We start from the raw sequence: 46,459 nt of genomic DNA on the forward strand, positions 1-46,459 counted from the left end.
GCAACCCGATAGTCTGCACGTAGAAAGTGCCCTCCGCCTGGACCGACAGAACCCCTCAGCAAGGTTCATCGTCCCAGGTCAGGAAGGCACTTTCGCGTTTCCGACCCCATAACCAGCCGTCCCCAAGCGAAACGGCGAGGCTAGGGGCTGACTTCGAAGTCTGTCTTGGATCTAGAGGGTCGGTGCGGTATTTCAGAGTTCCGCCGCTGCCTCCCGCAGGTACATCTCCAGCCGTCTGATCGATGCGGTCACGCCTTTCGTATCGAGCCGGCAGGTGTAGAGACGACGGACGAGTGTCGGCTGCCGCATGGGCAGAACCACGACGCTCGGCGGAGCGTCCAACAGCAACAACCGCGGCAGCAGCGCGACACCGAGACCCGCCGCGACGAGATTGAGCGCGGTGCGGAAGTCCATGCCATCGAAGTCCAAACGATGTCCGCTTCCCCGGTCGCCGTCGACGGGTGAGGCTGCCAAGTCGCGGAAGTCGACAGCGGTGTTGATCCATGCGTCCGACGGCAGGTCGGCTGGGGTGACACTGTCAGCTCCGGACAGGGGATGACCGACGGGAACGACGACCATGATCGGATCGTCCATGAGCTGCTCTTGCATGAGCCCGGCGGGCACTGGCCCGGGAGCGTGTTCGTAGTCGAAGGTGATGGCCAGGTCGATCTCTCCCCGGAACAGCAGCGCATGCGTTTCGCGCTGCTCAAGTTCACGGAGTGTGATGTGAACGGCCGGATGGGTCGCACGCAGGCGTGCGAACGCGGGAGGGACGATGGAGGCTGCCGCCGAGATGAACGCGCCGAGCCGCACCTCGCCGCCGGTTCCGTCCGCGAGCGCCGCGAGCTCGGTGGCAGCGCGACTCATCGACACGCTGATCGCGGCCTCGGTGTCGAGAAGGACCTGCCCGGCCTCGGTCGCACGGACGGGCCGCCGGACCACGACTCGCGCACCGACCCGTCGTTCCAGTTCCGCAACCTGCTGCGAGACCGCGGACTGGGTGTAGCCCAGCTCCTCTGCGGCAGCGGCGAACGAGCCGAGCCGCACGACAGCCGCAAGGGTCACCAGATGCCGCGGATCGAACAACCAAGACATGGAGGTAAGGATAACTTATCGACCAAGAAGAGATCATTGTTTGCGCTAATCCAGGGACGTGGCCGACGCTGGGCGCATGGACTTCACGCAATTCGACACCGCGATCAACAAACTCCCCCGATGCCGGGTCGGGTTCTACCCCACTCCGTTCCACGCCTTGTCCAACCTGTCGGCGGCGTACGGGATCAACCTCTTCATGAAGCGCGAGGACCTGGCAGGACCTAGTGCGATCAGCGGGAGCAAGATGCGCCTGGCCGAGTTCATCCTGGGGCGGGCCCTCGAAAACGGAGTGACACACGTCATCACCCAGGGCGAATACCTGACCAACTCGGGTCTGCAGTTCGCTGCCGCCTGCCTGAGCGTAGGAATCACGCCGATCCTGGTTCTGACGCGGAACGTATCCCGGCATGGTGAGCTCGGCGAGTTCCGCGGCAACTATCTGCTCAACAAGACGATGGGTGTCGAAACCCACGTCATCAACGTCAGCGGCAACGTCTGGCATTCTCCGGACGAGGCCGCGCGGATCACCGACGCCATCGCGGTGCGCAAGGCCGAACTTGAAGCGCAGGGGCACGAGGTCCTTGTTGTCGCGACCGGTGGTGCGCACCCCGACGGCTTCATCGCGCACGCCCTGACGTTCCGGGAGATGCTTGAACAGTCCGATGCCGCAGGGGTCGAGCTCGACTACGTCCACCACACGATCGGCACCGGGACCGCGCTACCGGGGATGCTGGCAGCCAAGCTGAGTCTGGGACACCCGGTGAAGTTCCGGTCGATCGCCATCCAGAGGTTCAACGACGGAGACCGGATGAACCCCGGCGTGATTGTCGAACGAACCAAGGCGGTGCTGGCCACTTTGGGCGCGCCCGTACCCGACGACGCGACGATCCGCGCCGAGATCGACATCGACCAGCGCTTCATCGGCGAGGACTACGCCGTCGCGTCCGCCGAAAGCACAGCAGCCATCCGCGAGCTGGCCCGAGCAGAGGGCGTCTTCGTCGGCCCCGTCTACACCGGCAAGGGACTCGCAGGATTGCTCGACCATGCCCGCAGCGGGCGGATCCCCGTCGACAGCAACGTCGCGTTCCTGCACACCGGAGACACCGGCAACCTGTTCGAAATTCCCCAAGTCGTCGGCCACATCACCGACTGAGCCCGCAGCCCATCGGAAGTGCGCCGGGCCGACGGGTGAACCGCAAGGGCGTCGCCCGCGTGATGCCACCAGCCCCTTGAGCGGGCGGGGCGAACCTGGTCTTCCAGGTCATGTTCGCGGCGGTCACGACCAGGCACAGCAGCCAGCCCTCGGTGTCCACGGCGATAGCGGCAGGCCGCGGCCGTTCCACCGCTCGAAGAACGCGCATACCGTCTCCCACGGCGGGAAATCGACGGGGAGAGGGAGGGCACGCCACTCCACCCCGTGCTTCACCACATCGGCAACCGCGTCGCACATCGCCCGCAGGTCATGTACCAATCGGCCGGCCAACGGCAACGGTAGGTCCCTCATTACCTGGCGTGCCCACGGCTCGGTACAGACCCCTGCTTATCGGTCAGGTCTGACGGGTAGCGCGGCACGCGGTCATGGCACAATACGGGCCGCCCCAGGACAGGGGGCGGCCGTAGCCGTGGAGACCCCTCGCGCAGGAGCAGGGGTCGGTGATCACCGAGGTCGCCTTGTGGGGCCACCGATCGCGGTGAGGGTGACGATGATGGCGATCAGGTAGCCGGTAGCGGCGAGGATCATGGCAGCCGCAGGTGCGGCAGGTCCGGGCCTGCCGCACCGGGCCGCTGCAACGCGGTGCTGCCGAGCAGGGCGATGCCGAGCGCTCCCCGGTCTGGCGCGCGGCGTTGAGGGTAGCGGCTCCGAGTCCGGTCTGCTGCGGCCGGAGCCCGGCCAGCGCGACCCCTGTCATCGCGGGCATGCACAGGCCGACACAGCCCGTGATCGCGCCGAAGACCGCCAGCGCCACCGTCCCCGAGTGGTCGCCGCAGGCGGCCAGCAGGCACGTGCCGAGCAGCCCGCCGGACAGCCCGAGCGCCATGGGCAGCCGGGGGCCGAACCTGCTGGTGACGCGACCGGAGAACAGGGCGCCGAGCGCGGTCACCGCGGTCAGCGGCAGCAGTGCCACGCCGGTGACCGCGGCGGACTGGCGCAGCGTGCGCTCCAGAAAAATGGTGATGCAGAACAGCACGCCGTAGAGACCGAAATTGAACAGCAGCCCGACTCCGGTCGCACCGCTGAATGCGCTGCTCCTGAACAGCGCCGGCGGCAGCATCGGCTCGCTGACACGGTGCTCGGTCACCACGAAGCAGGCTCCCAGTGCCACGGCGACGGCCAGCAGGCCTAGCACGAGCGGCGAGCTCCAGCCCAGCGTCGACGGCATGGTCAGTGACGCGGTCAACGCGACAAGGGAGGCGACGGCAAGCAGCTGGCCAGGCAGATCGGGCCGGGTCGCGGCGTGGCGCGGAATCTCCGAGGTGCGCGCAGCCTCCACCGTGGCGCGCACGCCGAGCGCTCCGGCGGCTGGTCGAAGGTCCGCGCCCACGACACCGCGGAGGGCCTCATCGCGGGAGTCACCGGCCGCCCGGGCGCGCCGACGACGCTGCTCCTCGGCCGCCGCGGCCGGGCCGGGCGCCTGCACCTGGTCGCTCGCACCACGCCGCTGTCGGCCGCCGACCGCGCCCACCTCGGCCCGCTGCTGTCCCCGGCCGGGCCCGAACGGCGTCACCTTCAGCGCGGCGTGGGGATCGCGGGACCCGCTGGCGTTCACGGGTGCCCGCTACGATGCTGCGTCCCGTGTGCGGGCGAGCAGGTGCAGGTGTGTGATGGCCATGTCGATCGCGGAAGCCATCGGCGTGACGTCGCGGGAGGTCTGCGCGAGGAGGTATCCGCCCTGGACGGCCGCCACGAATCCCGTAGCAAGTTGGGCCACGGCGGCGTCCTGCGGGATGACGCCTTCCCGCTGGAACCGGCGAAGGAGGTCTTCGAAGAGTTCTTGCCACGTGGTGAACAGGTCTTGGAGCTTCCCGCGCGCGACCGAGTCCTGATCGGAGACCTCGTTTGCCAGGGAGCCCAACGCGCACCCGTACCGGCCCTCTTCCAGGGCATTGTGCGTGACGAGCGCGTCCCGCCAGCGTCGTAGGCCCGCGAACGTTCTCACCTTCTCCAGGCGTTCTCGCTCGCCGGTTATGGTTTGCTCGCCGACAAGTTCGATCACTGACCGCACGAGCGCCGGCTTGTCTTCGAAGTGTCGGTACAGCTGTGATTTGCTGACCGCGCTCGCTGAGACGACATCGTCCAGAGTCGTTGCGCCGACTCCACGCACGCGCATCAGATCGGCGGCAGTGGCGACGATGCGGGACCTCGTCTTCGCCCCGCGCGCCGTCAGCTGCCCAGCTGCGGCTATCTGCGCGTTCTCCTCCACATCACGATGGTACGGACATGACGCCGCACGAGGTGTCGAGCTATGTGCGCTGAGCGCGAGGACGTGGTGGCCATCGGGCCGAATCTGGACGATGCCGTCTCGATTGGCCTAATGACCGTGCCCTTGAGGCCTCCCGCCGGTCCTGGTATGCGTTGCGCTCTGCGCGGCGTTGACCTGTGCGTTCTCGTCATCAGGCGGCCTGCGTTTGTCGGGCAGTGCCCCCATCACTAGTCTGGACGAAGTCGTCCAGTTGCAACTGGTTCACACAAGCCGTGCAGGCCAAGACCGGATACAGGTGGGGTGCCCGATGAAGGCGGTTGTGGTCACGGATCAGACCGCGGGAACGGCGGGGATGACGCTGACCGAGCGTCCTGAGCCGGAGCCAGCGGGCAACGATGTGCTCGTGGAGGTTCACGCGTCGGGATTCACCCCGGGTGAGCTGGAGTGGCCGTCGAGCTGGACTGATCGCCTCGACCGTGACCGGACGCCGTCAGTCCCCGGGCACGAGCTGGCTGGCGTGGTCAGCGCTCTCGGTTACGGAACGACGGGCCTGTCTGTGGGGCAGCGCGTCTTCGGCCTCACCGACTGGACTCGTGACGGCACCCTTGCGCAGTACGCGGCCGTGGAGGCGCGCAACCTCGCGCCGCTGCCGGGTGACGTTGACTTCACGGTCGGCGCGAGCCTGCCGATCTCGGGCCTGACCGCTTGGCAGGGACTGTTCGAGCACGGCCGTCTCCTGTCGGGCCAGAGTGTCCTGGTGCACGGCGCGGCCGGCGGGGTCGGATCGATGGTGACCCAGCTCGCGCGCGAGGCCGGTGCGTACGTCATTGGCACCGGGCGCGCTGCCGATCGTCAGACGGCGCTCGACTTCGGCGCGAAGGAGTTCGTCGACCTCGGCAACGACGCGCTGGAAGATGTCGGCGGAGTCGACCTGGTATTCGACGTGATCGGCGGCGACATCGGGACACGTTCGGCACGGCTGGTACGAGCCGGAGGAACGCTGGTGACGATCGCCGGCCCGCCGGAGGCGCGGCCCGCTGAGGGCCTGGCGGTCGACTTCGTTGTGGTCTCCGACCGCACCCAACTGGGCGAGATCGCCCAGCGGGTGCGGGACGGACGCCTGCGAACGGTCATCGGCAACGTCGCGCCCCTCGATGATGCCGTGGCGGCGTTCAATCCGACCGAGCGGGCCAAGGGAAAGACGATCATCCAGGTTCGCCCATAAGAGCGCGGAGACCACGCAGACCCCATCACGCCGCGACGGGGACGGACGAAGACTGACGCAGAGAGAGGCAGACAGATGAAAGCGATCGTGGTCACGGACCCGGCTGCCGGAACCGCGGGGATGACGCTGACTGAGCGACCCGAACCGGACGCGGCGCTGCTCGCCAGTCTTGACGGCGCGAACTACGGCGATGTTGTCGTTGAAGTTCATGCGTCGGGTTTCACCGGAAACGAGCTGGAATGGCCCTCGACCTGGATCGATCGCCTCGGCCGGGACCGGACACCGTCGATCCCCGGTCACGAGGTGGCCGGAGTGGTCACCTCTCTCAGCTTCGGAACGACAGGGCTGTCGGTCGGACAGCGTGTGTTCGGCATCACGGACTGGACCCGCGACGGCACCCTTGCCCAGTACGTCGTCGTCGAGGCGCGCAACCTCGCGCCGCTGCCCGGTGACGTCGACTTCACGGTGGGCGCGAGCGTCGCGATGACGGGCCTGACTGCTTGGCAAGGGCTGTTCGAGCACGGTCACCTCTCGGCGGGGCAGAGCGTGCTCGTGCACGGCGCCGCCGGCGCGGTCGGTTCGATGGCGGCACAGTTCGCACGCGAGGCCGGTGCGTACGTCATCGGCACCGGACGCGCTGCCCACCGCCAGGACGCACTCGACTTCGGCACGCACCAGTTCGTCGACCTGGAGAACGACACGCTGGAAGACGTCGGCGGAGTCGACTTGGTCTTCGACGTCTTCGGCGGTGACATCGGGGCACGATCGGCGCGGCTGGTGCGAGCCGGAGGAACATTCGTCACGGTCACCGGTCCGCCGGAGGTGCGGCCGGCCAACGGCCTGTCGGTCGACTTCGTTGTGGTCTCCGACCGCACCCAACTGGCCGAGATCGCCCGGCGGGTGCAGGACGGACGTCTGCGTACGCACATCGGCCAGGTCGCGAGCCTCGACGATGCTGTCGCTGCCTTCAACCCGACCCAGAAGATCAACGGGAAGACGATCATCCGCGTGCGGTGAGGCCGCCGCGTTCGCGTGCGTCGTCCTTAACGATGCGGCGCCACTTCGTGCCCAGCGCCTCGTAGACGAGCTTGTCGCCATAGCGCTTGGTATCCCTCGTGAATCCCGACACCGGCGCAGTGTCCCACCGGGCCGGTGTCGGCCGCAGCCGTCTGTCACTCGTACGAGGTCGAGGTCTGGCCCTCGGTTCGGCGGGCCGGGACGAACCCGAGCCCGCTCCGGTACCACGTCCCGCTCGGGCGCACCCATGAGCCCGAGCGGCGAAGCAGCACGTGCGTTCCTGGTCGGCGGGGAGGGGCTCGATCATCGCTGCTCGGGCTCCGATCTCCAGGGGTGGTGTCCGTCCTGCAGGTACCGTGGTCGCCCGTCCTGCAAGAACTGCACCGTGGCCTCCAGCAGGTGCGACGTTCGTCCCTCCGCCGAGGCGCCCTTGAGACCGGCGGTCACATGGATATGGGGGGCCAGCCTGTCTTCCTCCACGTTCCAGGCCAGCGTTCCGTGGCCGAGGGCTTCCAGGTACTCCACCTTGACGTCGTCCCACAGCGGCTCGTCCGGCTTTTCCAAGGGCCCGCACGTGGCTACCAGACGGGCGAATCGGAAGCCGCCGAGGAAGGACACCCTGCCGGCCTTAACACTCTGCGTCGTGCAGAACTCGGCCAGCCCCTTGTAGAAGTCCTCGCCGTGGTCGAGGACTACGGTGAAGGTCCTGCCGGGGGTGGTCTGTGCGAAGCGCATGGCCATGCCTCCATAAGGTCGTCAGGAACTGTGCGCGTTGAAGTCCTCGGCGAGATCATCAGGACCGATCCCTGCAGCCAACAGCGCGTACAGAAGCAGACGTGCCTTGGGCGGGTCGAGCCGGCCGGCGCTGATCAGGCCACGGGAAAGCAGATAGCGCTCGGATCCCGGGAAGTCGTAGGTGTTTGCGAGAACGGAGCCGGCTCCGGTGCGCGAGGCGAGGACGACCGGGATCTCGCGGGCCAGAGAGACGAGGCGACCGCACCAGGACTCGGGTACGTGACCGGCGCCGAACGCCGCGACCACGAGACCGTCAACACGGTCCGTGAGCCCGTCGAGGAGCACGCCATTGCTGCCGAGGCTTGCGGTGACAATCTCGACGGTCGTCGTGCGGACGGGAAGGCCGAGGCCGGCTCGCGACGGGAAGGACCAGTTGAACCTGGCGACTCCTTCCAGCAGGTCCCCGATATGGCCGGCGTTGAGTGAGGCGAAGGCGAAGGTGCCAGTGGTGTGAGTTCGCGAAGCGGTCGGTGTATTTCGACCAGGCAGGGGACGTGGACTACTACGCCGAGGTATGGCGGCCTCCCCACCGCACGGCGGGCTCGGTGAGAAGTCTGGAGAAACGGACGGAGCAATCCCGGAACCGCACTCCGGGCCTGGTCAGCCAATCTACTGATCAATGAGAGTCGCTACGAATTTGTAACAAGATCTTGTTGAGGTGCCCTGGTCGGGCGTAACCGATGTGATGATCCGGCCGTTTGCGTCGTGTGACGACTCGGCCGTGGATCGTGGACGACGACTTCTGGGCACGGATCGAACCGCTGCTGCCGCCCTGGCCCGAGCGGTCACCAGGGCCGAAACCGGTACCAGACCGGCTGTGCCTGCAGGGCATCTTGTACGTCTTGTGTCAGGACATCGCCTGGCAACTCCTGCCGCTGGAGCTCGGTTTCGGCTCCGGACAGACCTGTTGGCGACGTCTGGACCGCTGGCAGAAGGCCGGAGTCTTCGAGCAACTGCACCGTATCCTGCTCGCCGAACTGCACGCGGCCGGCGAACTCGACTGGACGCGCGCGTGCGTGGACGGCTCTCACGTCCGCGCGAAAAAGGGGGTGCCGCAACCGGTCCGTCGCCGGTCGACCGGCGGAAGACAGGCAGCAAACACCACTTGATCTGCGACGGGCGCGGCACCCCGCTCCGGGTCATCACAACTGCCGCCAACGTCAATGACATCACCCAGACCCTCAACCTGGTCGACGGCATCCCGCCCGTCGCCGGACGGACCGGCCGCCCACGAAGGCGACCCGAGTCCGTCCTGGGCGACAAGGCGTACGACTCATGCGCTGTGCGCCGTGAACTTCGGTGCCGCCGGATCCTGCCGGTGATCTCCCGCAGGGGCGCCCCGAACATAAAGGGCTTGGGCAAGCTCCGCTACGTTGTCGAGCGGACCTTCGCCCTGCTGCACCAGTTCAAGCGCCTGGCCGTGCGGTGGGAGCGACGCCTCGACCTCCACAATGCCTTCGTCTCGCTGGGCTGCGGCCTCATCTGCTGGCGACGGCTCAAGAGGGCTGCCGGACCATGATCGCAGAAGCCCCCGTGGAGGCAAGTTCCCTTGTAGAAGGCGGTGAGTGCGTCGGGGCACCCTCCACGCGCTCGCTACTTACCTGTGTCGTGCTCCGAACGATCCATGGTCGGCGGCTCGTTGTAGGTGATCTCGACCGGCGCGTTTGCCTCCGCCCGTGCGCGGTCCGACGCGGTCGCGATCTCCTCGTAGGTCCATTCCCTGTGCAGGCGCTCCCCGTGGGCATCGGTGATGTCGATGACCAGCCGGTCCACTCCTCGGCGTGCTGTTCGGGGACGAGTCCCAGTTCGTACGTAGCGTCCTGGAGGAGGGATTCGGTGACGCGTATGCCGGTGAGTCTCTCGGCCAGAGCGAGGACCGCCGCTTTCCGGTCGACGTCCGGGGCGCTCTCGTCGTGCTCTCCCTCGGGGGTAAGGGGGAAGCCGACTTCCCGCAGCAGGGGGACCAGTTCATCGGGGGTGTTGCCGTCGCGCGACGAGGGGCCCTCGAACGTCGTACGGAGCTCACCGTCCTCGAACCAGTGGAAGAGGTGGATGGGCTTGCCGCCGTTGGTCGAGTGCGCCACGACCCGGCCGCCCTTCGACAGCGTTTCCACGCTCGTGCCCGCGATCCCCAGGCCACCGTCGAAGCCGAGGACGAGTGTCCAGTCGCCGTTCTCGCCCGGAGTGCTGAAGGCGCCCGCGACGTAGGACTCGTCCCAGTAGTCGTAGTCCACCTCGGCGCGGTGGGCGTCGTCCGCCTCGATCAGCCCGGCCGTTCCCTCCCCGGTGCCGCGCGGTTCCGCCTCCATCGCGCGCAGCACCTCGCGCGGGGTCCGCCCCCGTATCAATGTCAGGGTGTATCCGCTCTCCATCGCGTGGCGGAAGAGCGGCGAGGTGCGGATCCAGGCGAAGTCGTGCGCGGTCACCAAGTTCATACGGCGCAGTGTGCCTGATGCCCCTGACAACGCCCGGTGCAAGCCGGTTCTTACAGCTGGCACTGGTCCTCGGGTCGCGCCGAGTCCGTGTCAGCAACATGATCCTGTTACGAGCTCTACGTGAGCGAGCTGACGATCGAGCACGAGACCGCCCAGGAGTCGGCAGGTGGTGCGATGCCGTCGGCTGCGCTGGATGAACAGCTCGTCGCGATGCTGGGCGACCGGGCCCGCAGCGAGGGCCTGCAACTGACCAGTGGGGGTGGGCTGGTGCAGTAGCTGACCAAGCGGGCGCTGGAGTCCGTTTCGGATATTTTCACAGCTCAGGGGCCGTCTTCGGATGGCCCCTGACGCGTTTTCCGGGAGTGCTCGCTGCTCGCCGTGGCGGCCGTCGTGGGGTTCTCCCGCGCGAGGCGCGGGACCAGGGTGCGGATGGAACGCACGGTCCGCGGCCGTCCCGGGCGCTTCGGCCGGGATATGGCGGCGTGCGCTTGGGCGGTCCGGGTGGGGCGGCTGGGGGCGGAGTGGGCTGTGAGGGCTTTACCGGAACGTAACTCACGTGTCTGGTTCTCGTCGGCGTGTCGTGGTTACAGTGATGCCCACCTATTAATCTCAGCGTGAGAAGAATTGTGGCAACTACTTCACTTCCCCGCGCCTCCAACCGCAGCGCCGTGCTCTCGGCCCTGCTGTCGGGCGTCGAGATGGACCGTCAGCAACTCATCGCCGACACCGGTCTCAGCCGTGCGACGGTGTTTCGTATCGTCGACGAGCTGATGGCCGACGGCCTGGTCCGCGAGGGCCGGCGGCTGCTGCGCGAGGGACCCGGCAGGCAGTCCGTCTCCGTCGGATTCAACGGCCGCTCCGCCCTGGTGTGCGGTATCGACCTGGGTGGTACCAACTGCCGCATCGTGGTGGCGGACGCGCTGGGCCGGGCCGTGATCAGGAGCCGGGACAGGACACCGCGTGCGGCGGGCGCCGACTCTCTCGCCGGGTGGGTGGCCGGCCGGGTCACGGATCTGGTCGCCCGCCACGGTGGTGGCGCGCCTCTGCACACGGTCACCATCGGCCTGCCCGGTGTGGTGACCGGCGACGGGCGTTCTGTCGCCGCCTCGCACAACCTCGGCCAGATCACGGGCACCGCGTTCATCGAGACCGTATCCCGGCTGATCGGTGTGCCCACCGTGGTGGGCAACGACTCCAACCTCGCCCTGCTGGGCGAACTCCAGTACGGATTCCTCCCGGAGCGAGAGACGGCAGTGCTGCTCGCCATGGGCACCGGCCTCGGCTCCGCCGTCTCCTTCGACGGCCATGTGAGGGCCGGCAGGTCGGGGCTGCTGGGCGAGTTCGGCCGTCTGCCGCTGCCAGGACGCGGCGAGCGGCTGCGTGATCTGCTCTCCGGCGCCGGGCTGGTGGCGTACGCCCGCAGCCGGGGGGTCGATGTGCCCAGGGCGCAGGCCCTGTTCTCGGATCCGGCCACGTACGCGGGGCTGCTGGAGGAGGTCCACGAGGCGCTGGCCCATCTCGTCACGGTCGTCTCGCTCGCCTATGAGCCCGCGACGGTCGTTCTCACCGGCGGCTTTTCCGAGTCGTTCGACGCGGGCCGACTGGAGGCGATCAGCGACCAGGTCGCCGGGAGCGTGGGCGTGCGCAGTGTGGTCAGGAAATCCGATCTCGGTGACTCGGCGGGGCTGCTGGGCGCGATGGCGTCCTCGCTGGGCCGGCTCTACGACTCGCTCGGCATCAGCGCCGAGCACATGGCTTCGATCGACGTCGACCGTGAACTGGTCACGGGGCGGCTCGCCGAATCCCCGGCGACCAGCCACAACGGCCACAGGACAGAAGGGTGAGGACAATGAACCGATCAGGGTGGCGGTGCGCGCTCGCGGCACTTCCCGTCATGGCGCTCGCGCTGACAGGGTGTGGCGGCTCGGGCGGCGGTACCAGCGCCGAATCCGACAACAAGCTGACGGTCTGGGTGATGACCGGCGGCCCCGGGGACAGTCCGCTGATCAAGTCCGTCAACGCCGAGTTCGCCAAGAAGTACCCGGACATGACGGTGGACGTCCAGGTCCAGCAGTGGGACGGGGCCGCGACCAAGATCACGACGGCGCTGGCGAGCGGAAACCCGCCGGACATCGTGGAGATGGGCAACACCCAGACCCCGCTGCAGACCTACTCGGGCGGGCTCGCCGATCTCACCGGTGACCAGCAGTCCTTCGAGGGCTCGGGCGGCTGGCTCGCCGGCCTGGCGGACCCCTCCGAGTACAACGGCAAGCTGTACGCGGTGCCGCTGTACGGCGGCACCAAGGTCGTTATGTACAACAAGAAGATGTTCGCGGACGCGGGCATCGAGCAGCCGCCGAAGACCATCGAGGAACTGCAGAAGGACTGCGGGAGCCTCGCGGGGGCCAACATGGGGACGGCGAACTTCTCGGGGTTCTATCTGCCGGGCCAGTACTGGTTCAACGGCATGCCGTTCATATTCGCCAAGGGCGGCACGGTCGCCTCCAAGAAGGACGGCAAGTGGCAGGCCGAGATGGCCTCGCCCCAGAACCAGGCGGGCCTCGCGGCCTGGCGCACATTTCAGAACACCTGCTCCACCAAGTCGTCCATCGGCGTCAACACCGACAGTCCCGACCAGGACCAGTTGTTCGCCGACGGCAAGGCCGCCATGGTGTACGTCAAAGCGTGGGAGCCGGCCGCCGTGCTGGAGAAGAACCCGAAGCTGAAGGACCATATCGGCTTCTTCGCGCTGCCCGGCTACACCGCCGACAAGACCATGCCGGTGATCGTCTCCGGGTCCACCATCGGCATAGCCGCCAACAGCCCTGACAAGAAGGCCGCCACCGACTGGCTGCGGATCATCACCGGCAAGCCGTTCCAGCAGGAGATGGCCCTCAAGCTCAATCTGCTGCCCATCTCGCCCGACTTCACCCCGGCCGGTGTGCCCGAGCAGCTCACCGTGGCTTCCCGGGCCAGCAAGATCAGCCAGCCGCTGCCGGGCAGCCCGGGTGAGGCGACGCTGGAGACCGAGCGGTACAACGAGCAGTTCTTCTCGCAGATCGCGCGCGGCGCCGACATCGCCAAGGCATCGGCCGCCTATGACAAGCACGCCACCGACGCCTTCAACTCGCTCAGCGACTAGCACCTTCCTGGGGCCCCCATGGCAATGACTGACAAGCGCAGCCCAAGCCGCCCGGCGGCCGGGTCCGCCTCCCGGCCAACAGGCCGGCGGAGCCGGGCCGCCGGGACGCGGGCGCTGCCCTGGGCGATGATCGCCCCCGCGCTGATCGCGCTGCTGCTGATCCAGGGCTATCCGCTGGTGCGGCTGCTCACCCTGTCCACGCAGGACTTCGGCCCCCGGTCCCTGTTCACCGGGCAGGCCGACTTCATCGGCCTGGACAACTTCATCCGTATCTTCTCCGACGCGGACTTCCGGGCCGTGCTGCTGCGCACAGTGGTCTTCACCGCCGTGTGTGTGGCGCTGCTGATGGCGGGCGGGTTCCTACTCGCGCATCTGCTGATGGGGATCTCGCCCTGGGCGAGGGTGCTCACCACCATCTGCCTGGTGCTGGTGTGGGCGATGCCGATGGTCGCGGCCACCCTCGTGTGGCAGTGGATGTACCAGCCGCAGTACGGCGTGGCGAACTGGCTGCTCACCAAGGTGAGGGTTTTCGGCGACCTCACCGCGTACGACTGGTTCTCCCACCCCACCCAGGCACTCGGTCTGATCATTCTGCTGACGGTGTGGAAGGGGCTGCCGTTCGTGGCGCTGACACTGTTCGCCGCGCGCGGTCAGATCTCCGAATCGCTCTATGAGGCGGCGCGGCTGGACGGGGCGGGCACACTCCAGACCTTCCGGCACATCACCGTGCCGATCATGCGGCCCGTGCTGGCGATTCTGACCATCCTCGAAGTGATCTGGTCGGTCAACTCGTTCACACCGACATGGGTGCTGACCCAGGGCGGCCCTGACGGGCAGACCACCACACTCGGTGTGTACGCGTACGTGACGGCCTTCAGCCGCAACGACTACGGCGGCGGCGCGTCCATCGCCGTGGTGACGGTCCTGATCCTCGCGGTGTTCTCCATCGCCTATGTCCGCAGGCTCGCCAAGCAGGGAGAGACGGCATGAGGGAGATGACACCGGCGCGGCGTAGGCGCACTGTCAACAACACGATCGCGGTGGCCGTCTCGGCGGTGATGGTCTTTCCCGTCTACTGGATGCTGGCGACCGCCCTCAAACAGCGTGGGAGCATCCTCAGCGCGGTACCGCAGTTCTTCCCTTGGCCCCTGAGTCTGGACAACTTCCGGCGGGCCCTTGACAAGCCGCACTTCTGGGTGTTCGTCCGCAACTCCCTGACCGTGACAGTGTCGTCGGTGGTTCTGTCGCTGGTGATCGCGCTGTTCGCGGCGATCGCCATCGCCCGTTTCCGGTTCGCCGGCCGCAGGGCGGTCCTGGTGATCCTGGTGCTGGTCCAGATGGTGCCGGCGGCGGCCATGGTCATCCCCGTCTATCTGATGCTGCGGTCCATCGGCGCGCTGGACTTGGTGCCCGGCCTGATCCTCACCTACATGACATTCGTGCTGCCGTTCACGATCTGGACGCTGCGCGGCTTCGTCGAGGGCGTCCCCGTCGAACTGGAGGAGGCGGCACTGGTCGACGGGTGCGGCAGATTCCAGATGTATGTGCGGGTGCTGCTGCCGCTGCTGATGCCGGGGATCGTCGCCACCTCGATCTTCGCCTTCGTCAACGCGTGGGACGACTATCTGTTCGCCTACGTGATCATGAAGTCGCAGAGCAACTACACCCTGCCGGTCTGGCTGGTGTCCTTCAAGACGGCCGAGAGCGTCGACTACGGCGCCATGATCGCCGCGTCGACGATCTTCTCCCTGCCCGTCCTTGTCTTCTTCCTTCTGGTACAGCGCCGCCTGGTCGGCGGTATGACCAGCGGCGCGGTCAAGGGATGACCGCGGCCGTCGACGCCCCTCGGGCGTCGGACTCGACATACGAAACGTGAGGACTCACCCCATGACGACTGAGCTGTCACAGCTTGCCCACGGCGTGCTCTTCCCCGCGCTGGGGCGGCGGACGGTGCCCAGATGGGCACGTGCCCGCGTCGCCCAAGGGCTCGGCGGCTTCGTCCTGTTCGGCAAGGACATCGCCTCCGCCGAGCAGATCAAGGAGCTGACCGGCGCGCTGCACGGCCTGCGTGAGCATGTCCTGCTCTCCATCGACGAGGAAGGCGGCGACGTCAACCGCCTGGAGCCGCACGGCGGGACATCCGTACCCGGCAACCACGCACTCGGCCGGCTGGACCGCCCCGAGCTCACCCGTGAGGCGGCCCACCAGATCGGACTCTCCCTCGTCGAGGCCGGTATCGACTGGGACCTGGCCCCCGCGGTGGACACCGCGGTCAACCCGTTCAGCCCCAACGGCATCCGCACCTTCGGCTCCGACCGCGCCCTGGTCGCCCGGCACGCGGCCGCCTGGGTCGAGGGCCTCCAGTCGGCAGGCGTCAGCGCCTGCGCCAAGCACTTTCCCGGACACGGGCTCAGCTCCGTCGACGCCCATCTGGGCACGCCCACCGTGGACCTGTCCCGCGAAGAACTCCTCGACCACTACCTCGACCCGTTCCGCGCGGCCATCGCCGCCGGTGTGGACAGCATCATGGTTTCCCATGTCCGCCTCACCCAGCTCGACGACGTGCCCGCCACCATCAGCCCCGCCGTGCTGAAGGGGCTGCTGCGCGGCGAACTCGGCTACGACGGTGTCGTCATCACCGATGCCCTGGAAATGCACGGCATCAGCGATGTGGTGAGCCTGCCCGAGGCCGCCGTACGGGCCATCGGCGCGGGCGCCGACGCCCTGTGCCTGGGGGCCTGGGCGTTCGGCGACGACGTCGATGCCGCCGCCACCGCGCTGGTTACCGCCGTTGAGGACGGCACCCTGCCCGAGGCGCGGCTGCGCGAGGCGAACGAGCGGATCGCCCGGCTCGGCACCCGGCCCCGCGCCACCGGCGCCGAACGGGACGACTCGGTGGGGGTACGGCTCGCATGGGACGCCACCGAGATCCACGGCAAGCCGGCACTGCGGGGCCGCCGGGCGCTGGCCGTACGGCTCGACCCCACCCATTCCCCCGCCCAGGGCGGAGCCGCCTGGGGCGTGGAGGAACCGCTGCGCGCGGCGGGCATCGAGGTGGAAACACTCGCCGTCAGTGGTGACACCTACAACGCAGAAGGAATCGTCAAGGCCGAGATCGGCTTGTTCCTCGATGAGTTCGGGCCCGACGCGGACGTCGTACTACAGGTACGCAGCCCGCACCGCTTCGATTGGCAGCGCCCTGTGCTGAACGAACTGGAGCGGCTCTATCCGGGGTGCGTAGTCGTCGACATGGGCGTGCCCGGCGACGACTTCAGCGGCTTTCGCGGCTGGGTACGCACTTTCGGAGCGTCACGCGTCTGCGCCCAGGCCGCGCTCCGCGTGCTGCTGGCCACGCCGTGAACCAAGAACACGGCGGAGCGGCTCCGGCTCCCGGTGCGCCCGCCACGGGTGGGGCACCGGGAGCCACCGGCGGCCCCGGGCGGCGGGCGGCGGGCGGTGGCGCCGAGACCGGAGGGCCGGGGAGGGGCGGTGAATCCGGCGCGGGCGGGGGACTGCTGCTGGTCAACGGACGGTTCCTCACGCCCGGCCGCGAGGAGGGCGCCGACTGGCTGCTGATCAGCGACGGGCGCATCCAGGACCTGGGGGTGGGCACGCCGCCGCCCGCCACCGACGCGGTGGACCTCGGCGGCCGCCTTGTCGTGCCCGGCTTCGTCGACGCGCACTGCCACGGCGGTGCCGGCCACTCCGTCTACACCGGTGATCCGGACGACGTACGCGCCGCCGCCGCGGGCCACCTGGCCCACGGCACCACCTCCATGCTGGCATCCGTGGCCACCATCGACCCGGCCGCGATGGAGGCCGCCGTACGCGCCATCGCCACCGTCATCGACGACGGATCCGCACCCAATCTCGTGGGCATCCACTTCGAGGGGCCGTTCCTGTCCCCCGAACGCCGCGGCGCCCAGACACCCACCGCCCTGCGCAGCCCTTGTGCGGACACGCTGGAACGGCTCCTGGCCGCCGCCGGCGGACACGCCGTATCCATGACCCTCGCCCCCGAACTCCCCGGCGCCCTCACCTTCATCCGGGAGCACGCCGGTGAGCTCGTTCTCTGCCTCGGCCACACCGACTCGTCCTCCGACACCTTCCAGCAGGCCACCGATCTCGGCGCACGGGCCGTCACCCATCTGTTCAACGCCATGCCGCCACTGCACCACCGCCGGCCCGGACCCGTGGCCACGGCACTGCTCGATCCACGGCTGGTGTGCGAACTGATCCTCGACGGCCACCATGTCGCCGACGACGCGGTGCGCATCGCACACCGTCTCGCGGGAGCGGACCGGCTGATGCTGGTCAGCGACGCCATGCCGGCGGCCGGAATGGACGACGGCACCTATCGCTTCGCCGACCGAGAGGTCACCGTCACGGACGGAGTCGCCCAGCTGCGGGGCACCAGCACCCTGGCCGGATCGACCCTGTTCGTCGCCGAAGCCTTCCGCAGAGCTGCCCGCGACCTCGGCCTCCCGCTCACGGACGCCGTACAGATGGCCGCCACCACGGCCGCCCGGCTGCTCGGCCTGACCGACCGCGGAACCCTGCGCGTCGGGCTCCGCGCGGACCTCGTCGAACTCGACGACGAACTGAGCCCCGCGCACGTCTGGCTCGCGGGGCAACGGCAGACAGCCGCCACCGGCGCCATCCGGGCATCACCCGATTCCCGACGAACGGGGTTCCGGTAACGACCGACACTCGTACCGGTGAGGTCCGGCGCCCTCCTCGGCCCGTGCGCGCAGCACCTCCTCGCGGGCGATACGCGCGGCGGCGGACGGACACCGGTCCGTCCGCCGCTCACCGAGATCCGGCTGTCAGCGCAGGTACGAAGCCCCGTTGAGGTCCAGCACCGCGCCGCTCGCCCACTCGGCCTCGGCCGAGGTCAGCCAGGCCACCGCGGCGGCGATCTCGTGCGGCTCGGCTACTCGGTCGAACGGGCTCTGGGCGCGGATGGCCGGTCCCTGCTCGTCGTCGTCCAGTAGCCGCGCCGCCATCTCGGTGCGGGTGAAGCCCGGTGCGACTGCCGTCACCGCGATGCCGTACGGGGCGAGGGTCACCGCCAAGGATTGGGTGAGGGAGTGCAGTGCCGCCTTGCTGGCGCCATAGGCGGGCGAGACCGGCTCGCCCCGGAAGGCGCCCCGGGAGCCCACCATCATGACCCGGGCGCCCGCCGGGCCCTCGTCCCGGTCCAGCAGATGTCGGGTGACCTGCCAGGTCAGGTCCGCGGCGGCGAACAGATTCGCCTCGAAGGTCCGGCGCCAGTCGCTCCGCCAGTTCTCGTAGGAGGTCGTCGCGATGGGGTGCGGGGTGAACACGGCCGCGTTGTTCACCAGGATGTCCACCCCGCCGAGCGCGCTGACCGCACCCTCGACCAGACCGGGTATCTCCTCCGGACGGGTCAGGTCTGCGCGCAGCGCCACATGGCCCTCACCGGGCAGGGCGGCCACCAGATTCACGGCGGCTTCGGGATCGGTCCGGTAGTGCACGGCTACCACATCGCCGCGTGCGGCGAGGGCTTGGGCGATGGCGGCACCGATGCCTCGGGAGGCTCCGGTGATCAACGCGCGCTTACGACGTATCGGCTCTTCCACGGTGCGATCATGCGGTTCGGCCCGGGCGATGGCAAGAAGCATCTGAGGAGGGGCTTCCCATGAGACGGACGCTTCGACGATCGAGAAGACGGTCGAGGTGGGCACGACGCGGTCCAGGGTGAACCCGGCCCGCTCCAGCAGCGTGCGGGACTCCGGCTCGGTCCGCTCCCGGCCTGGCAGCATGCCGAGCATGGTCAGGTCCACCATCTTCATCATGTGGGGCGTGTCGCCGGGCGGGACCACGCCCTCCAGTACCAGCAGGCGGGCGCCCGGGTTCGAGGCCTTCCGGATCGATTCCAGGATGCGTACGGCGGACTCGTCGTCCCAGCCGTGCTGGAGGCGGTTGGTCATCCAGCGGTCCCCACGTCGACCACGGCGCGGCCGGTGGGGGGCCGCCGCCGGGCCGACCGAAGGGGTGTCTCCCCCGTCAACCGACCGCTTGTGGACCGGCCGAGACAACGTTCGCCCTGTCGACGACTTCGTGGTGGCGCTCGTGGGCGCAGTTCTGTTGGTCCTGCTGCGGCCGGCACGCGGTTTTCCGGGTCCCGGGCAGCGTGGTGGCGCTCCGTGCCATGGCGGCTGGTGGGGCGGCGTCCCGAAAGCTCCGTGGCCATTGGGAGGTTTGACCGGCCATCACGTCGGTAGGTGCGATTGTGCCCGCACGGAACGGCGCGCTGGGCGTTGTCCCGTGCGAGCACGGTGGCCGTCTCAGGCCGGGATGTCGAAGCCGAGCGAGCTGAGCGCGGTTTCTGCAGCCTGCTGGTCCTGCTCGTAGGTGCCGCCGGAGATGCCGAGAGCCCCGATGACCTTGCCGTTCTCGATCAGCGGGTAGCCGCCGCCCACGGCCATCAGCCGGGGGTGGTAGGCGAGCGGGGCGACCTGGGGGTTGCCCACGTAGGAGTTCCAGACGTGGGTGGGGATGCGATAGGACGCTGCCGTCCAGGCCTTGTCAACGGCGACCTCGGCGGCCAGGAACGGTGCGTCGTCGGCGCGCTCGAACGCCTTCAGGTGGCCGCCGGTGTCCACGACCGCCACTGCCACCTCGAATCCGACCCCTTCGGCGGCGGCGTGCACTGCCTCGATGAGCGCGGCGGCAGCGGCGCGGGTGATCGACGGTGCGGAAAGGGACTTCGCCTGCGTTGTGCTGTTCATGAGGATTTTTCTCTGGTGAGTCGGATGATTCGTGGGGTGGGTGCCGGCTGTGCTACGGACCTCGGGGCGGATCTCGCTGTCAGCGGAGCGGGGAGTGCGGGGTGGGTACTGCGCGGGTGATCACGGACTTCTCCAGGATCAACAAGTCATCGACCACGGGACCGATTTCATGCCGCCAGCGGTCGTTCTCGTAGGCGGCGGCGTACAACTCCTCCCGCTGTGCCTCGTCGTCGAACCGGCGGATCCAGACGTAACCGTCCGGGTCCTCCTCGTCGATGAAGGACGCGGTGACCGTCATGCCCTTCGACGTCTGGAACGGGATGACGACTTCTTCCATGTAGCGGACCCATTCGTCGCGGCGTCCGGGCCGGGCCTGGTAGCGCCGAAGTTCGTAGAACATGGCGAACTCCCTTGTGTTGTGTAGTCGGCGGGGGCGGTCCGGGAGGCTGCGCGGCCTGTTGCCGTCGGGTGACCCGATGCGGCGGCCGACCGGACCGGAGCGGGAGTCAGGAGGCGACGCGCAGGACGAGCTTGCCGCGCGTGCGTCCGTTCTCGCCGCGAGTGTGGGCCTGGGCGACCTGGTCCAGGTCGAAGACCTCCTCGACCTCCACACTCACCTCTCCGGCGTCGATGAGTCCGGCGATCCGAGTCAGGGCCGGGCCGTCGGGCTCGACCAAGAAGGGACTGGTGCGCAGCCCCCGGGACTCGCCCGCCTGGAGGAGCTCGGGCGACACGCCGGCGGGGATCGCGACGAGCAGTCCACCGGGGCGCAACACATCGAGCGAGCGCACGCTGGTGTTGTCGTGGTGGACACTGATGAGGTCGATCACCACGTCGATGTCCTTGACCACGTCCTCGAAGCGGACGGCGGTGTAGTCGACGAGTTCGTCAGCGCCGAGCGCCCTGAGCCAGTCATGACGTCCGCTGCTGGCGGGCCGGTGACGTGAGCGCCCAGGTGCTTGGCGAACTGGACGGCGAGGTGTCCGACGCCTCCGGCGGCAGCGTGGATCAGCACCCGCTGCCCGGGCTGGACATCGGCGGTGTCCACCAGAGCCTGCCAGGCGGTAAGGGCAGCCAGCGGCACGGCAGCGGCCTGCTCGTGACTGATGCTCGCGGGCTTGCGGGCGAACTGGCGGGCGGGGGCGGTGACGTACTCGGCGTAACCGCCGGCCGCACGCGGGAACCACGGCATCCCGTAGACCTCGTCGCCGGGCTTGAGGGTCGTGACTCCGAAGCCGACCTCCTCCACGACACCGGACACGTCCCAGCCCAGGGTGAACGGCGGCTCACCAAGTACGCCGGCCATGGCGCCGCCGGCGCGGGTCTGCCAGTCGACCGGGTTGATCCCGGCGGCGTGCACTCGCACCAAGACCTCGGTCGGCAGCGGTTCGGGGCGGGGTACCTCTTCCACCCGCAGGACGTCGGTACCGCCGAAGGCGTGCTGCACCACCGCGCGCATCGTGGACATGAGTCATCTCCTTACATAGAGAACAAATGCTTCAACAGGCTGCTTTGCGGTCATCGACCAAGCGTTGTCGTCGCCACCGCCGCCTGCCACACCCTTATGAGCGACGGCTACGCGTGGGCCCGCGAGGCCGAAACCGACAGCGGGGGCACCATGTTCTCCGGGGCCTTCGAATTCCTTCTCGCCACGGCCGCTTCCTGGGTTCTCATGCCGCTCCTGCTGTGGGCCGGTATGCGTCTGCTGCGGGAGACCGGCAACCTTCTCCTCATCCTCGTCGGCGGGGTCGCCTGGCTCGTGGCCTCTGGGTACTTCATCGACGACATCGACCGCGCGGGCGGCCACATACCGATCCCCGCCCTCATCGCATACGTTCTCGTTGGTACGGCATTGGCCGGAGCCAGAACGACACCCCATCGCGGATGAGGGACGGTCCACCTCATACTCAGGCTGTAGTTCGTGGTGACCGGTGGGGCAGAGTAGGGCCCATGTCTACGTACGAGACGATGTCGTTCCACCTTGAGACCGAGCGGCTGCTACTGCGGCCGTGGGCCGAGTCGGACGCCGCTGAGTTCCGCGCCCTCCTCTCCGAACGCGGCAAGGGGACGCCCACGGTTGAGCACACCCGGACGTCCATCGCGAAGCTGCTCACCGCAACGGCGACAACGGGGATCGCCCTGCTGCCCATCCAGCGCCGTGACGAAGGCGACTTCATCGGCTATTGCGGGTTGATCATCGGCCGCTCCACCGTAGAGGAGCCTGAAATCGCGTATGAGTTGTTCCGGCGCGCGCATGGGCGCGGCTACGCCACCGAGGCGGCCGGCGCGGTGGTCGATGCCGCTATTGCGACCGGGCGGAAACGGCTCTGGTCGACCGTCGGCGCGTGGAACACACCGTCGTTCCGTGTCCTTGAGAAGCTCGGGTTCGAGCGGCATCACGTTTCCACGGACGACAGCGGTGAAGTGGTATGGCTCACACGCTCGTTGCCGTGACGCGGGGTAGCGCCCCCGGGGCTTCATGCTCACGTGATCGAGTGTGCTCGGGCAGAGCGCGCGGCTTGACGGCAGTGGCGGCTGGCTCGGGATGGGGCTTGGTGGCGGCGAGGCCAGTGGGACCAGGAGGTGTAGCGGCGGACCTGGTGTTCGTCGAGGCCGGCCAGGCCCTTGCCGGCCTGGAACACCTCCTTGATGCGCGCCTTGATCCAGCGACCCGCACCAGCGTCGTCAGCGGCACCGGCTGAGGCGAGTAGCAGCGGTAGTAGGCGAGTTCGCCAGTGGTGCGGTTGCGGCGGATCAGCAGGTGGCGGTCGCCGGCTCTGGGATCGAGCAGGGCGATGTGAGCCCAGTCGTAGAAGCGTTGCCCTTTGGCTCCGTTTCCGGCGGACAGCCTCTGCCGGGCGCGCTGGGGGAGCTTCTTGGCCAGGACGTCCGCGCGCAACCTTCCTGCATGGGTGGTGACTTCGTGGGCGCGGGCCACCGTGAGGACGTAGCCGGTGCCGCGTTCGTCCAGGGCGGTGCGCAGTTTCGGGTTGCCGTCGTGGACCTCATCGTCGGCCACCGACGGTGTGCGGTGGCCGGTGGCCGGGAACCGGGCGGTCATGCGGGCGGCCAGTTCGGGCTTGGTGGCGGACTCGGTCGCTGGTTCACTGATACTCCCCAGCGGGTGCAACGCACGAGAACGTTCAGGCTGTTCCGTAACTGAGGAACGAACCCAAAAGCCTCTCGAAGCTCCGCTGACCAATCGCTACGACGGGTCACCTGGCGTGCGCCGAACTTCCGGTCAACGATCCAGTGGGCCCCGCTCCGGGACGATGCCTACGGTGTGCCGGGAAGCCGGACCGTGACGAGGAGACCGCCGGCGGGGCGGGGGACGAGGTCGAGGGTCCCGCCGTGGGCGCGGACGATGCTGTGCACGATGGCCAGGCCGAGGCCGACGCCGGCGTGCTCGTCGGTGCGTACGCGTTCCGTTCCGCGCTGGAAGGGTTCGGTGAGGGTCGGTACCAGTTCCGGTGGGAGCCGACGGCCCGTGTTCTCGACCCGCAGCACGCTCGTGTCGCCGTGCGCCTCGGTGTGGACCGTCATGGTGCCGCCGGCGGGGACGTTGTGGACGATGGCGTTCTGGACGAGGTTCGTCACCATCCGCAGCAGAAGCTCCGCGGAGCCGCTGGTCTGGGCCGCCCCGCCGGTGACGTCGAGTGTGATCCGGCGCTGTTCGGCGAGGGGAAGCAGTGTTTCGGCGGCTTCTTCGGCGATGAGGGAGAGGTCGACGCTCTCGCGGGTGAAGTTACCGCGGTCGCCGCGGCTGAGCAGCAGGAGGGCCTCGGTGAGGTCGATCGCCCGCGTATTGACAGCGTGCAGGCGTTCGATGAGTTCGCCCCGGTCCCGCGTGGGGTCCTTGCGGGCGACGTCGAGGAGTGTCCGCGAGATCGCCAGCGGGGTGCGCAGTTCATGGGAGGCGTTCGCGGCGAACCTCTGCTGCTCGGCGACGTGGGACTCGAGTTGTTGGAGCATCGAGTCGAACGCGTCGGAGAGTTCACGGAATTCGTCCTGCCGGCCTTTCATCCGGATCCGGTGGGACAGCGACCCGTTCCCGGCCATCCGTGCCGCATGCGTGATTTGTGTGAGTGGTGCGAGCATCCGGCCTGCGAGGATCCATCCCCCGACGAGGCCGAACACGAGCAGGAAGACCAGGCTTGCGGCCGCGGCGGGGGCGAAGGTGCGCACAAGGAGGTAGCGGTTGGGCGAGATCCCGAGAAGGCCCTGGGGGTTGTCGGGTACGTAGCGCAGCAGGAACACCCACACCACGGCCAGCAGGAGAGCGCCGGCGACGGCGAGGAACCCGGCGTAGCTGAGGGTGAGTTTCAGTCGGGCGCTGAGCCCTGGGCGTCTACGCATGCGTACTGCCGGGGTCGGTGGTGTCCCTGCCGGGGACGATGGTGTCCATACCGGTGTCGATCAGGTAGCCGACGCCGGGCACCGTGGCGATGATCCATGGTTCGCCGAGCCGTTTGCGCAGTGCGGAGACGGTGATGCGCACGGCGTTGGTGAGGGGGTCGGCGTTCTCGTCCCAGGCCCGTTCCAGCAGCTCTTCGGCGCTGACGACCCCGCCCTCGGCGGCGACGAGGACTTCCAGCACGGCGAACTGTTTGCGGGTGAGCGCGACGTAGCGTCCGTCGCGGAAGACCTCCCGGCGGAAGGGGTCGAGCCGCAGGCCCCCGATCTCGCGGACCGGGGGCCGGGCGTACGCGCGTCTGCGGTCGAGCGCCCTCAGCCGCAGGACGAGCTCCCGCAGCTCGAACGGTTTGGTGAGGTAGTCGTCGGCGCCGAGCCCGAACCCGGAAGCCTTGTCGTCGATCCGGTCGGCAGCGGTGAGCATGAGGATCGGGATGCCGCTGCCGGAGGCGACGATGCGCCGGGCGACCTCGTCGCCGGAGGGGCCGGGGATGTCGCGGTCGAGGACCGCGAGGTCGTAGGAGTTGACGCTGAGCAGTTCCAGGGCGGAGTCGCCGTCGCCGGCGATGTCGGCGGCGATCGCCTCCAGCCGCAGACCGTCACGGACGGCTTCGGCCAGGTAGGGCTCGTCCTCCACGATCAGTACGCGCATGTCCGAAGCCTAAGCAGCACAACATATCGCCGACGTATGCAAAGACGTGTGTACACCGGACACGCGACTCAGCCTGCCGGTGCCGGCGCGGGGCGAGGCTGGGTCGACGGCGCTTCCGCCGCAGTGCGCCACCAGCGGCGCGACGCCAGCGCGGCCAGCACGGCGCCGGTGGCGTTGACCAGTACGTCGTCCACGGAGGACACCCGGTCCAGCCGCAGGACGTACTGTGCGGTTTCGACCAGGACTGAGCAGCCCGCCCCGAGCGCCAGGATCCGCGGCACGGACGCCGACGCCGCGAACCGCATCGGGGCGAAAAACCCCAGCGCCGCGAAGATCAGCAGGTTGCCGACGATCCCGGCCGGCCCCATCGTGAGCAGGTCCCGCAGCGGTACCAGGCTCACCCGGCCGGTGACGGTGCCGGCCCCGGCGCCCGGCATCATGGTCATCCATACGAACGGCACCGTCCCGTGGACCATGCCCACCTCGGCCAGCGACATCCGCCACGCCGATGTGACGCCGGCGGCACGCCGACGGCGCGCCAGAGCCCACACCACCAGCGCGGCCAACGGCAGCGCGACCAACGTGATGAGCAGAACACCGTTGAACGTATCGAAGCAGCCGTGCCACCGCCCGGCCATGCACATCGGAGCGGACATCATGAGCGGTCGCCGCATGACGAACGCGGCGCTCACCACGCCGAGGACCGCCAGGCTGAGGAGCACGATCCCGCGCGTGCGGCGGGGTGGTGCTGACAGGGATGCGTTGTGGTTCATGCCCCCATTTGAGGCGGAGGGCCGTTGCGGTGGCGTATGCGATTTTCGATACGCCCGCGATACACGGAATCCCCCTGGCCCTTCGGCCCGGACCGCCACCTCGGCCCCGGGCAGGATCGGGCCGAGGTGGCGGTCCGGGCTTCTGAAGGGCCTGTCGAAGGAGGCCGGCATTCCCGGGTGCGGCATTCTGTGGGCAGCTTTGGCCGGACTGATGCCGACCCAACGCGGACGTGGCTGACGGCCTATCGGGGAATTCTTTGATGTATCGCGGCCGGTCGTCTCCACGCAGCCCCAGATGGATGTCGGTACCGCGTTCGGAAGGTGGATGAGGGCGCCGAATTGGCCCGGACATATAGCGTTAAATTGGACCATACTGCGGTGCCACTGGCTGCGTAGCCTGGTCGGCATGCATACGAAGGACGCGCCGGCGGCCGGCGAGCCGGCGGCGCGGATCATCCAGCTCAATGTGTGGGGGAGTCGACGCACTACTACACGGCGCGGGAGATCGCGGCGATCGAATTGACCGAGGCGGTCACCGTGCTCAAGGACGGCTTTGCCCGACGAGGCGTAAGCCATGGCCACGAAAGATTTCGACGAGACCGAGTCGGCCTCGTCGTCGCCATCACCACGATCAACGCGCGGAACCGCTTCGACGTGTCCACACGGCCGCTCCCCGGCTATCACACACCGGCCACCTGACAAACCCGCCGACCGGCCCCGCGTGTGCAGTGCGCCTAGGCAATGGAGCAATCGGCCCGACGCCCGCTGCGGCCGCGTGCAAGCAGTAGCTCCCGCCGACGCTCCCAGGGGCTCAGCATCGAGTCCGTGACCAGCGCACGACGATGCTGTTCGGAGCCAGGAGGAGTCAGTATGACCACCACGTTCATCACCGGGGCCAACAAGTCCCTCGGTCTTGAAACCGCTCGTCGCCTTGTCGAGGCGGGGCACACCGTCCTCATCGGTGCCCGCGCCCCTGAACGCGGCCGGGTCGCGGCCGAGTCGCTCGGCGCCCGGTTCGTCAAGATCGACGTGGCCGACGACGCCTCGGTCGAGGCCGCGGCCGCCGACGTCGCCGCGCACGAGGGAACGATCGACGTCCTCGTCAACAACGCCGGTGTCCTCGGCCGGGTCGGCCCCGTCGAGGAGTACACCGCGGCCGACGTGAGCGCCGTGCTCGATGTGAACGTCGTCGGGATCGTGCGCGTCACGCACGCGTTCCTCCCGCTGCTGCGCAAGTCCTCGAACCCCGTCATCGTCAATGTGTCCAGCGGGATGGGTTCCTTCGGCATGACTCAGGACTCGGCGCGGATCGAGTCGCAATTCGCCCTGCCCCTCTACTCCGCCTCGAAGGCCGCGGTCACGATGCTCACGACCCAGTACGCCAAGGAACTGAAGGATGTGAAGGTCAAGGCCGCCGACCCGGGGCAGACCGCGACCGACTTCACCGGCGGCCTCGGACACAGCATCGCCGAGGGCGCCGAATCCATCGTGACCCTCGCGACGATCGGCACTGACGGGCCGACGGGACAGTTCATCGACCGGTCCGGGAATCTCCCGTGGTGAACCTGTTCTGAACCTGCCCTGAACCGGACCGACGACCCGCCGGGGTCGTCGAGGGACCGGAACGCCGCTCGATCGTCCGCTGCCGATTCCAAAGGGCCGTCGGCCTGCACCAGTTGAGCGATCACCGGCACCCGGTTCCGCCGGTCGAGGCCGGGGGCATCATCGCGCGCCGGCAGCGCACCGAGTTGGTGCTGCCCCGGAGCGGGATGTCGCACAGCGCCGCGATCTGGGACCCGAGGACGAGCGAGCCTTTCGACCCGGGTCGTAGTCGAGGTACTGCGGGCCACCGGCCTGTAGCCCCACGGGACCGGCCGGGGTCCGCGCTCACCCCATCTGGAGGCGGTCGGCCAGACCGGCGGCGGTGAAAGCGGCTACCAACTCGTCACGGCCCTCGGTGAAGTGGGCCCAGCTGTCGTAGTGGACGGGGACCACCCGGCGGGCGCCGAGGATCTCGGCGGCCTCGGCGGCCTGTGCGCTGTCCAGGACGATCAGTTCGCCGTCGAAGACGACAGGGAATCGGGGAGCGCCGGCGAAGAGGATGGCGGTGTCCACGGGGGCGAAGCGTTCGGCGATCTCCTTGACCAAGCCAAGGGAGGCGTTGTCGCCACTGACGTAGACAGTGGGGAGCCCTTCACCGGTCAGGACGAAGCCGACGACCTGGCCGGCGCTCGCCTCGACTTCCTCGCGCGTCCCGGGCCCGTGGAGAGCGGGCACGCCCGTCACGGTGACGGTGCCACCGCCAGGGCGGTCCAGCTCGATCGACTCCCAGTCAGCCAGTCCCTTGGCGCGGTCTCCCAAGCGCTGCCCACCACCGAGGGTGGTGAGGGTGAGCGGGATGTCGGCGAGCAGGGCCCGGCCGGAGCGGTCGAGGTTGTCGGCGTGCTCATCGTGGGAGAGCAGGACCACGTCCACGCGGCCGAGGTCCGCGGGGCTGCCGGAAGACGGCGCGGTCTTGGTCAGGACGGGATGGCCCGGCGTCTGGTAGTCGCCGGGGGCATCGAAGGTCGGGTCGGTCAGGAACCGCAGGCCGCCGTACTCGAAGAGGGCGGTCGGGCCGCCGAAGGCGCGGACCGGGAATTGCTCGCTGGTGGGCAGGTCAGCAGACATCGAAAGAAGCACCTCGCGGTTGAAGAGTGGTTTATCCGTGAATCACGGTAAGCAGCCCTCATGCATAAATGCAAGCTGCACCATGAGAACCGCGAAAAGGCTGGTCTGCGTGTGTGCGGCGTGAGCCAATACGGGGCTGGGCGATGAGCGTTCATATCTTGCGCCGACCGGTGTCCATAGTGATTGATGCATCAGTGAGAAGGGATGTAGGTACGACGACGCAGGCTCTGAGAATGTGAGGTGACGAAGGCCATACTCTGCCGTGCAGACCGTCGCGGTGCTGGCCGAGGCGGACGAGCAGAGTGCCGCGAGGTTGCTCGTTGCCTCACATACCTGGCGTCCGTCTCGTCGTGGAGGCATGAGGGACAGAGCTGAGACCCATGCGATCTGTGAATTTGATGCCGTCGCCCTGACCGGCGCTGACCGAGCCGATACGAACCGTGTGCCGAGAGCCATCGGCAGCGGAGCCGCGACCTGCCAAGGCCCGGCCGCGGATCGGGAGCACTCCGGAGCCGGCGGTGTCTGCACCGCTTGTGTCGAGTGCGGTGGCTATGGCCAGTGCGGAGGCGTCATCGCATGACCGATGCGTCGGATTCTGAATTTTCCGCGGATTCCCTGCGAAGTTTTCAATGAACGCCGTGTACTCCTGAACCCGGCATTTCGCATGCTCGGTTCTTCGTACGCGATCAGGTACTGGTCAGCGGCTCATATGTCCCTTCGTTTCTCGACACCGTTGGAGCTTTCACGTGTCCCAGCCAACCGCTGCCGATCCGACCTTTCCTGTCGGTGAGCCGGCCCCGGTCGCAGCTAATTCTCGCCGCTGGTGGATTCTGGTGGTCATCAGCATCGCCCAGCTGATGCTGATCCTGGACATCACCATCGTAAATATCGCCCTGCCCTCGGCCCAGCGGGAACTCGGCTTTTCCGACGGAAATCGCCAGTGGGTTATCACGGCTTACGCACTCGCATTCGGCAGCCTGCTCCTGCTCGGCGGACGGGTAGCTGACCTGATCGGCCGCAAGATCACCTTTCTCGTCGGCCTGGTCGGGTTCGCCGCTACCTCGGCTGTGGGCGGCGCGGCTACCAGTTTTGGCATGCTGGTGGCTGCCCGAGCAGGTCAGGGCCTTTTTGGCGCACTCCTTGCTCCGGCTGCCCTGTCTCTGCTGAGCACCACCTTCACCGACGCCAAGGAGCGAGCCAAGGCGGGTCTTCGATCTTGAGCGGTGCGTTGCTCAGGGCCTCTGACGTTTCGTTACGCTCGGTGAGGGCATCTGATGGCTGCTGCCGGGGCCGCAGGCGCGCCGGGACCCCAAGGCACTACACGGCTACGGTCCCTCTCCGTGACTACGGGTACAGCTTCTCGCCCTTCGCCAGCATCGCTACGTACTTCTCTATCCGGCGCGCCCGGGTCTCGGGCTTCTTGGCGTCTTGGACCCTGTACAGGATCGCGTAGCGGTTCTGCCGGTCCAGTGTCTCGAAGAACTCCGCCGCGGCCGGGTCGGCGGTCAGGGCTGCCGTGAGGTCGTCCGGCACCGTGGCGGTCTTCGCGCCGTCGTAAGCCGCCTCCCAGCGGCCGTCTGCCTTGGCGCGGTTGACCTCGGCCTGCCCCGGGGGATGCATCCGGCCCTGCTCGATCAGGGCGGCCACCTTGTGCCGGTTGACCTTGGACCACTTGCTGCGCGGCTTGCGCGGGGTGAACCGCTGGAGCCACCACTGATCGTCGAACTTGGCCTTCTGGCCGTCGATCCAGCCGTAGCAGAGCGCCACGTCGAGCGCCTGGGCGTAGTCCAGCGCGACGATTCCGGGGCCCTTCTTGCGAAGCTTGAGCCAGATGCCGGACGAGGCGGCGTGGTTCTCACCGAGCCATGCCTGGAATGCCTCGGCGGATTCGAATGCGACGATTTCCAAGTCCTGAGTCACCCCAGCAGCAAACCACACCCGGCCGATTGTCATGACGCATTCGGGCGCGGCCCCGGATGCAGGAGCCACGGGCTTGCTCAACGATACGACGTTGCTGCTCGACCTCGATGGGGTGTCCGTCGCACGGGTTGAGCGGCTGGCTGACGGAGGGCGCAGAGTTCACCTGGTCACGGCCGACGAGGCAGCTAGGGCCTGCCCGGCCTGCGGGGTGTTCGCCACCCGGGTGAAGGGCTCGGCGGTGACCGGGCCGCGCGAACTCCCTTACGGTGAGAGCGGATTGGAGTTCCGCTGGCACAAGCGCCGCTGGTGGTGCCGCGAGGCCGGCTGCCCTCGCCGGTCCTTCACCGAGCAGATCCCGCAGATCCCGGCCGGTGCCAGGCTGACCGCCCGGCTGCGGGGTGCGGCCGGGCGCCGCATACGGGATGCCGGCTCCACGGTCATCCAGGCCGCGCGGGATCTGCGTCTGTCCTGGCCGACCGTGATGGAAGCCTTCCGCACGCAGGCCCGCGACGTCATCGAGGCACCTCTGCCGCAGGTCGCAGTCCTGGGCATCGACGAGACTCGGCGTGGACGGCCCCGCTGGGAACGGGATGCGGATACCGGCAAGTGGCGCCTGACCCGGGACCGGTGGCACACCGGGTTCGTCGACGCCCTCGGCCACGGCGGGCTGCTCGGACAGGTCGAGGGCCGCACCGTCGCCGACGTCCTGGCCTGGCTCGCCACCACCGACCTGGACTGGAGAAAGGGCATCGGCCACGTCACCATCGACATGTCGGCCACCTACCGCGCCGCGATCCGCATCGGCCTGCCGCACGCCACCGTCGTGGTCGACCACTTCCACGTGGTCCAGCTCGCCAACAAAATGCTGTCCATAGTCAGGCGCCGCACCACCGCCGAGACCCGCGGCCGGCGCGGACGGGCGAGCGACCCGGAGTGGAAGGCCAGACGGCGGCTCCTGCGCAACCGCGAGGACCTCACCGACGATCAGTTCGCCACGATGTGGAACACGCTCCTGAGCGAGGGGAAGGTCGGGCAGACGCTGCTGACGGCCTGGATAGCAAAGGAGAACCTGCGCACCCTCCTCGCCCTGGCCCGCACCGGAGCCGACCGCCACCAAGTCGGCAACGCCCGCTGGAAGTTCCTCACCTGGTGCGCGGACTCCGACATCCCCGAAGTCCGCCAGCTCGCCACCACCGTCGACCGCTGGTGGCCCGAGACCGCCGCGTTCATCGACACCGGACACAGCAACGCCAAGAGCGAAGGGATCAACCGCGTGATCAAGCTCGTCGCCCGCAACGCGTTCGGCTTCCGCAACGCCGACAACCGGCGGCTGCGGACACGCTGCGTCACCACCCGCCGAGCCCGCGGACACCTCCGCACCGCTCAACTTTGAAGACCCGCCAAGGCTTTCAGCGTCTACGGCGCCATCGCCGGCTCCGGAAGCGCGATCGGTCTCTTGCTGGGTGGTGCGCTCACCGAGTATCAGGACTGGCGGTGGACTCTCTACATCAACACCGTCTTTGCTGTAGTCGCGTTCATCTCCGGAGCCGTACTGCTCCGCAGTACGGCGCGCGACCGTAGTGCAGCCCTCGACATCCCTGGCACTGAGCTATTGACAGCAACGAGCGGTGACACTCTGTGAGGTTGTAACTGAGCGCGGCGGTTGGCCACTCTGGCGCCTTTCAGGCGTTCGGTGGCAGCGGTCAAGAAGTTGGGCAGGTGGAGACGTCGGTCTCGCCCTGAAGCGATCAGTTACGGCGCTGGGCGGACGTTCTTCTCACGTCCCGGCGAGGGTGGCTCGCAGTTCGTCGGTCACCGTGTGCAGGCAGCTGCCGAAACTCGCATGCCCTTTGCCCTCGATCCAGTGCTGGAAGGCGTTCTGGAAGACCATCGTGGCGAGCTGCGCGACCAATTCGGCTGTCTCGGCCTTCACCTGACGTTGCTTCAGAGCACCGCGGATCGCCTCGGTGATCGCGACCGCCTTGGTCCGTTCGCGCTCCTGCAGCTCCGGGCTGGCGTCGATCACCGCCCGGCGCTCCGTCGCGCCGTCCACTTGCTCGACGAGTTGGGCACCGACTCGCGTCAGGGCGTCGAGGACAGCAGCGAGCGGAGCCGCGTCCGGGTCTGCCGCCAGGACCGCCTTCGCAAGTGCCGGGGGCAGGCGTTCCGAGCCGGCGAACAGGACCTCGCGCTTGTCCGGGAAGTAGCGGAAGTAGGAGCGCCGGGTGAGTCCGGCCCGCTCGGCGATATGGGTCACCGTCACGTTGTCGTAGCCGCGCTCCAAGTAAAGCTCCAGAGCCGCCCGCTTCAGGCGCTCCTCGGCACCCGGATCCCACCTCGCCATAGGCCGACGATAACAGGTGATGTCCCACTGTGCCATCAGTGCTAGCCTGCAATCACGACACACTGTGTCATCACTGGGGGGCACCCGTCCCCGGTGCGGCCCGGAGCAGGCAGGGTGACGTTCACATGACCGAGACCAGCGAGACCGACGGAACGACAGGCGAGAGCAGGACGAACGACGAGGTATGGATAGTCGGGGCCACCGGCCGTATCGGCCGAGGCGTGACCGCGCGACTGGCCGCGCGGGGCCTGAAGGTCGTGCCGGTCGGACGCAGCCGGGAGCGGATGCTCGCCGCCGGGACCGAAGCCGGTCTGCCCGGGGACGCGAAGGTCGTCGTCGCCGACTCGGCTGAGCGGATCGCGGACGAGATCGTCCGGGAGCGCCCGCGGGTGGTGGTGAACACGATGGGCGCCTTCGCCGCCACAGCGCCGGTGATCGCCCGTGCCTGCATGCCCCGGCGGCCACTACGTCGACCAGGCCAACGACGTGGTCGCCGTGGACCGGCTGCTCGCCCTGCACGACGAAGCGGTGCGGGCGGGCAGCACCCTGGTCACCGGCGCCGGATTCGGCGTGCTGGCGACGGAGGCGGTGGTAGCGAAGCTGTGCGAAGGCCGGCCCACGCCGCACCGGGTGCGGGTCGACGCCGTGGCCTCGGTGGCCGTCGAGGCGGGCGCGCTCGGTGCCGCCTTGGCGGCCAGCATCGTGGACGTGCTCACCACCGGCGGACGGCGGTACGAGAACGGGCGGCTGGTGACGTCGCGCCTCGGCGCGGACCCGCAGCAGCTCATCTTCCCGGACGGTGAGTCGGCGACGTCGGCAGGTGCCGCGTCTGGCGAGCTCGTCGCGGCGCATGCGGTGAGCGGAGCACCGTTCGTCACCGCTACCTCCGCTCTCGTGCCGACCGCTCCGCTGATACGCGCCCTGCTCGCGCTGCTCGGCCGCCTGCTGTCCGTTCCGGCGCTGCGACGCCTCGCCGTCGACCGGCTCGGCCGGGCCCCGGTGAAGGCCGCACCCCGTCCGCGCAAGCACTCCTGGGGGCACGCCGTCGTCGAGTGGGCGGACGGCACCCGGCACGAGGGATGGCTCCGCGCCGGCGACGGCATGGACTTCACGGCCGACGTCACCGCCACCGTCACCGAACTGCTGGCCCGCGGCGTCGGCAGGCCCGGAGCCTGGACGCCGGCAGCCGCCCTCGGGACCGACCTGGCGACAACCGCAGGCGGCACCTTCGTACTGGACTGAAGAGCGCCGATACCCGCCGCCCAGCGGCTGCCGGGGCCTCGGCGAGTGCGCGGGCCTTGACCGGGCCGATGCCCTGGCGACGGCGGGTCTGGTGGTCTGACAGGGCCTGCCGACCACCGCCCAAGTGACATCCGCCGACGGGTACTGATCCACGCCGCGGCCGACGGCGTCGGGTATCTGCTGTCCGGATCGCCACACGGCGCGCGACGCCCGGGCGATCGGGACCGCACGCGCCGGACAAGCCGGACAAGCACGCCTGTCTAGCGAGATGTGCGCCGTTCCAGCAAGGTGATCCAGGACGGCGTGTACGTGGTCCTGGACCGGCTGGGCGCCGATTGCAGTCCCCGCTCGCTCACCCTCTTGCCGCCAGATGGGATCGACATCGAGGCGAGCGGACGCAGCCGCTGGTCGATGCCGCTGCGGCTGACTGTGATGCTCAGCCTGGCAAACCAGGGTGCTCAGTCACAGAGGTAGCCGCGTCTGCCGGATCAGCACCCCGGCCCCGGATAAGAGCAAAGCCCCTGGTAGGCACAGGTCTGCCAAGATCCTGTCCGAGAACCAGAGGCTTCGCGTGACCACCGGTATCACCTATACAGCCGTGCTCGACTTCAGCCGCGAGACCGTCTTGTACCTCGCCCGGCTGATGGAGGCCGAGCGGCGGGCACGGGGAACCCGGCGCGCAACGCGGCGCCTGGGGCCGTTCCGGCAGGCCGTGCTCGTGCTGCGCTGGCTGCTGGACAACACCCGCATCGCGCAACTCGCCGCCGACAACGGCATCTCGGGCCGGACCTGCCACCGCTACGTCCTGGAGGGGATCGCCGTACTCAAGGCCCAGGCCCCGACGCTGGAGCAGGCCATCGAGCGCGCGAAAGCGGCCGGCCACACGCACGTAATGCTCGACGGCACCCTCATCGACACCGACCGCTGCCGTGTACCCGGCCCCAGCGTCGGAGTGGACCTGTGGTGGTCCGGAAAGCACAAGCGCCACGGCGGCAACATCCAGGTTCTCTCCGCCCCGGACGGCTTCCCGCTGTGGACCTCCCCGGTCCGCCCCGGCCGCGAACACGACATGACCTGCGCCCGCACGCGCGGCCTGCTCACCGCCCTGGACGCCACAGCGGCCGACGGCCTGGTCCCGATCGCCGACACCGGCTACGAGGCGCACCGTCCTCCTTCCGCCTGCCCCACAAGAAGCCCACCGGCGGCGAACTCACCCCCCACACAGCGGCAGTTCAACAAGGCCATCGGCGCCATCCGCGCCCTGGCCGAGAAGGCCAACGCCGACCTGAAGACCCGCTTCAAGGCGCTGCGGCACGTCAGCCTGTCCCCGCAGCGCATCGGCGACATCACCGCAGCAGCCCTCGCGATCTTCCACTTCGAGAAGGGCCGCACCGCCTGATGATCACCCAGAGCGACGAACTGTTACTGTCAACAGCTCGCTGTTCTGGTCTCGGCCGGCCTGTTCGGCATCGTCTACGGATTCGCCAACGCTGAATCCCACGACTGGGACTCTCCAGCCACTTGGGGTTTCCTCGCCGCCGGCGCTCTCCTGCTGGTTGCTTTCGCCTGGTCTCAGACCAAGGCAGCGCACCCTCTGCTGCCACTGCGCGTGCTGGCCGACCGCAACCGCGGGGCCTCCTTCGCCTCAATCCTGTATCGGCCTCGTTTGGATGACTACCCTTGACTTGACCAGTACTTATGCCGCTCACGTCATGCCCCAAACCACGGTGACCGGTTTTGGCATGGGCTTGATCTGGGCTCCTGTGATGAGTTTGGCCATCACGGGCGTCAAGGCCGGCGACGCCGGTGTCGCTTCCGCGGCAGTCAACACCGGTCAACAGGTCGGAGGTTCCATTGGCACGGCGCTACTCACCACTTTCGCCTCCAACGCGGCCACCTCCTATATCTCTGACGAGAACCCCGCGGATCCCGGTGTCCTCGCCCGGGCCTCACTGGATGGCTACTCCACCGCATACTGGTGGTCGGCCGGCTTCTTCGCCCTGGGGCTCATTGTCAGTGTCCTGCTCTACCGACGGGGCGTACCCGACCCGGACGACAGCACCGCCGTATCCGTCCATATGTAGCCGGGCTCCATCTGCGGCGCGACAGGAGCGGTTTCGTTCCTGTCGCGCTCGTCCCGGCTCACTTTATTCCCCCATGCGTGAGCGGGGTTCCCGGAAGACGCCTGAAACCTGGGTTGTTCACACTGGTCTTTCGCGGTTCACGCGCGTTTATCCTCTGCGGGCGCGGTCATGATGGAGCGCGTGAAAACGCAGGAAGGTTCCGAACTCGGAGACGCACAACCGGTGACAACCGGCAGGTCACCCCGATCCGGTTCCCGCGTTTATCCTCGATTCGTCAGCGAGGTTTGGTCGCTGAGCTGCTCGGCTGTTTGCCCGTAATGTCCTCTGGCTGTTCGAGGTGGGCCGTCGCGTGACGCTGCGGGTGCGCCGGGTTCCACTGCCCGGAGTAGTGCTGTCTTCTCCTTCCTGGTCTTTGTCGGGGCAGGGTCCGGGCGTCAGGTGACGGCCGGGAGAGCGGTCAGTCGCTGCCGGCAGGTGGTGAAGGCGGTAGCCCAGGGCCAGGTCGTCTCAATGCGTAGGAAGCGGCGGCGGGCGTGGTCGGCGAGGCGGGCGGGCAGGTGGTAGAGCTTGAAGCGCGTGGTGTCCGGCTCGGCGTCAGCCAGGTCGTCGATGTCGTGCAGGGTCAGCAGCCGCAGCCAGGCGTCGAGATCGGCGGCGATGTTCGCGGCAAGCATCCAGCCTCGGTTGACCTCCCACAAGGCGGACGGGAGATTGTCCAGGTTGGTGCGGACCCAGTCTTCCACCCCGGCGTGCGAGCGGTGGAGCACGTCGAGGAAGTGGGCCTGGCGTGAGCCGGCGCTGCCCCACATGTGGTGGATGTTGGTCGCGGTGATGCTGTAGCGCCAGCCGGTCTGCTTCTCGAAGTCGGTCAGCTCCTTCAGGTGCCGCCGGGTGGGCCTGACGCGGCGCGCGATCAGCCGCATCACCTCTGGCCAGCCCTCTCGGGTGTTCACTCCGGTCAGCTCCGCGACGAAGTAGCCCTCCTGGAGGCTGCCGTCCTGGTGCACGGACGTCTCCCAAGCAGATTCGGCCAGGCGGGCGATGGCCCGCTCGTCGTCCTGGGTGATCGTCCAGCCGACGGTGTGGCGGACCGTACGCCGGGCGGTGTTCAACGCTTCGAGGTGGTCCAGCAGCCCGTGCGTGGCCCCGGTACCGTCCACGCGGATGAGGAACTTCGCGGCTGAGGAGCCGGGTATCTGCGCGAACGCGTCGGTGAGCACGGTGATGTGGTCGTTCACCGTGTTGGCTCCGGCGTTGCCCGGTCGCAGGAGCATGGCCAGGGCCTCGCTGGTGTTCGCGCACCACGCGGCCAGGGGGTGAAAACCGAACGTCTTCTTGAACGTGACGGCTGCCCCGGTCTTCTTCGACGCGGAGGTGATGATGGTGGCGTCCAGGTCGATGACGATCCAGCCGGTCAGTCGTTTGCCCGCCACGACCAGCCACGGGAAGCCACCCGGCCGCAGATGCAGCAGGCTCCACACGTGCCGGCGCACCCGCGCCCGCATCTTCGCGATCTTCGCGAGGGTCGCCTCATCGAGTGCCGCCAGCGTGCGGCGGGCTGTGGAGTCAGAAGCGCCAGACTCGAACAGCGGCCGGTGATGTAACTGGAGTTGCTCGGCCTCCGACAGGTTCTCGGCTCCCAGCATGATCGCGACCGCCAGGTGAACCAGCACGGCCGCACGATCCCGCCAGCCGGTCACCGTGCTGGACGGCAGCACCTTCGCCAACGCGTCCGTCAGCCCCGTCCGGTCCGCGCACCTGCGCAGCAGCACCGCCCCGGTATGGCCGATCAGCCTCTTCCCATCAGCCACCACCGACAGCCGACGGTCCCACCCTGTACGCTCAACCACCAGAAAGTGCCCTGACTTCTGCAACGGCCATGACTTAGATACTCACATCCTTGCAGGTCAACGGCATCTTTCTGCTATCAGGGCCTCATGCAGCCCAACGCTGCTGAATAGCCAGGGTTATTGTCACGCACATCGGTCCGCAAAGGCGTGTTCGAGCTGGAGGCCCGGTCGCCGCAGCCATCTGTGCCAAGGTGGGCATCTGTGCCGAAGTGGGACCAGGCACTGCTGCCCGACCCCACCCCGACCGGGCTGCCCCGGCGGCAACTCGACCACCTCCCCGAGGTTTTGTCGGGCGGCGACGTCAAGCGTGGCCGCCCGACCCGGCTCCGGAGAGCCTCGGGGGCGCTCCTTATCCTCCCGGCGTGGCGTTGCGGGCGAGCCATTCGTCGTAGGTCTCGCTGCCCCGGGCCCCTGGTCCGGTCGGGAGTTGTCCGTCGCCCGCCATGGCGTCGCCGGCCGCGCCGGGGAACTTCACCGGCAGTACCAGCCGCCGTTGGTGCTCGGCTCGCAGTAGTTTGCCCACCATGTCGACGAGCTGCTCGACGCGTGGTCCGGCGAGTTCCGGTGCCATGCCCTGTGGTGGGGCGAGGGCGAGTGCGACGAGGTGCTGGGCCACTTCACGGGCCGCGATCGGCTGGGTACGCATCCGGGGAACGACCGCGATGGGGCCCGGGGTCCGGTCGAGGGTCTGCCGGGCGAATTCGTGGAACTGGGTGGCGCGCAGCACCGTCCAGGGCACCGGCCCGCCCTTCAGCAGTTCCTCCTGGCGCAGTTTCCCCTGGTAGTAGCCATGACCGACCCGGTCGATACCGACGATCGACAGCAGCACGTAATGCTCTGCCCCGGCCCGCGCACCGGCGTCCAGCAGGTTACCGGTGACGGCCTGGAAGAATGAGGTGGCCTTCCGGGCACTCACGGTCGTCACATTGCTCACGTCGACGACGGCTTCCACGCCGGCCATGGCCGCTTCGAGTCCCTTGCCCGAGACCAGGTCCACACCGCGTGATCTGGCCAGCACCACCGGCTCGTGCCCCGCCGCCGACAGTTCCTCCACCACATGGCGTCCGACGAGACCGGTCCCGCCCGCCACCGCCACCCGCGTCATCGTGCGTCCTCCCGCTCGTTGTTGCGCCGTTCGGGCGACAGCGGCCGGGGGAGGGGCATCAGAAGGAGCACCGACACCACCACCAGCGCGGACAGGAAGACGACGTTGAGCACCTGGTCCACCGTCTCGTACATGTCGAGATGCTGCATGTGGTAGATGAAGTGCAGCACGTTGAAGACCAGCCACACCGCGCCTGTCGTCTGCACGAACCGGTTGTTCCGTACGTAGCGCATGGTGATGATCGCCAGCACTGCCAGCGCGAGGAACATGGCCCCGTCGTCCTTGGCGAGATGCTCGTTGTAGGGCCCGAGCTGAGGCAGCCAGCTCCGCCCGAAGCCGGGGAAATTCGCGTACCAGCCGGCCGGCGAGAAGTACGCCCAGAGACCTGTGTACAGCCCGGCCACGGCCAGCAGGCCGAGGATGGCGTACCGGATTTTTGTGTTCATACCCCTATGACGAGACAGCCCCCGCGAATGTGAGACGAGCTGTCACGTGCAGCTGAAAACCGCAGTTGAGCAGCTGAAAGGGTTGCCCAGGCCCGGCTACCGACGACCCGACCTGATGTCCATCCCCACGATTGGCCCCGGGCTTGCTGACGTGAGCGACTCCTGGCCGGTCGGCTGCCGGTGGAGCGGCCCTGAGCGGGCTGGTGCATCCGTGGGGAGCGGGGTAGGCCGGCGGACCCACCGAAGCGACCTCACATCTGGCACCGGTCCGTCGTCATATGTACATGAGCAATGCGGAAAGCGTCGGAGCGTATGTCGCTGTCACGGAGGGCAGCTCTGCTGTCCGGCGGGCACCGGCACGTGTGGCACGGAGGCAAGCAAGTAGACTCCTTGGCACCGGAATCACCCCAAGAGGATATGAGGTGGGAGAGGGTCGTAGACGGAGGGAGGTCTGCCGTGAACATTAATTCAGGCCCGGAACACAATGCCTCGCTCGGCGCCGCGGCACACGAGCGGCGCATTCTTCTGAATGTTGCCTTTCGAATGCTTGGCTCGTCGTACGACGCAGAAGACGTGGTGCAGGATACGTACGTGCGCTGGTATTCCCTCTCAGAGGCGGAGCAGGGGGAGATCAGGTCACCAATAGCGTGGCTGGTTCGCGTAGCCAGCAGAATCTGCCTCGACCGTCTCGCGTCGGCGAGAGTGAGAAGAGAGCGGTACATAGGCGAGTGGCTTCCCGAACCGATCCCGAGTTGGGGCTGGCACAGCGCGAGCAGTTGGAGCCAGGCTGACGATCCGGCCGACATGATTACGCTGGACGAATCCGTCACCATGGGAGTACTCGTCGTACTCGAATCGGTAACCCCTGCTGAACGTGTTGCCTTCGTTCTCCATGACGTCTTCGGTTTCCCCTTCCGTGAAATCGCGGAGACAGTGGGACGGACCACAGAGGCTTGTCGGCAACTTGCGGCCTCTGCCCGACGGCGCATCAGGATCGCACAGGCTCCTAGGGGCAGCATCGGCCAACACCGAAGCGTCATGTTCGCTTTCAAGGACGCCTGTGAATCCGGTGATACCGACAGCCTCGTGAAATTGCTGGATCCGGACGCTGCCGTGCATGCGGACGGAGGCGGAAAGGTTCGTACGGCTCTCAGGCCGGTGGTCGGCGCGGACAAGATCGCACGGCTTTTCCTGGGAGTCATGCGGAAAGAGCCACGTATGTCCTTCAGTGTGGCGGACGTCAATGGGCGCCCCGGACTTGTCGGTCGTCTCGACGGCGTGACGTTCGCTGTTATCGCACCGGAGGTCAGAGACGGTTTTATCAGTCATCTATGGCTGATGATGAACCCCGAAAAACTGCATGCTTGGCGTGAAAGAGACTCTGTATGAGCGGCACGCTGAGACCTTGTTGACGGGTACGAAAATGGGCCGGTTGTGAAGCGCGGAGCTTCATCGGCAACAGGGCGATGTCTAAGAACGGCGGAGCAGGTTCGGTTTCTTGGTACTGTCATACGACGCACAGGCGGGCACGCTGTTCGAGACGCCGGGTGCCGCCGCCCCTACGGTCCCCGCTCTCTCTCCGGCGGTGAGGGCGCCTTCGACGTGGCCGGCGTGATCGGTCGCCGTCTCGGTCGACGCCCAGTGCAGTCGACCGTCCAGGGCAGGCCGCTGGTAGAGGGGGTGGCCGAAGAGCGAGTAGTCGGCAAGGCGCTGCACAGTGGACGGGGACGTCCACGACTCCGCGCTCCAGTTCTGCACGTGCAGCACGTCGGGGGTAGCGGCGGCAGGCCCGAAGAGCTGCGCGAGCTGGGCGGTGACGGCCTCGGCGAAGCCCGGGCGGACAGCCCGTGCGTGCGCGAATCCGAAGAGTGCGGCCGGCCGGCCGTCGGGCCCTGACATGTCGTGGATCTCCTGCAGCGGCAATGTGTCGCGGGGGAGAGCGGCGGCGAGGGCGGTGGCGATGGTCTGGGATCCTCCTGCGAAGCGGTGGGAGGGGGCGTCGATCAGGTTGCCGGCGAGTCGGCGTATGCCGGTGGTCTCCTGCAGAAGGGTGTCGCCGGCAAGGTGCTGGCCGAAGGTCTCGATGCCGGTGCGTGCCGCCAGTGCCCGTACACGCTCCTCACCGTCCCAGAACCAGGTGGCACCAAGATCGAGGGCTCGCTGAGGGTGCGATGTGGGGGCCGAGAGCAGGCGTCCGCCGATACGGTCGCGGGCCTCCAGGGTGACCGTGTCACGGCCGGCTGTGTGCAGAGCCGTGGCCGCGGCCAGTCCGGAGGCACCGGCGCCGACCACGATCACATCGTGACTGTCCCGGTGGGACATGTGTGGCTTCCTTTCTGATCAGGCCCCCACTGCCGTTCGGCGGGTGGTGTTTCGGCGGCCGGTGGAGAGCAGGGCTGGTGACCGCCCCGCACCGGGGCAGCGGAGCGGGGCGGCCACAGGGGGTTCGGTCACCCGCCGCCGGCGGTGTCCAGGACGATGCGGAAGCGGGAAGCCCCGGAGCGGAGCCGGCTGACGGCGTCGCCGGCTTTCTCCAGCGGCACGCGCTCGACCACGGGCCGTACGCCCGTGATGACAGCGAACCGCATCGCCTCTTCGGTCTCGCGCGCGCTGCCGGTCAGGTGTCCGGTGACGGTGTGGCCGTTCATGACCAGCCGCGCGGCCGGTACCGTCACGCGTCCCGCGTCGACACCGACGAGGGTGAGCCGCCCGTGCACGTTCAGGCCGGTGAGCAGCTCGTCCACCGGGGCGGTGGAGGAGGCGGTGTAGACGATGAGGTCGGCGCCACCGAGTTCCTTCAGGGCGGCTCCGGGCGCCTGGGCGACGCTGTCGATGTAGTGCCGGGCGCCGAGACCGCGGGCCGGTTTCTCGCGGTCGCTGCCCCGGGCGATGGCGATGGTCTCGTATCCGAGCGCGGCCGCGAACTGGACGGCGGAGTGCCCCAGGCCGCCGCCGCCGAACTATGGCTGGAACCGGGCATGGGGCACGCCGAGAACGCCGCCGACGACGCGCTCCTGGCCCGTCTCGGGGAGTGGCTGACGGAGGCGCGAGGGCCGTCGGCCGATCCCGAACACGGCGACCCGTCCGCCCACGCGAAGACCGGCCCTGCGGACGGCGTTGAAGGTCGTCACGCCCCCGCGCAGCCGAGCGGGGCCGCGTCGACCAGGTCGAGCTCGTCGGGGATGCGCGCGAGCGCGTCGGCGGGCACCGTGATGCTCTGGGCCCACCCACCGGGGTAGGAGAGGCCAGGAACCTTGCGCTCGGGACAGTGGACGACGTCGCCCGCCCGGCAGAACGCGCAGTGCCCGCAGCTGCCGCCGAACCATCCGACGGCCGCCCGGTCCCCGACCGACCAGCCCTGGACCTGGTCGCCCAGCTCGGCGATGACCCCGGCGATCTCGTGCCCGGGGACGACCGGGAAAACGGTGTCGGCGCCAGTGGCCGCGGCCCCTCCGATGTCGGCGTTGCACATACCGCTCGCCGTGACGGACACACGGACCCACACCCACATGCCCGTCGGCGATGCCGTCTGCGCGACCAAGGGGCTCAGGGAGCCCAGGGGCCGGGTCACGACCATGGCCACGGCAGTGTCTGACATGGTGCCTTTCCCTTCCGATCGCGACGATGCCCATAGCTGCTGGTTATGCTGGATCAGCAGGAGTCCCACCGTAGGCAGAGGAAAACGCGCCTGGTAGGGGACATCGGTGAATGCAGTGATAAGGCATGGCTATGATCGATCGACTGAATCCCGAGGCACTCCGGTACGCGCAGGCTGTCGCCGAGACCAAGTCGTTCAGCGCCGCCGCGCGCGCTTACGGTGTCACCCAGCCCGCCCTGTCCAACGGGATCGCCAAGCTGGAGGAGCGCCTCGGCGACAAGCTGTTCGACCGGTCGCCGCGCGGCGTGACCCAGACCGCTTTCGGCGTCCGGATCCTGCCGCTGATCGAGCGCGCCCTGGCCGCGCTCGACGCCGTCGGGGCAGAAGCCAGGCGGCTGACCGAACCGGGCGAGCAGAAGATCCGTATGGGCGTCTCGCCCCTGATCGGCTCGCACCTGGTTGCCCGGGCGTTCAGCATGGTCTGCGACCTGCCCGTGCCCCGCGACCTCGTGCTGCGCGAGGCGAACATGCAGGATCTGCGCGAATGTCTGCTGGCGGGCCGGCTCGACATCATCCTGATCCCGGCCGTGGCCGCGATGCCGCGCTTCGAGCACCGCGTCATCGACGTCGAGCCGGTCGTCGTCGTCAGCCCCGATTCCGTAGAGGCGGCTCCGCTCGAACTCGAAGAGGCCGGCAAGGAGTGCTTCATTCTCGTGCCGGACACCTGCGGCCTGACCACGTTCACCACGCAGCTCTTCCGGGCCAACGAGATGCCCCTCCACACCTATCCGGGGGAGGCCGCCAGCTACCGGGTCCTGGAGGACTGGACGAAACTGGGCCTGGGCTCGGCCATGGTCCCCCGCTCGAAGCTCACCTCGCCCGGCGTGCCTCACCGGCCGCTGGTGAATGAGGGGCGTGAGGTTCAGATCTCCTTCGAAGCGGTGTGGAGTGCCGACTCCCCGCTCGGAGCGGACCTGCTCCGCCTGGCGGACAGCCTCGCAACCGCCCGCTGAGGGCCGTCCCGTAGCCATACGCGCTGCTTATAGCCTGATTCAACGGGATCCTCTACCGGACCCCACAGGGGATGGCTAACTTTGCAGGCACATTGCGGTACCCACCGCTCCGCTCATTACCTGCCGATCGAGTGAGGCATAACCATGGCGTATCTTCAGATCGCGCTGCAGGTGGACCCGGCCCATCGCGTCGCGGCCGCGGGTGTGTACGAGAGGCACAAACAGCCGTTCCTGGACACCGACTCGGCCGCCACCAGCGAGGAACTCCTCGTCCGCGAGGACGTCCAGGTCCTCCACGGCTTTCAGACCGTGGCCGACGCGAAGGCGTACCTGGCGAGCGACCTGTTCACCCGCGATGCGGTCGGTGGCCTGTCCTCGATGTCGAAGGCGGCACCTGAGGTACGCGTCCACGGCACGGTCCGACCCTTCGCGAAGCTCACGGTCCGGGCAGCGCTCAGTCGTGCCACTGCGCGGCCGGCCACGTCTTGACCTGGGCAGCCGCGCGGCCAACGTCCGCGTGTTCGGCACGGATTGACCCATCCGAGTCCCTGTGACGGCCGCCCGCCGGCTGATGGGCATCGCCTTCGCCGTCGGGTTTCCCCGGGGTGCACGTCGGCGCCACCCACGCATCGAGGAGGCCGAGCACGGGCAGCTGCTGCCCGGCTTCAAGCTCGCCATGCTCACGATCACCGCACTGGCGCCGCTGGGAGTCGTGATCACCCTGCCGCGCTTGGCGAAGACCGCCCGCACTTGACTCGGGGCGCTGATCCCTTTCCATCCTCCGACACCGACAGGTGGAGTCATGCAGGAACTCCCAGCGTTGCTTCGCGAGTACGACCGTGCCCGCGCCTACACCGACGAGCTGTGGAAGGACCTCGGCCCGGACGAGGTGACCTGGCGCCCGCATGAGAATTCCAGTGCCATCGGCTGGCATCTCGGCCACCAGGCCCACGTCGCCCACTTCATGATCCGCAACCTGACCGCGGCCGAGCCCAGCCCCGACCCGGAACTGGACGGCGTCATGGACTCCGCGAATCCGGAGAAGTTCCGGGGCGCGCTGCCGACCGTCGAACGGCTGGCGGTGTTCCGCGACACCGTCGCCGAGCGGGTCCACGTTCGCATCGGTGACATCACAGTCGGCAAGGTCGGCGCCCCCACCCAACTGACCGTCGTCGCGAACCATCTGCTCACCGCGCTCATCAACCACGAGTACCAGCACGACCAGTGGATCAGCGAGGTCCGTACCGAGAACCTCGGACACTCGCTCCCGCCCGACCCCGAGTCGGACTGGCTCAGCCGGATCGACGGCTACCTCGTCTGCAACCCCTACGTCTGACGACCGCACCGGACGCGCCCTTTCCCATCCGGGAATCCCGTCCGAAACAGGAGAACCACATGTCCAGTACCACCACCCTCGACTTCACCGGCCAGAAGGTCATCGTCATCGGCGGGACCAGCGGCATGGGCTACGCCGTCGCCCGCCACGTCCTCGACGGCGGCGGCACCGCCGTCGTCACCGGCCGCAGGCAGGCGGGCTCCGACGAGGCGGCGGCCGCCCTGTCCACCCACGGCAAGGCTGTAGGCCTGGCGGCCGACCTCGCCGATCCCGTGGCCGTCGACCGCCTGCGCGCCGTCCTCACCGAGGAGCACGCCGACGCCACTCTTCTCGTCAATGCGGCCGGTGTGTTCGCTCCGAAGGCCTTCCTGGAGCACGCGTCCGAGGACTACGACCGCTACCAGGCCATCAACCGGGCCTTCTTCTTCCTCACCCAGACCGTCGTCGGCAACATGATCGCCCGCGGTGCGAAGGGATCTGTCGTCAACATCGGCTCCATGTGGGCGCACCAGGCCATCGCGGCGACGCCCTCGTCGGCGTACTCGATGGCCAAGGCAGGACTGCACTCACTGACCCAGCACCTCGGGATGGAACTCGCCGCGCACGGCATCCGCGTCAACGCGATCGCCCCCGCCGTCGTGCGTACCCCGATCTACGAGGAGTTCATTCCCCGGTCGGACCTCGACTCCACGCTCGACGGCTTCAACACCTTCCACCCGCTCGGCCGGACCGGCACCCCCGACGACGTGGCCGCCACCGTCGCGTTCCTGCTGTCGAACCAGACGGACTGGGTCACCGGCGCCGTCTGGAACGTCGACGGCGGCGTCATGGCCGGACGCAACTGATCTGTCCCACCCCGCCTTGTCAAGGGTCCCCGGGCAGCGACACCCGGGGACCGCGACCTCAGTGGGTCCGACCGACACCACCCATCCACGGAATCGTGAATGCGGCCGCTCCTCCGGACCGGGAGCCTTGCGTCGTGGCCGTACGGGTTCCGCAGGTTCCCGGTGTGGACTTACCGGGTGCGGGTGCGGGTGCGGGTGATGGACTTGTGCTCGACGTAGCCGGTGAGGCCGACCTTGCCGTACTCACGGCCGATCCCGCTGGCCTTGTAGCCGCCGAAGGGG

46 protein-coding genes and 8 pseudogenes are annotated in these 46,459 nt (G+C 68.3%); 29 read left to right on the top strand and 25 right to left on the bottom strand.

Translation table 11 applies throughout. The features are described from left to right. Positions 1-192: 192 nt before the first annotated feature. Positions 193-1,086 carry a LysR family transcriptional regulator gene (locus ACIRQP_RS37620; RefSeq protein ID WP_403898979.1) on the bottom strand — a complete coding sequence of 298 codons (894 nt, stop codon included), beginning with the start codon at positions 1,084-1,086 and terminating at the stop codon, positions 193-195. An 85-nt stretch (positions 1,087-1,171) separates the two neighbouring features. Here ACIRQP_RS37620 and ACIRQP_RS37625 point away from each other — a divergent pair, with 85 nt between their 5' ends. Next, positions 1,172-2,248: a 1-aminocyclopropane-1-carboxylate deaminase/D-cysteine desulfhydrase gene (locus ACIRQP_RS37625; RefSeq protein WP_403898982.1), complete on the top strand. Its 1,077-nt coding sequence runs from the start codon at positions 1,172-1,174 to the stop codon at positions 2,246-2,248. A 123-nt stretch (positions 2,249-2,371) separates the two neighbouring features. Here ACIRQP_RS37625 and ACIRQP_RS37630 read toward each other — a convergent pair whose 3' ends face one another. From ACIRQP_RS37630 to ACIRQP_RS37640, 3 genes are read right to left on the bottom strand one after another with little or no spacing between them, the layout of a single operon-like run. Continuing rightward, positions 2,372-2,599: a transposase gene (locus ACIRQP_RS37630; RefSeq protein WP_403898985.1), complete on the bottom strand. Its 228-nt coding sequence runs from the start codon at positions 2,597-2,599 to the stop codon at positions 2,372-2,374. A gap of 43 nt (positions 2,600-2,642) precedes the next feature. Further along, complete coding sequence (locus ACIRQP_RS37635) at positions 2,643-3,863, bottom strand: hypothetical protein (protein ID WP_403898988.1); 1,221 nt, start codon at positions 3,861-3,863, stop codon at positions 2,643-2,645. Positions 3,864-3,872: 9 nt separating this feature from the next. Further along, on the bottom strand, positions 3,873-4,517 hold the full coding sequence (locus tag ACIRQP_RS37640) for a TetR/AcrR family transcriptional regulator (RefSeq protein ID WP_403898991.1): 645 nt from the start codon (positions 4,515-4,517) through the stop codon (positions 3,873-3,875). Between the two features lie 307 nt (positions 4,518-4,824). Here ACIRQP_RS37640 and ACIRQP_RS37645 point away from each other — a divergent pair, with 307 nt between their 5' ends. Together ACIRQP_RS37645 and ACIRQP_RS37650 are read left to right on the top strand one after the other, a co-directional pair. Then, entirely contained in the window at positions 4,825-5,742 is a 918-nt protein-coding gene (locus ACIRQP_RS37645; RefSeq protein WP_403898993.1) for an NADP-dependent oxidoreductase, read from the top strand. 75 nt (positions 5,743-5,817) lie between these two features. Then, complete coding sequence (locus ACIRQP_RS37650) at positions 5,818-6,759, top strand: NADP-dependent oxidoreductase (protein WP_403898996.1); 942 nt, start codon at positions 5,818-5,820, stop codon at positions 6,757-6,759. Between the two features lie 303 nt (positions 6,760-7,062). Here ACIRQP_RS37650 and ACIRQP_RS37655 read toward each other — a convergent pair whose 3' ends face one another. Next, entirely contained in the window at positions 7,063-7,494 is a 432-nt protein-coding gene (locus ACIRQP_RS37655) for a PPC domain-containing DNA-binding protein (protein WP_403898999.1), read from the bottom strand. Positions 7,495-7,515: 21 nt separating this feature from the next. Beyond that, positions 7,516-8,130 carry a hypothetical protein gene (locus ACIRQP_RS37660; protein WP_403899091.1) on the bottom strand — a complete coding sequence of 205 codons (615 nt, stop codon included), beginning with the start codon at positions 8,128-8,130 and terminating at the stop codon, positions 7,516-7,518. Positions 8,131-8,279: 149 nt separating this feature from the next. Between ACIRQP_RS37660 and ACIRQP_RS37665 the strand changes: the two genes are divergently transcribed. Next, positions 8,280-9,073, top strand: a protein-coding gene (locus ACIRQP_RS37665) for an IS5 family transposase (RefSeq protein WP_403899093.1) whose coding sequence is annotated in 2 segments (ribosomal slippage) — positions 8,280-8,595 and positions 8,595-9,073 — 795 coding nt in all. Because the reading frame shifts where the segments join, the coding sequence is not laid out codon by codon here. A gap of 74 nt (positions 9,074-9,147) precedes the next feature. On the opposite strand, the pseudogene ACIRQP_RS37670 reads toward ACIRQP_RS37665, so the two are convergent. Further along, positions 9,148-9,989 (bottom strand): annotated as a pseudogene (locus ACIRQP_RS37670) (DUF6461 domain-containing protein). A 120-nt stretch (positions 9,990-10,109) separates the two neighbouring features. On the opposite strand from ACIRQP_RS37670, the gene ACIRQP_RS37675 reads away from it, so the two are divergent. From ACIRQP_RS37675 to nagA, 7 genes are all read left to right on the top strand, one after another. Continuing rightward, positions 10,110-10,265 carry a hypothetical protein gene (locus tag ACIRQP_RS37675; protein ID WP_403899002.1) on the top strand — a complete coding sequence of 52 codons (156 nt, stop codon included), beginning with the start codon at positions 10,110-10,112 and terminating at the stop codon, positions 10,263-10,265. 350 nt (positions 10,266-10,615) lie between these two features. Further along, positions 10,616-11,833 (top strand): ROK family protein, encoded by a 1,218-nt coding sequence (locus tag ACIRQP_RS37680; RefSeq protein WP_403899005.1) that lies wholly within the window; start codon positions 10,616-10,618, stop codon positions 11,831-11,833. 5 nt (positions 11,834-11,838) lie between these two features. Next, positions 11,839-13,131, top strand: a complete 1,293-nt coding sequence (locus ACIRQP_RS37685; RefSeq protein ID WP_403899007.1) for an extracellular solute-binding protein — start codon at positions 11,839-11,841, stop codon at positions 13,129-13,131. A gap of 18 nt (positions 13,132-13,149) precedes the next feature. After that, a complete protein-coding gene (locus ACIRQP_RS37690; protein WP_403899010.1) occupies positions 13,150-14,121 on the top strand; it encodes a carbohydrate ABC transporter permease in 972 nt (323 codons plus the stop codon). After that, positions 14,118-14,957, top strand: a complete 840-nt coding sequence (locus ACIRQP_RS37695) for a carbohydrate ABC transporter permease (protein ID WP_403899013.1) — start codon at positions 14,118-14,120, stop codon at positions 14,955-14,957. The genes ACIRQP_RS37690 and ACIRQP_RS37695 overlap by 4 nt, the downstream gene beginning before the upstream one ends. A gap of 61 nt (positions 14,958-15,018) precedes the next feature. Beyond that, the gene (locus ACIRQP_RS37700) at positions 15,019-16,491 is read left to right on the top strand and encodes a glycoside hydrolase family 3 protein (RefSeq protein ID WP_403899016.1); all 1,473 of its coding nucleotides are present in this window, start codon (positions 15,019-15,021) and stop codon (positions 16,489-16,491) included. Then, positions 16,488-17,831 (top strand): N-acetylglucosamine-6-phosphate deacetylase, encoded by a 1,344-nt coding sequence (nagA, locus tag ACIRQP_RS37705; protein ID WP_403899019.1) that lies wholly within the window; start codon positions 16,488-16,490, stop codon positions 17,829-17,831. Before ACIRQP_RS37700 ends, nagA begins: the two co-directional genes overlap by 4 nt. A gap of 126 nt (positions 17,832-17,957) precedes the next feature. Here nagA and ACIRQP_RS37710 read toward each other — a convergent pair whose 3' ends face one another. The 4 genes and pseudogenes from ACIRQP_RS37710 to ACIRQP_RS37725 form a co-directional block, all read right to left on the bottom strand. Then, positions 17,958-19,085: an SDR family oxidoreductase gene (locus ACIRQP_RS37710; protein WP_403899022.1), complete on the bottom strand. Its 1,128-nt coding sequence runs from the start codon at positions 19,083-19,085 to the stop codon at positions 17,958-17,960. Between the two features lie 357 nt (positions 19,086-19,442). Continuing rightward, entirely contained in the window at positions 19,443-19,886 is a 444-nt protein-coding gene (locus tag ACIRQP_RS37715; protein WP_403899025.1) for a heme-binding protein, read from the bottom strand. 79 nt (positions 19,887-19,965) lie between these two features. Then, positions 19,966-20,286 carry an NIPSNAP family protein gene (locus tag ACIRQP_RS37720; RefSeq protein WP_403899028.1) on the bottom strand — a complete coding sequence of 107 codons (321 nt, stop codon included), beginning with the start codon at positions 20,284-20,286 and terminating at the stop codon, positions 19,966-19,968. A 106-nt stretch (positions 20,287-20,392) separates the two neighbouring features. Further along, positions 20,393-21,345, bottom strand: a pseudogene (locus ACIRQP_RS37725) (NADP-dependent oxidoreductase). A gap of 105 nt (positions 21,346-21,450) precedes the next feature. Between ACIRQP_RS37725 and ACIRQP_RS37730 the strand changes: the two are divergent. Further along, positions 21,451-21,774, top strand: coding sequence for a hypothetical protein (locus ACIRQP_RS37730; RefSeq protein WP_403899031.1), 324 nt, complete (start codon positions 21,451-21,453; stop codon positions 21,772-21,774). A 62-nt stretch (positions 21,775-21,836) separates the two neighbouring features. Continuing rightward, positions 21,837-22,340, top strand: a complete 504-nt coding sequence (locus ACIRQP_RS37735) for a GNAT family N-acetyltransferase (protein ID WP_403899034.1) — start codon at positions 21,837-21,839, stop codon at positions 22,338-22,340. Positions 22,341-22,453: 113 nt separating this feature from the next. Here ACIRQP_RS37735 and ACIRQP_RS37740 read toward each other — a convergent pair. From ACIRQP_RS37740 to ACIRQP_RS37755, 4 genes and pseudogenes are all read right to left on the bottom strand, one after another. Beyond that, a pseudogene (locus tag ACIRQP_RS37740) lies at positions 22,454-23,043 on the bottom strand (IS701 family transposase); the annotation flags it as partial. Positions 23,044-23,162: 119 nt separating this feature from the next. Continuing rightward, a complete protein-coding gene (locus ACIRQP_RS37745) occupies positions 23,163-24,242 on the bottom strand; it encodes a sensor histidine kinase (protein WP_403899037.1) in 1,080 nt (359 codons plus the stop codon). After that, entirely contained in the window at positions 24,235-24,951 is a 717-nt protein-coding gene (locus ACIRQP_RS37750) for a response regulator transcription factor (protein ID WP_403899040.1), read from the bottom strand. The genes ACIRQP_RS37745 and ACIRQP_RS37750 overlap by 8 nt, the downstream gene beginning before the upstream one ends. Positions 24,952-25,019: 68 nt before the next feature. After that, the gene (locus tag ACIRQP_RS37755) at positions 25,020-25,724 is read right to left on the bottom strand and encodes a VanZ family protein (protein WP_403899043.1); all 705 of its coding nucleotides are present in this window, start codon (positions 25,722-25,724) and stop codon (positions 25,020-25,022) included. Between the two features lie 468 nt (positions 25,725-26,192). Between ACIRQP_RS37755 and ACIRQP_RS37760 the strand changes: the two genes are divergently transcribed. Together ACIRQP_RS37760 and ACIRQP_RS37765 are read left to right on the top strand one after the other, a co-directional pair. Further along, positions 26,193-26,423: a hypothetical protein gene (locus tag ACIRQP_RS37760; protein ID WP_403899046.1), complete on the top strand. Its 231-nt coding sequence runs from the start codon at positions 26,193-26,195 to the stop codon at positions 26,421-26,423. Positions 26,424-26,594: 171 nt separating this feature from the next. After that, the gene (locus ACIRQP_RS37765; RefSeq protein WP_403899049.1) at positions 26,595-27,287 is read left to right on the top strand and encodes an SDR family NAD(P)-dependent oxidoreductase; all 693 of its coding nucleotides are present in this window, start codon (positions 26,595-26,597) and stop codon (positions 27,285-27,287) included. 324 nt (positions 27,288-27,611) lie between these two features. On the opposite strand, the gene ACIRQP_RS37770 is transcribed toward ACIRQP_RS37765, so the two are convergent. Further along, positions 27,612-28,394, bottom strand: coding sequence for an MBL fold metallo-hydrolase (locus ACIRQP_RS37770; RefSeq protein WP_403899052.1), 783 nt, complete (start codon positions 28,392-28,394; stop codon positions 27,612-27,614). A 746-nt stretch (positions 28,395-29,140) separates the two neighbouring features. Between ACIRQP_RS37770 and ACIRQP_RS37775 the strand changes: the two are divergent. Next, positions 29,141-29,599: pseudogene (locus ACIRQP_RS37775) on the top strand (MFS transporter); the annotation flags it as partial. 139 nt (positions 29,600-29,738) lie between these two features. Here the strand turns inward: ACIRQP_RS37775 and ACIRQP_RS37780 are convergent. Further along, positions 29,739-30,347 carry a YdeI family protein gene (locus tag ACIRQP_RS37780; RefSeq protein WP_403899096.1) on the bottom strand — a complete coding sequence of 203 codons (609 nt, stop codon included), beginning with the start codon at positions 30,345-30,347 and terminating at the stop codon, positions 29,739-29,741. Between the two features lie 40 nt (positions 30,348-30,387). Between ACIRQP_RS37780 and ACIRQP_RS37785 the strand changes: the two genes are divergently transcribed. Together ACIRQP_RS37785 and ACIRQP_RS37790 are read left to right on the top strand one after the other, a co-directional pair. Next, positions 30,388-31,707 carry an ISL3 family transposase gene (locus ACIRQP_RS37785; protein ID WP_403899055.1) on the top strand — a complete coding sequence of 440 codons (1,320 nt, stop codon included), beginning with the start codon at positions 30,388-30,390 and terminating at the stop codon, positions 31,705-31,707. A 6-nt stretch (positions 31,708-31,713) separates the two neighbouring features. Next, positions 31,714-31,935 (top strand): annotated as a pseudogene (locus ACIRQP_RS37790) (MFS transporter); the annotation flags it as partial. A gap of 156 nt (positions 31,936-32,091) precedes the next feature. Here ACIRQP_RS37790 and ACIRQP_RS37795 read toward each other — a convergent pair. Continuing rightward, on the bottom strand, positions 32,092-32,658 hold the full coding sequence (locus ACIRQP_RS37795; RefSeq protein ID WP_403899058.1) for a TetR/AcrR family transcriptional regulator: 567 nt from the start codon (positions 32,656-32,658) through the stop codon (positions 32,092-32,094). A gap of 125 nt (positions 32,659-32,783) precedes the next feature. On the opposite strand from ACIRQP_RS37795, the pseudogene ACIRQP_RS37800 reads away from it, so the two are divergent. The 4 genes and pseudogenes from ACIRQP_RS37800 to ACIRQP_RS37815 form a co-directional block, all read left to right on the top strand. Then, positions 32,784-33,050 (top strand): annotated as a pseudogene (locus ACIRQP_RS37800) (hypothetical protein); the annotation flags it as partial. Between the two features lie 49 nt (positions 33,051-33,099). Further along, the gene (locus ACIRQP_RS37805; protein WP_403899107.1) at positions 33,100-33,900 is read left to right on the top strand and encodes a hypothetical protein; all 801 of its coding nucleotides are present in this window, start codon (positions 33,100-33,102) and stop codon (positions 33,898-33,900) included. A gap of 544 nt (positions 33,901-34,444) precedes the next feature. After that, positions 34,445-35,299, top strand: coding sequence for a transposase family protein (locus tag ACIRQP_RS37810; RefSeq protein ID WP_403899099.1), 855 nt, complete (start codon positions 34,445-34,447; stop codon positions 35,297-35,299). Positions 35,300-35,341: 42 nt separating this feature from the next. Then, positions 35,342-35,984 (top strand): annotated as a pseudogene (locus tag ACIRQP_RS37815) (MFS transporter); the annotation flags it as partial. Between the two features lie 434 nt (positions 35,985-36,418). On the opposite strand, the gene ACIRQP_RS37820 reads toward ACIRQP_RS37815, so the two are convergent. From ACIRQP_RS37820 to ACIRQP_RS37830, 3 genes are all read right to left on the bottom strand, one after another. Continuing rightward, entirely contained in the window at positions 36,419-37,834 is a 1,416-nt protein-coding gene (locus ACIRQP_RS37820; RefSeq protein ID WP_403899061.1) for an IS1380 family transposase, read from the bottom strand. Positions 37,835-38,183: 349 nt separating this feature from the next. Next, a complete protein-coding gene (locus ACIRQP_RS37825; protein WP_403899064.1) occupies positions 38,184-38,939 on the bottom strand; it encodes an SDR family oxidoreductase in 756 nt (251 codons plus the stop codon). Beyond that, positions 38,936-39,385: a hypothetical protein gene (locus ACIRQP_RS37830; protein ID WP_403899067.1), complete on the bottom strand. Its 450-nt coding sequence runs from the start codon at positions 39,383-39,385 to the stop codon at positions 38,936-38,938. Before ACIRQP_RS37830 ends, ACIRQP_RS37825 begins: the two co-directional genes overlap by 4 nt. Before the next feature lie 456 nt (positions 39,386-39,841). Between ACIRQP_RS37830 and sigJ the strand changes: the two genes are divergently transcribed. Beyond that, a complete protein-coding gene (sigJ, locus tag ACIRQP_RS37835) occupies positions 39,842-40,774 on the top strand; it encodes an RNA polymerase sigma factor SigJ (protein WP_403899070.1) in 933 nt (310 codons plus the stop codon). 81 nt (positions 40,775-40,855) lie between these two features. Here sigJ and ACIRQP_RS37840 read toward each other — a convergent pair whose 3' ends face one another. Together ACIRQP_RS37840 and ACIRQP_RS37845 are read right to left on the bottom strand one after the other, a co-directional pair. Then, a complete protein-coding gene (locus ACIRQP_RS37840) occupies positions 40,856-41,707 on the bottom strand; it encodes an FAD-dependent oxidoreductase (RefSeq protein ID WP_403899073.1) in 852 nt (283 codons plus the stop codon). Between the two features lie 128 nt (positions 41,708-41,835). Next, entirely contained in the window at positions 41,836-42,330 is a 495-nt protein-coding gene (locus ACIRQP_RS37845) for a zinc-binding dehydrogenase (protein WP_403899101.1), read from the bottom strand. Here ACIRQP_RS37845 and ACIRQP_RS37850 point away from each other — a divergent pair. Then, a pseudogene (locus ACIRQP_RS37850) lies at positions 42,331-42,432 on the top strand (alpha/beta hydrolase); the annotation flags it as partial. A gap of 80 nt (positions 42,433-42,512) precedes the next feature. On the opposite strand, the gene ACIRQP_RS37855 reads toward ACIRQP_RS37850, so the two are convergent. Next, positions 42,513-42,983: an alcohol dehydrogenase catalytic domain-containing protein gene (locus ACIRQP_RS37855; protein WP_403899076.1), complete on the bottom strand. Its 471-nt coding sequence runs from the start codon at positions 42,981-42,983 to the stop codon at positions 42,513-42,515. A gap of 131 nt (positions 42,984-43,114) precedes the next feature. Between ACIRQP_RS37855 and ACIRQP_RS37860 the strand changes: the two genes are divergently transcribed. From ACIRQP_RS37860 to ACIRQP_RS37880, 5 genes are all read left to right on the top strand, one after another. Then, complete coding sequence (locus ACIRQP_RS37860) at positions 43,115-43,996, top strand: LysR family transcriptional regulator (protein WP_403899079.1); 882 nt, start codon at positions 43,115-43,117, stop codon at positions 43,994-43,996. A 144-nt stretch (positions 43,997-44,140) separates the two neighbouring features. Beyond that, positions 44,141-44,485, top strand: a complete 345-nt coding sequence (locus tag ACIRQP_RS37865; protein ID WP_403899082.1) for a hypothetical protein — start codon at positions 44,141-44,143, stop codon at positions 44,483-44,485. Positions 44,486-44,546: 61 nt separating this feature from the next. Beyond that, positions 44,547-44,750 (top strand): hypothetical protein, encoded by a 204-nt coding sequence (locus tag ACIRQP_RS37870; RefSeq protein WP_403899084.1) that lies wholly within the window; start codon positions 44,547-44,549, stop codon positions 44,748-44,750. A gap of 48 nt (positions 44,751-44,798) precedes the next feature. Further along, entirely contained in the window at positions 44,799-45,332 is a 534-nt protein-coding gene (locus tag ACIRQP_RS37875; RefSeq protein ID WP_403899086.1) for a DinB family protein, read from the top strand. A gap of 59 nt (positions 45,333-45,391) precedes the next feature. Further along, positions 45,392-46,177 carry an SDR family NAD(P)-dependent oxidoreductase gene (locus ACIRQP_RS37880; RefSeq protein ID WP_403899088.1) on the top strand — a complete coding sequence of 262 codons (786 nt, stop codon included), beginning with the start codon at positions 45,392-45,394 and terminating at the stop codon, positions 46,175-46,177. A gap of 170 nt (positions 46,178-46,347) precedes the next feature. On the opposite strand, the gene ACIRQP_RS37885 is transcribed toward ACIRQP_RS37880, so the two are convergent. Beyond that, on the bottom strand, positions 46,348-46,459 hold a 112-nt coding region (locus ACIRQP_RS37885; protein WP_403899104.1), incomplete at its 5' end, for an aldehyde dehydrogenase family protein.

The organism is Streptomyces sp. NPDC102274 (assembly GCF_044766385.1).
In the GTDB taxonomy this organism is placed as follows: Bacteria; Actinomycetota; Actinomycetes; order Streptomycetales; family Streptomycetaceae; genus Streptomyces.

Coding starts and splice junctions, on each gene's coding strand:
- ACIRQP_RS37625 (WP_403898982.1), top strand. CDS start 1,172: ATGGACTTCACGCAATTCGACACCGCGATCAACAAACTCCCCCGATGC.
- ACIRQP_RS37630 (WP_403898985.1), bottom strand. CDS start 2,599: ATGAGGGACCTACCGTTGCCGTTGGCCGGCCGATTGGTACATGACCTG.
- ACIRQP_RS37645 (WP_403898993.1), top strand. CDS start 4,825: ATGAAGGCGGTTGTGGTCACGGATCAGACCGCGGGAACGGCGGGGATG.
- ACIRQP_RS37650 (WP_403898996.1), top strand. CDS start 5,818: ATGAAAGCGATCGTGGTCACGGACCCGGCTGCCGGAACCGCGGGGATG.
- ACIRQP_RS37655 (WP_403898999.1), bottom strand. CDS start 7,494: ATGCGCTTCGCACAGACCACCCCCGGCAGGACCTTCACCGTAGTCCTC.
- ACIRQP_RS37685 (WP_403899007.1), top strand. CDS start 11,839: ATGAACCGATCAGGGTGGCGGTGCGCGCTCGCGGCACTTCCCGTCATG.
- ACIRQP_RS37690 (WP_403899010.1), top strand. CDS start 13,150: ATGGCAATGACTGACAAGCGCAGCCCAAGCCGCCCGGCGGCCGGGTCC.
- ACIRQP_RS37695 (WP_403899013.1), top strand. CDS start 14,118: ATGAGGGAGATGACACCGGCGCGGCGTAGGCGCACTGTCAACAACACG.
- ACIRQP_RS37700 (WP_403899016.1), top strand. CDS start 15,019: ATGACGACTGAGCTGTCACAGCTTGCCCACGGCGTGCTCTTCCCCGCG.
- ACIRQP_RS37710 (WP_403899022.1), bottom strand. CDS start 19,085: ATGACCAACCGCCTCCAGCACGGCTGGGACGACGAGTCCGCCGTACGC.
- ACIRQP_RS37715 (WP_403899025.1), bottom strand. CDS start 19,886: ATGAACAGCACAACGCAGGCGAAGTCCCTTTCCGCACCGTCGATCACC.
- ACIRQP_RS37720 (WP_403899028.1), bottom strand. CDS start 20,286: ATGTTCTACGAACTTCGGCGCTACCAGGCCCGGCCCGGACGCCGCGAC.
- ACIRQP_RS37730 (WP_403899031.1), top strand. CDS start 21,451: ATGAGCGACGGCTACGCGTGGGCCCGCGAGGCCGAAACCGACAGCGGG.
- ACIRQP_RS37735 (WP_403899034.1), top strand. CDS start 21,837: ATGTCTACGTACGAGACGATGTCGTTCCACCTTGAGACCGAGCGGCTG.
- ACIRQP_RS37745 (WP_403899037.1), bottom strand. CDS start 24,242: ATGCGTAGACGCCCAGGGCTCAGCGCCCGACTGAAACTCACCCTCAGC.
- ACIRQP_RS37750 (WP_403899040.1), bottom strand. CDS start 24,951: ATGCGCGTACTGATCGTGGAGGACGAGCCCTACCTGGCCGAAGCCGTC.
- ACIRQP_RS37755 (WP_403899043.1), bottom strand. CDS start 25,724: ATGAACCACAACGCATCCCTGTCAGCACCACCCCGCCGCACGCGCGGG.
- ACIRQP_RS37765 (WP_403899049.1), top strand. CDS start 26,595: ATGACCACCACGTTCATCACCGGGGCCAACAAGTCCCTCGGTCTTGAA.
- ACIRQP_RS37770 (WP_403899052.1), bottom strand. CDS start 28,394: ATGTCTGCTGACCTGCCCACCAGCGAGCAATTCCCGGTCCGCGCCTTC.
- ACIRQP_RS37780 (WP_403899096.1), bottom strand. CDS start 30,347: ATGACAATCGGCCGGGTGTGGTTTGCTGCTGGGGTGACTCAGGACTTG.
- ACIRQP_RS37795 (WP_403899058.1), bottom strand. CDS start 32,658: ATGGCGAGGTGGGATCCGGGTGCCGAGGAGCGCCTGAAGCGGGCGGCT.
- ACIRQP_RS37825 (WP_403899064.1), bottom strand. CDS start 38,939: ATGACGCGGGTGGCGGTGGCGGGCGGGACCGGTCTCGTCGGACGCCAT.
- ACIRQP_RS37830 (WP_403899067.1), bottom strand. CDS start 39,385: ATGAACACAAAAATCCGGTACGCCATCCTCGGCCTGCTGGCCGTGGCC.
- ACIRQP_RS37840 (WP_403899073.1), bottom strand. CDS start 41,707: ATGTCCCACCGGGACAGTCACGATGTGATCGTGGTCGGCGCCGGTGCC.
- ACIRQP_RS37855 (WP_403899076.1), bottom strand. CDS start 42,983: ATGTCAGACACTGCCGTGGCCATGGTCGTGACCCGGCCCCTGGGCTCC.
- ACIRQP_RS37860 (WP_403899079.1), top strand. CDS start 43,115: ATGATCGATCGACTGAATCCCGAGGCACTCCGGTACGCGCAGGCTGTC.
- ACIRQP_RS37865 (WP_403899082.1), top strand. CDS start 44,141: ATGGCGTATCTTCAGATCGCGCTGCAGGTGGACCCGGCCCATCGCGTC.
- ACIRQP_RS37875 (WP_403899086.1), top strand. CDS start 44,799: ATGCAGGAACTCCCAGCGTTGCTTCGCGAGTACGACCGTGCCCGCGCC.
- ACIRQP_RS37880 (WP_403899088.1), top strand. CDS start 45,392: ATGTCCAGTACCACCACCCTCGACTTCACCGGCCAGAAGGTCATCGTC.